Raw genomic sequence first — 56,546 nt, 5'->3', positions numbered from 1 at the left:
GCTTTATCAGCGTGCCCAAGACTGACGCGCAGTTGGCCCATGCCGAGCTGCACTTTCCTGAGCACCCGGTGGAAGCTGCCAAGGGCTGGGCCGAGATGGTCCACCGGTACTTTGCCGGTAGCCTGGCCGTGGTGATCGCCCTGCTTGCGTTCGAGGCAATGCGCCGGCATGCCCGCGATGGGCAGCCTTATCGCCTGCCGATGCTGCTACTGGGTGTGGTGCTGGCCCAGGCAGCCTTCGGTATGTGGACGGTCACCCTGAAGCTATGGCCGCAGGTGGTCACGGCGCACTTGCTGGGTGGCTTTACCACGTTGAGCTTGCTGTTCCTGTTGTCTCTGCGTCTGTCCCGGGCCTTTGCGCCCTTGCCGAAACTGCCGCTGAGCCTGCGCCGGATCGCTGCGCTGGCGCTGCTGGTGGTAATCGGCCAGATCGCCCTGGGCGGTTGGGTCAGCGCCAACTACGCAGCCGTGGCCTGCATCGACCTGCCGACCTGCCATGGCCAGTGGTGGCCAGCGGCGGACTTCAGCAACGGCTTCCACCTGACCCAGCACGTCGGCCCCAATTACCTTGGCGGGCAGTTGGACAGTGATGCGCGCACGGCCATCCACATCAGCCACAGGTTGGGCGCGCTACTGGTGACCTGTGTGCTGTTGATGCTCAGCTGGAAGCTGCACCGCTGTGGTCTCCCCGGCCTGGCGCGGCTGGTGCTGCTGGCGCTGGCCTTGCAAGTGGGCCTGGGCATCAGCAACGTGGTGTTCCACCTGCCGCTGGCGGTGGCTGTTGCGCACAATGCCGGCGGGGCGATGCTGCTGCTGAGCATGGTGCTGGTGAACTACCGCATTCGAGTGGTCGACAAGGTTCGTATGGGTGTCGGCCATGGTTGGCGTCTGCGGCCGGTGGTCGGGGTGGGCATTTCCCATCACATGAGGAACGACTCGTGGCGACGCTTCTAAGCGTACGACGGGCCCGCTGGCGCGATTACCTTGAGCTGACCAAGCCCAAGGTGGTGGTGCTGATGCTGATCACTTCGCTGGCGGGCATGTTCCTGGCCACCCGGGCGGGCGTCAGCTGGAGCGTGCTGTTGTTCGGCAACCTGGGCATCGGCCTGTGCGCGGGTGGTGCAGCGGTGGTCAATCATGTGGTGGATCGGCGCATCGATGCGCTGATGGCACGCACCCACAAACGGCCTTTGGCCCAAGGCCGAGTCGAGCCCCTGCCGGCGCTGTTGTTCGCTTTGGCCCTGGCGCTGCTGGGCATGGTCCTGCTGCTGGTGTTCACCAACGCCCTCACCGCCTGGCTGACCCTGGCCTCATTACTCGGTTATGCGGTGCTCTACACCGGCTTTCTCAAGCGCGCCACGCCACAGAACATCGTCATCGGTGGCCTGGCCGGTGCCGCTCCGCCGTTGCTCGGCTGGGTGGCGGTAAGCGGCCATGTCAGCGCCGAACCCTTGCTGCTTGTGCTGATTATTTTCGCCTGGACCCCGCCGCATTTCTGGGCGCTGGCCATCCACCGCAAGGAGGAATACGCCAAGGCCGATATCCCGATGTTGCCGGTGACCCACGGCGAGCGCTACACCAAACTGCATATCCTGCTGTACACCCTGATCCTGCTGGCGGTGAGCCTGCTCCCGTATGCCATCCACATGAGTGGCCCGCTGTACCTGGCCTGTGCCCTGGGCTTGGGCCTGCGCTTCCTGCATTGGGCCTGGGTGTTGAACCGTAGCAGCCGGCCGCACGCGGCGATCGGCACCTTCAAGTACTCTATCGGCTACCTGTTCGCGCTGTTCATCGCGTTGCTCCTTGACCACTACCTGTTGCTGAGCCTATGACCCGAACCCAGAAAACCGTCTTCATCCTCGTTGCCCTGGTCGCGTTGATCCTGGGCCTGACCGTCAACAAGGTGCTTAATGGTCGTGACCAGCCCAACCCTGCCGAGCTGATTGATGCGGGCATCATCCTGCTGCCGCAGAGCCGCGCCGTGGCTGATGTCACCATGACCAACCAGGACGGCCAGCCGGTGCAGATGGATGACCTCAAGGGCAAATGGTCGCTGCTGTTCTTTGGCTACACCTACTGCCCGGACATCTGCCCGACCACCCTGGCCCAGTTGCGCCAGGTGAAGAGCGAGCTGCCCAAGGATGCCGTCGACCGGCTGCAGGTGGTGTTGGTGAGCGTGGACCCTCACCGCGACACGCCGAACCAGCTGAAGCAGTATCTGGGCTATTTCGACAAGGACTTTGTCGGCGTGGCGGGGTCGATCGAGGATACCCAGAAGCTGGCCAATGCCTTGAGCATTCCGTTCATTCCGGCGGATACCAGCAAGCCGGGGTATACCGTGGATCACAGCGGTAACCTGGCGATTGTCGGGCCGGATGGGCGACAGCGTGGGTTCATTCGGGCGCCGTTCAACAACCAGAAGCTGGGGGCGCAGTTGCCGGGGCTGGTCAAGCGGGATTGAGAGTGCTGGGCCTGCTGCGCAGGCCTTTCGCGACACAAGGCCACGGATCGGCGTACGCCTTACTTTGTGGGAGCGGCCTTGCGTCGCGAAAGGGCCGCAAAGCGGCCCCGGGGATGTTGGCTCAGAACGCCGGAACCACAGCGCCTTTGTACTTCTCGATGATGAACTGCTTCACCTCAGGCGAGTGCAGTGCAGCCGCCAGTTTCTTCATGTCGTCCGAGTCCTTGTTGTCCGGGCGGGCAACCAGGATGTTCACGTAAGGCGAGTCGCTGCCCTCGATGGCCAGCGCGTCTTTTTCCGGGTTCAGCTTGGCTTCCAGCGCGTAGTTGGTGTTGATCAGGGCAGCATCTACCTGGGTCAGCACACGCGGGATGGTGGCGGCTTCCAGCTCACGGAACTTCACGTTTTTCGGGTTTTCGGCAACATCCTTCACGGTCGACAGGATGTTCTTGTTGTCCTTGAGCTTGATCACGCCAGCCTTGTCCAGCAGCAACAAGGCGCGGCCGCCGTTGGTGGCGTCGTTGGGGATGACCACGGTGGCGCCGGAGGACAGCTCGTCCAGCTTCTTGATCTTGGACGAATACACGCCCAGTGGCTCGATGTGCACGCCTGCCACGCTCACCAGCTGGGTACCCTTGGCCTTGTTGAACTCATCCAGGTAAGGCTGGTGCTGGAAGAAGTTGGCGTCCAGGCGCTTTTCGGCCACCTGCACGTTCGGCTGGATGTAGTCGGTGAATTCCTTGACCTTCAGCTCTACGCCTTCTTTCGCCAGTTGTGGTTTGACGAAGTTGAGGATCTCGGCGTGCGGCACCGGGGTGGCGGCGACGGTAAGGGTATCGGCCTGGGCCGAGAAGGCCGCGACAGCGGCAGCGACAGCAAGCAGCTTCTTCATTGATCACTCCTTGTGAGGGCCGCGACGGCCCCCGAACGGGTCGGCCTGGCCGACCCCATTGGGGTTATTTACGGGAAAAATGCACGACCAGTTTGTCGCCCACGCTCTGCAGTACTTGAACCAGTATCAGCAGCAGTACCACAGTCACTACCATCACATCGGTCTGGAAACGCTGGTAACCGAAGCGGATAGCCAGGTCACCAAGGCCACCGGCACCCACCACACCGGCCATGGCGGTGTAAGAAACCAGGGTGATGGCGGTTACGGTAATGGCCGCGAAGATGCCCGGACGGGCCTCCGGCAGCAGCGCACTGGTGATGATCTGGCGGGTGGTGGCGCCCATCGACTGGGTGGCTTCGATGATGCCGCGGTCCACTTCACGCAAGGCGGTTTCAACCAGGCGTGCAAAGAACGGCGTGGCACCCACTACCAGCGGCGGGATGGCGCCTGCAACGCCCAGCGAGGTACCGGTGATCAGCACGGTGAACGGGATCATCACGATCAGCAAAATGATGAATGGCAGCGAGCGCAGGATGTTGACCACCAGCGACAGCAGCGCATAGACGCCTTTCTGTTCGAACATCTGCTTTGGCCCGCAGAGGAACAGCAACACGCCCAGTGGCAGGCCCAGCAGCACGGTGAAGAACAGCGAGCCGAACAGCATGATCATGGTATCGACGGTGGCCAGCCAGATTTCGGCCCAGTCGACGTTGGCAAAGAAATTCAGGGCGTCCATCAACGCAGTACCTCCATATGTACGTCAGCTGCCTTGAAGCGGGCGAACGCCGCTTCCATGTCTCCGCCGATCAGGGCGAGAGTGAGCTGGCCATAGGGGACATCCTTGATGCGGTCGATACGCCCGGCGAGGATGCTGTAGTCGACACCGGTTTCGCGGGCCACGGTGCCCAGCAGCGGCGCGTAGGTGGCGTCGCCCTGGAAGGTCAGGCGTACGATGCGGCCTGGCACGTGGGCAAAGTCGTCGCGCTGCTCGCCTTCGTCGACCTGCTCGTCTTCCTGGACGAAGCGCTTGGTGGTGGGGTGCTGCGGGTGCAGAAACACCTCGGCCACCGAGCCTTGCTCGACGATCTGACCGGCGTCCATCACGGCCACGCGGTCGCAGACACGGCGGATCACGTCCATCTCGTGGGTAATCAGCACGATGGTCAGCTTCAGTTCACGGTTGATCTCGGCCAGCAGTTGCAGGACCGAGGCCGTGGTTTGCGGGTCGAGGGCACTGGTGGCCTCGTCGCATAGCAGAATCTTTGGGTTGGTGGACAGGGCGCGGGCGATGCCGACGCGCTGCTTCTGGCCGCCGGACAGCTGCGCCGGGTACTTCTTGGCGTGGTCCGACAGGCCAACGCGAGCCAGTAGCTCGGTGACACGCTTGTCGATTTCGCTGCGCGACAGCTCACCGGCCAGGGCCAGTGGCAGGGCGACGTTGTCGGCGACGGTCTTGGATGCCAGCAGGTTGAAGTGCTGGAAAATCATCCCGACTTGCTGGCGGAAGCCGCGCAACTGGCTGGCGTTGAACGCGGTGACATCTTCGCCGTCGACGATGATCGTGCCGCCGGAGGGCTCCTCCAGGCGGTTGATCAGGCGCAGCATGGTGCTTTTGCCAGCGCCGGAATGGCCGATCAGGCCGAACACCTGGCCATCTTCGATGGTCAGGCTGGTCGGATTCAGTGCGGGGATTTCCCTACCGGCAACGCGGTAGGTTTTATGTACCTGTTGGAACTCGATCACGTAGCGAACCTTGTGGGGCGCATTGAAATTTGGGTCAGCGGTTAGCTGGGGTCGCGCATTTTAGCCTTTTCCCATAGCTGTTCTTAGCATTTATTTCGTCATGCACCAATCCATCGGGCATATCGCGACAACCGGTAATCCTGATTGAACGCTCGGCAACGCCCTCCAGTCACTACTTGCACAAGCCCTGAACGGGCAAGCCTTAAGACTGATGAGGAGAGCCGATCATGCCCAGCAAGAAAACGGATGCGCCCAAGCACAGCGAGGCCGCCGGTACCCAGACCCCCGACAGGGCCAACACCAATGCCAAGCTGCAGAGCCTGGAGGCCGACCGTAGCGATGCGACCGGGCATGCGCTGCGAACCAACCAAGGCGTGCGCATTGCTGACAACCAGAACTCCCTCAAGGCGGGTGATCGCGGACCTTCGCTGCTTGAAGACTTCATCATGCGCGAGAAAATCACCCACTTCGACCATGAGCGTATCCCCGAGCGCATCGTGCACGCACGCGGTACCGGGGCACACGGGTTCTTCCAGAGCTACGGCAACCACGCTGAGCTGACCAAGGCCGGCTTCCTGCAAGATCCGGAAAAGATCACCCCGGTTTTTGTCCGCTTCTCGACGGTTCAGGGCCCACGCGGGTCTGGTGACACGGTGCGAGATGTACGGGGCTTTGCCGTCAAGTTCTATACAGATGAAGGCAATTTCGACTTGGTCGGCAACAACATGCCGGTGTTTTTCATCCAGGATGCCATCAAGTTCCCCGATTTTGTCCACGCGGTGAAGCCAGAGCCCCACAACGAGATACCGACCGGCGGTTCGGCTCACGACACCTTCTGGGATTTCGTCTCGCTGGTGCCGGAGTCGGCCCATATGGTCATGTGGGCCATGTCTGACCGCGCCATCCCGCGCAGCCTTCGAATGATGGAAGGCTTTGGCGTGCATACTTTCCGTCTGATCAATGCCAAGGGCGTGGCCAGCTTCGTCAAGTTTCATTGGAAACCACGCCAGGGCGTGCATTCCCTGCTGTGGGACGAAGCCCAGAAACTGGCGGGCAAGGACACCGACTTCCAGCGCCGTGACCTATGGGAAGCCATCGAAACCGGTGACTACCCCGAATGGGAACTGGGCGTGCAGATTGTGCCTGAGGCAGACGAACACAAATTCGACTTCGACCTGTTGGACCCGACCAAGATCATCCCGGAGGAACTGGTACCCGTCACGCCGCTGGGCAAGATGGTGCTCAACCGCAACCCGGACAATTTCTTTGCCGAGGTCGAACAGGTGGCGTTCTGCCCCGGCCATATCGTGCCAGGTATCGACTTTACCAACGACCCGCTGCTGCAGGGCCGGTTGTTCTCGTACACCGATACCCAGATCAGCCGACTGGGTGGGCCGAACTTCCACCAGATCCCGATCAACCGGCCGGTAGCGCCGAACCACAACAACCAGCGTGATGCCCTGCACCAGCACGTCGTGCACAAGGGCCGGGCTTCCTACGAGCCCAACTCGATTGACGGCGGCTGGCCGAAGGAAACCCCGCCTGCGGCGCAGGACGGCGGCTTCGAGAGCTATCAGGAGCGTATCGATGCGCACAAGATTCGCCAGCGCAGTGAGTCGTTCGGCGATCACTTCTCGCAGGCTCGGCTGTTCTTCCAGAGCATGAGCCCGACCGAGCAACAGCACATCATCAAGGCTTACAGCTTCGAGTTGGGCAAAGTGGAGCGTGAACATATCCGCGCCCGGGAAGTGAATGAAATTCTCGCCAACATCGACCTGAAGCTGGCGGCGGCGGTTGCGGCCAACCTGGGCCTTCCTGCGCCGAAAGCGGGTACGGTGAAGGTGAAGGGTAGCCAGCTGACGCAATCGCCTGCGTTGAGCCAGATGAACCACCCAGGTTCGGTGGGTATCAAGGGGCGCAAGATTGCTGTGCTGGTGGCAGATGGCGTGGACGCTGCCAGCGTGGACAAACTGGTCAAGGCCCTGGAAGCGCACAGTGCCCGGCCGATGCTGCTGGGGCCGACTTCGGCGCCGGTGAAGGCGGCGGATGGCAAACAACTGTCGGTAGCGGCGTCGATGGAGGGGATGCCTTCGATCATGTTCGATGGGATTGTCGTGCCTGCGGGCAAGGCCTCTACGGATGCGCTGGCGGCTAGCGGATTGGCCAAGCACTTCGTGCTGGAGGGCTACAAGCACCTGAAGGCGCTGGTGCTGACCAAGGAATTGGCGAAAGCGTTGGGGCTCAAGGAGGACAAGGGGCTGCTGCTCGGGGATGAGCAGAAGGCAGTGGATGCCTTTGTCAAAGCGGTTGAAAGCCACCGGGTGTGGGAGCGGGAGGCGGCAGCTGAAGCTGTTCCTGCCTGATAAGGCCTTGTCGCGGGTAAACCCGCTCCTGATAGAGGAGCGGGTTTACCCGCGAAGCGTTTACTGCTGATGCGGGACCAGCACCACCTGTGCCGGCAGCGAGCGCTGAATCTCATGCTTCTGCTTCAGCTCGAACCCACTGTCAATCTTGCGCACGCGCTTTTCCAGCAAGGTCTTCAGCCAAGGTGCATCCTCGGTGCGCGGTACCTGGAATACCACTTCGCACTGGTAACTCACCACATCGGCGGCAATGTCGTCCAGTTGGCGGCGCAGCGCGCGGCTGTCAGTGGTTTTCAAGGCCACCACAGTACTGGGCGCTGCCGGGTCGATGATGCGTGCCTTGGGCTTGGCTTCGGCGGCTTTCAGCGCAGCTTCAGCCTTTTCCAGTTCGGCCTTGCGGGCCTGGGTCACGGCATCCCCGCCGGTCACCGCTGGCGCCTGCGGCATCAGTGCCCGGGCACGAGCCAGCGCGGTAGCTGCCGCGTTTACATCGCCCTTCTGCAGAACGATCTGGCTACGTTGCAGGTAAGCTTCGGCCAGTTGGCGCTGGTATTGCTCCAGGCGTGCATCATCCGGCGACTGGGCCTGCAGTGCAGCAAGCTGGTCTTCGGCGGTAGCCAGCTCATTGCTGGCGATGTTCTGTTGCAACTGCTGCCAGGCATCTGCTTGAGCAGGTGCGGTGGCCTGTTCGACCGGCGCATTGGAACAGGCAGCCAGGATCAGGGAAAACGCGGCAACAAGCAGATAACGGGAGGCGAACGGCTTCATTCCTGCGACTCTCTATTTGCGCAAAAAGCGAGCAAGTCTACACCCAGGTGCGCACGCTCGAAAATAGGCCTTACAGACCCTTTACGGGCCGAAGGTTGCAAGGCGTGCCTGCACACGCCTTGCTTTTCAGCGTTTTGGCAGAGCCAGGCTCAGCAAGAATAGCACCGCGGCGCAGACCACGATCGAGGGCCCGGCGGGGGTGTCCTTGAACCAAGACATGGCCAGGCCGCCGCAGACTGCGGTGACACCCAGCAGGCTGGCACCCAGGGCCATCTGCTCTGGTGAGCGGGCGTGGCGCTGTGCCGCAGCGGCAGGAATGATCAGCAGTGAGGTAATCAGCAACACGCCAACGATTTTCATGGCAACCGCAATCACCACCGCGATCAGCAGCATCAGCGCCATGCGCAAGCCGGCCACGGGCAGGCCTTCTACCATGGCCAGTTCTTCGTGCACGGTAACCGCCAGCAGCGGCCGCCACAGCACAGCGAGCAGCAGCAGAACCAGTGCACTGCCGCCGAGGATCCAGGCCAGGTCGGTGGTGCTGATGGCCAGCAGATCGCCGAACAGGTAAGCCATCAGGTCAATGCGCACATCGTGCATGAAGCTCAGCACCACCAGGCCCAGCGACAAGGTGCTGGGGGCCAGGATACCCAGGAGGGTGTCGGAGGCCAGCGGCTGGCGTTGCTGCAATGTCACCAGCAGAATCGCCAGCAACAGGCAGCCCACGGTTACCGCCAGCGCCGGGCTGACATCCAGGGCAAAGCCCAGGGCCACACCGAGCAGCGCGGCGTGAGACAGGGTGTCGCCAAAATAGGCCATGCGCCGCCATACCACGAAGGAGCCCAGTGGGCCTGCAACCAGTGCCAGGGACAAGCCGGCAAGCAAGGCGTAGAGAAGAAAATCAGCCATGCTTGCAGTGCTCTCCGTGAACATGGGTGCCAGGGGCGACCACCGAGCCATGCAGGTCGTGGCTGTGGTCGTGATGGTGGTGGTAGATGGCCAGGCTCGGTGCGGTCTTGCCGAACAGCTCGACGAACGCCGGATCACCGCTGACTTGCTCAGGGTGACCCGAGCAGCACACGTGGCGGTTCAGGCACACCACCTGGTCGGTAGCGCTCATGACCAGGTGCAGGTCGTGGGACACCATCAGTACGCCGCAGCCGTGGCGGTCGCGCAGGCGGGTGATGAGGTTGTAAAGCTCGGTCTGGCCGACCACGTCCACACCTTGTACCGGTTCGTCGAGCACCAGCAACTGGGGTTCGCGCAGCAAGGCGCGGGCCAGCAGCACGCGTTGCATTTCGCCGCCGGAAATAGTCTGGATCGGGCTGTCGATGACGTGCTCGGCGCCCACTTCCTGCAGCGCCGACAAGGCTGCCGCGCGGTCTACGCCGGGCACCAGGCGCAAGAAGCGCAGCACCGACAGCGGCAGCGTGGCATCAACCTGAATTTTCTGCGGCATGTAGCCAATGCGCAGCTTGGGTTTGCGCCATACCTTGCCGCGATGTGGCTTGAGCAGGCCAAGTACGGCGCGCACCAGCGTCGTCTTGCCCGCCCCGTTAGGGCCAATCAGGGTGACGATCTGGCCTGGGGCGACCGACAGGTCGATGCTGTCGAGCACCGCCTCACCGCCAAAGGTGACGCCGACCTGCTCCAGGCGAATCAGGGCGTCGCTCATGCCGCGCTCCGGCAGTTACCGCACAGGCCGACCACTTCCACGGTCTGGGTCTCGACCGTGAAACTCACGCCTTTGGCGCTGTTGATGATGGCCTCGCTGATGCTGCTCTGCTCGAGCTCGATGGCCACATGGCAGGCCCGACAGATCAGGAACTGGCCTTGGTGCACGTGCTCGGGGTGGCTGCAGCCGATGAAGGCGTTGAGCGATGCGATGCGATGTACCAGGCCGTTTTCCAGCAGGAAGTCCAGCGCACGGTACACCGTGGGCGGCGCGGCGCGGCGGCCGTCCTGCTCACTGAGCACAGCGAGGATGTCGTAGGCGCCCAGTGGCTTGTGGCTCTGCCACACCAGCTCCAGCACACGGCGGCGCAGGGCTGTCAGGCGCAGGCCCTGGCGGGTGCACAAGGCGTCGGCTTCAGCCAGTGCGCTGTGTACGCAATGGGAGTGGTCGTGAGGACGGTTGGCCAGCGGTGTGATGGACATGGGCAGCGACGGTTCTGGACAGAGACGTTATTATGTTACCTGTTTCTGAAGATTCGAGTATCCACCGTGTCCCGATTCCTGGCTCTGTTTGTCGCTTTCATCGCACTATCCGCGCAGGCCGACGTGCGTGTGCTCACCAGTATCAAGCCCCTGCAGCAGATTGCCGCTGCCGTGCAGGAGGGTGTTGGCAGCCCTGACGTGCTGCTGCCGCCCGGCGCTTCACCCCACCACTATGCGCTGCGCCCCTCGGACGTGCGGCGGGTAGGCGATGCCGACCTGCTTTACTGGATCGGCCCTGACATGGAGAATTTCCTTCCGCGTGTGCTGGGAAGCCGCAGCAAGGCCACAGTGGCTGTGCAGTCGCTGCCGGGCATGAAGCTGCGCCACTTTGGCGAGGACAGCCATTCCCATGAGGAAGCAGACCATGACGATCATGACCACGATCACCGCCCAGGCAGCCTGGATGCGCATTTGTGGCTATCGTCGGTCAATGCGCGAGTAATCGCGGCAAAAATGGCAGCTGACCTGGCCCAGGTCGACCCGGCCAATGCGGCTCGCTATCAGAGCAACCTGAAGGCCTTCGATGAACGCCTGGATGCGTTGGATGGGCGTATCAAGGCGCGCGTGGCCGGTATTGCCGGCAAGCCGTACTTCGTCTTCCACGAAGCCTTCGACTATTTTGAAGCTGAATATGGCTTGAAGCACGCGGGCGTGTTCAGCGTGGCATCCGAGGTGCAGCCTGGGGCGCAACATGTGGCGGCCATGCGCAAGCGTCTTCAGGAAGTGGGCAAGACCTGCGTGTTCAGCGAGCCACCACTGCGGCCGCGATTGGCCGAGACCCTGACTGCCGGGTTGCCGGTACGCCTTGCCGAGCTGGATGCCTTGGGTGGCACCGATCCGGTGGATGGCAAAGGGTATGAGCGCTTGCTGGAGAAGCTGGGCGGTGACCTGGCAGGCTGCCTGGAACAGCTGTAAGCCTGTACCGGCCCCTTCGCGGGTGAATCCGTGCCCACAGGTACTGCGCAGGCCTCAAGGCCGTCGCTATCCCTGTGGGAGCGGGTTCACCCGCGAAGAAGCAGACGCGGTCTACAGCGCGAACGGCAGGTGCAAAGCCACCTGCTGGCGCTGCGCCAGACGTACTTCAAACTCGCTCGGATCGTGGATCATCACATCCATCCCGGCAAACGATTCGGCGGCAATCAGGCGCGACAGCCAGAAACGTACGCAGCCTACCCTCAACATTTCCGGCCACAGCTCGGCTTCGGCTGCAGTGAACGGCCGCAGCGCCGCATAGGCTGCCAGCAGTGCCTGGGCGCGTGGTACATCCACCGCTCCCTGCTCATCCAGGCACCAGTCGTTCACGGTGATGGCAATGTCATACAGCATCGGCCCGGAGCAGGCATTGTAGAAGTCGATCACACCGGTCAGGTGGGTGCCTTCGAACATCACGTTGTCGCGGAACAGGTCGGCATGCAGGTTGGCCCGCGGCAAGGCCAGGATCTGCGCCTTATGTGCGCTGATTTCGTCCAGCGCCGGCTGCAGCAATGCGGCTTGCTCCGCAGTCAGGCGTGGCAGTAGCTCGGCACCCGAGGCCAGCATCCAGTCCAGGCCGCGGTCGGTGCGGCGCTCGATGATGTGCTCTCGGGTGGCCAGGTGAATGTGTGCCAGTAGCTCGCCGACCTGGGCGCAGTGCTGGTTGTTGGGTGCCTTGATGTGTTTGCCCGACAGCCTGGGCTGCAGCAATGCCGGCTTGCCGCACAGCTCGCGCAGGCCGTTGCCGTCGCGATCACGAATGGCATAGGGCACCGGCATGTCGGCACCGTGCAGGGTATCGAGCAGCTCGATGAAGAACGGCATGTCCTCGCTGGGCCCACGCTCGATCAGCGTCAGGACGAACTCCCCCTGTTCGAGGCTGACGAAGAAATTGCTGTTCTCGGTACCGGCGGCAATGCCCTGGAAGTCGAGCAGACGGCCCAGCTCGTACGGCGCCAGAAAGGTTTCCAGCTCAGGCCGGGTCACGGGGGTGAAGACTGACATGATGAAAAAATGCCCATACGGGCACTTCCGCCGGGAAGTGCCGGGTTGATGTGAACGGTGCGCGTCAGCTTACCACTCGAAGATCTTCCAGGACGGAATCAGCATGTCCGGCTGGTCGGATCGAATGAAATTGGCATCAGTGCCATCAGCGCGTACCAGAAAGTAAGGCTTGCCGTTTTTCGGCGTGATCTTGATCGCATACAGGAAGCCGTTTTGCCGGTATTCCTGGATGGTTTTATCGCCTTCCGTGCGAATGGTCACCTCGGGATCGGCCGAGGGGGCGTCGTCCGCCGCCAGGGTGACGACAGGCGTGGTTGCCAACAGGCCGAGCAGTAACAGGCGATTGAGTGTGCGCATGATAACCTAGTCCCTTTGTCGTCAATGATTCTGGCTATTCTAGCGCCGGACCCGTCGAAAAGGTTGATTCTGCTCATGAGCCAAGCGCCCCTCGTCCTGGTGGACGGTTCCTCCTACCTTTATCGCGCCTTCCACGCGCTGCCACCGCTGACCACGTCCAAGGGCATGCCGACCGGTGCGGTGAAGGGTGTGCTGAACATGCTCAAGAGCCTGCGCAAGCAATATCCCGACAGCCTGTTCGCCGTGGTGTTCGACGCCAAGGGCGGCACTTTCCGCGATGCCATGTTCGCCGAGTACAAGGCCAACCGCCCCAGCATGCCGGATGACCTGCGGGTACAGATCGAACCGCTGCACGCCAGCGTCAAGGCGCTGGGCTACCCGCTGCTGTGCGTGGAGGGTGTCGAGGCTGACGACGTGATCGGCACCTTGGCGCGCAGCAGCGCCGCCCTGGGTCGCCCGGTGATCATCTCGACCGGTGACAAGGACATGGCGCAGCTGGTGGACGGGCACATTACCTTGGTCAACACCATGACCGGAAGCGTGCTGGACGTGGCTGGCGTGCACGAGAAGTTCGGCGTCGGCCCGGAACACATCATCGACTTCCTGGCCCTGATGGGTGACAAGGTCGACAACATCCCGGGCGTGCCGGGCGTGGGCGAAAAAACGGCGGTGGGGCTGCTGACCGGCATCGGCGGCGGTCTCAGCGACCTTTACGCCAACCTGGACAAGGTACCAACGCTGGCCATTCGCGGCGCCAAGACCTTGCCGGCCAAACTGGAGGAGCACCGCGACGCGGCATTCCTGTCCTACGAGCTGGCCACCATCAAGGTTGACGTGCCGCTGGATGTCGAGGTCGAGGCGCTGGTGTGCGGTGAACCTGACCGCGAGGCGTTGCTGGCGTTGTACACCGAGATGGAGTTCAAGAGCTGGGTCGCCGAAGTGCAGCGCGATGCCGCCAAGGCCGGTGATGATGTTGCCCCGGCCGTGGAGCCTGCGGCCAAGGTCGAGCCCAAATACGAAACCATCCTCGACCAGGCCCGTTTCGACGCCTGGCTGGAGAAGCTGCGCCAGGCACCGCTGTTCGCCTTCGACACCGAGACCACCGGCCTGGACGCCCAGCAGGCGCAGTTGGTCGGCCTGTCCTTCGCTGTCGAGCCGCACGAAGCGGCCTATGTGCCGCTGGCCCACGATTATGAAGGCGCGCCGGTCCAGCTGGATCGCGAGGCCGTGCTGTTGGCGCTGAAGCCCTTGCTGGAGGACCCGGCCAAGGCCAAGGTCGGGCAGAACGCCAAGTACGACATTAACATCCTCGCCAATGGCTCCCCCGCCATCGAGATGCGCGGCGTGGCCTATGACACCATGCTCGAGTCGTACGTGCTGAACTCCACGGCCACCCGTCATGACATGGACAGCCTGGCGCAGAAGTACCTCGACCACACCACGATCGCCTTCGAGGACATCGCCGGCAAGGGTGCCAAGCAGCTTACCTTCAACCAGATCACCCTGGACAAGGCCGGCCCTTACGCCGCCGAAGACGCCGACATCACGCTGCGCCTGCACCATGCATTGCAGGCCCGCCTGGCACAGACGCCGAGCGTGCAACCGGTGCTGACGGATATCGAGATGCCGCTGGTGCCGGTGCTGGCCAGGATCGAGCGCCAGGGTGCGCTGGTCGATGCCGAGCTGTTGAAGGTACAGAGCGGTGAGCTGGGCGTGAAGATGGCTGAGCTGGAGCTGCGTGCCTACGAGCTCGCCGGTGAGACGTTCAACCTCGGCTCGCCCAAGCAGCTGGGCACGATTCTTTACGACAAGCTGGGCATGCCGGTGCTGAGCAAGACCGCCAAGGGCCAGCCATCCACCGCCGAAGCAGTGCTCGACGAACTGGCCGAACAAGGCTACCCGCTGCCAGAGGTGCTGATGCAGTACCGCAGCCTGAGTAAGCTCAAGAGCACCTACACCGACAAGTTACCGGGGCAGATCAACCCGCGCACCGGGCGCATCCACACGTCCTACCAGCAGGCGGTGGCGGCCACCGGCCGGTTGTCGTCGAGCGACCCGAACCTGCAGAACATTCCGATCCGCACCGCTGAAGGGCGGCGTATTCGCCAGGCGTTCGTCGCCAGTCCGGGTTACAAGCTTCTGGCGGCGGACTATTCACAGATCGAGCTGCGCATCATGGCCCACCTGGCCAAGGACGAAGGCTTGCTGCATGCCTTCCGCAATGACCTGGACGTGCACCGCGCCACGGCAGCCGAAGTGTTCGGTGTGGCTCTGGAAGACGTGACCACCGACCAGCGCCGCAGCGCCAAGGCCATCAACTTCGGCCTGATTTACGGCATGAGCGCCTTTGGCCTGGCCAAGCAGATCGGCGTCGACCGCAAGCAGTCACAGGACTACATCGACCGTTATTTCGCCCGCTACCCGGGCGTGCTGGCCTATATGGAGCGCACCCGCGCCCAGGCGGCCGAGCAAGGCTTTGTCGAAACCCTGTTTGGCCGCCGGCTGTACTTGCCAGACATCAATGCCAAGAACCCTGCCCTGCGCAAGGGCGCCGAGCGCACGGCGATCAACGCCCCGATGCAGGGTACTGCTGCCGACATCATCAAGCGGGCCATGGTCAAAGTAGATAACTGGTTGAGCGAGAGCGGGCTGGATGCCCGGGTGATCCTTCAGGTGCACGACGAACTGGTGCTTGAGGTACGCGAGGACCTGGTGGAGCAGGTGAAAGATGAAATTCGCCAGCACATGAGCCAGGCCGCGCAGCTGGATGTGCCGCTGCTTGTCGAAGCAGGCGTTGGTGCGAATTGGGACGAAGCTCACTGATTGAGCAGGTAAAACTGTGTAGGATCTGCGGCGTAGTGACGCGGATCCGAGCACCGCTCAGTGCTGTGGGTGCTTAAGTTTCATGAAACTATCGCAAATAGTTTTGTGGGCTTCGGAACTAAACCGGTGAAGCGGAACTCAGAGTAACTGAATGGCTGGTGAAGCCCTTCGATGCTCCTATGTTGTGTTAAGTGTTGGCAGATATCTGGACCCCGCCCTAGCGGTCCGGACTTGGACCCCGAACTTCCCCCTCCCCATACGAAGTCCGGGGTTTTTTTTGCCCGGAATTTGCCGGATGGCTTGTACTGAGCCTCCGTAGGCGCGGGTTTACCCGCGAATGCGCTGTCGAATTCACCGCTGCATTCGCGGGTAAGCCCGCGCCTACAAGGGCCTGCGCCCAATCACCAAAGCGTGTCCAACCCCGATCAGGTGTAGGAGCGGGTTTACCCGCGAATACGGTAGTGGCGGCAACGGTGAACGGCGGGTGGAGAGCAGGCCCGGCCCTTTTGCGGGCAAACCCGCTCCTACGGGTCAGGCGCAAAGCATTAAATGACCGGCTTGTCTTCCAGTTCCATCCAGTCTGCCAGCACTCGGTAGGCGTCTTCCACGCCCAGGCGCTTGGGTGCCGAGAACAGCTGGATGGTCACGCCATCCCCCCAGCCCTTGCGGATTTCCGACTGTACTTTCAGCAGTGTGTTCTTGCCCGCGCCGTGGGTCAGCTTGTCGGCCTTGGTCAGCAGGATGTGCATCGGCATGCTGCTGGCCTTGGCCCAGTCGAGCATCATCTTGTCGAAGTCGGTCATCGGGTGACGCACGTCCATCATCAGGATCACGCCACGCAGGCACTCACGGCTGCCCAGGTAGGCTTCCAGGTGTTTCTGCCAGTGCTGCTTGAGCGGAATCGGGACTTTTGCATAACCATAGCCCGGCAGGTCGACCAAACGCCGTTCATCGTCCAGACTGAAGAAATTCAACAGCTGGGTGCGTCCGGGAGTTTTCGAGGTACGCGCCAGGCTGGCATGAGTCAGGGTATTGAGGGCGCTGGATTTGCCGGCGTTGGAACGGCCGGCAAAAGCCACCTCGTAGCCCTGGTCGTCCGGGCATTGTTCGACCTTGGCTGCGCTGAGGGCGAATTTGGCTTTCTGGCAGAGGCCGAGGATGGGGTTCTTGACTTGCATGGGATATCCGATGTGGGTGTTGCCTGACTTTGTAGAGCCAAGCCTGGCAAGCGGTGTCGTTTCCGTTTGGATGGCGGAAGTATATAATGCCCCAGTTTTTGTGTGCTCATTCTCCCAGCGAAGGAGAACGGGCATGGGGTGTCGAACAATAGCTCGCGCAACAGAACGCAGCGCGGCCCCCAACCCTGAAGGTCGTTCCGCATGGCGAAATGGCTGCTTGCTGTCGGTATGTTCCTGCCGTTTTTCAGCGCACAGGCTACACAGGATCCCGAGGTGTTGTACAACCGCACGTGTGCGGCCTGCCACACCGGGCAGTTGCCACAGGCACCCAGACGGGGTGACCGGGCAGCATGGGAGCCAAGGCTGGCGCAAGGCATGGATGTACTGGTGAAGCACGTGACCCAGGGTTTCAAGGCTATGCCGCCGCGTGGATTGTGCATGGACTGCAGTGCCGAGGACTACCGTTTGGTCATCCTTTGGATGAGCGGCAGTCCCGATACATAACATTTCACCCTTAGCCGTGTTGGATTAGCTGATGAACAAACTAGTCGTGAGTCTGCTGTTGACCCTGGGTGTCGCTGGTGCGGCCACTGCTGCGCAACCTATCAAAGGCGATGCCGCCGCTGGCCAGGCCAAGACCGCCGTCTGTGGCGCCTGCCACAATCCTGACGGCAACAGCCTGGCACCGAACTTCCCGAAACTGGCCGGCCAAGGCCAGCGCTATCTCGAAAAACAACTGCACGATATCAAGTCGGGCAAGCGTACCGTGCTGGAAATGACCGGCATGCTGGCCGCATTCAGCGACCAGGATCTGGCCGATATCGCCGCCTACTTCTCCAGCCAGAAAGGCAGCGTGGGTGCCGCCGATCCCAAACTGGTCGAGCGCGGCCGTGCGCTGTTCAATGGTGGCGACCTGGAAAAGGGCATGCCGGCCTGCACTGGCTGCCACTCGCCTAACGGCGCGGGCATCGCCCTGGCCGGCTTCCCGCACCTGGGCGGGCAGCACTCGCAGTACGTGGCCAAGCAGCTCACTGATTTCCGCGAAGGCAACCGCACCAACGATGGCGATGCCATGACCATGCGCACCATCGCTGGCAAGCTGAGCAACCATGACATCGAAGCGTTGGCCAGCTACATCCAGGGCCTGCATTAACTTTCGGTTAATGTTGTAGGTCAATGATGAAAGGGCGGCCGGGCTGCCCTTTTTTCAGTCCGCAGCCGTTACACTACAGAACTCGAGCCCTTCCCGGCCTGTCTCAGTGCAGGTCGCGTCGTGGCGACCCATGACTGCTCAGGAGTAAAGCATGCGTAAACTGATTCTCAGCGCTGCGCTGGTCGCCGCCAGCGTATTCGGTATGACTGCCGTTCAGGCCGCCGAGCCTGTCGCCGGCAAGGAATACATCGAGCTGAGCAACCCTGTTCCGGTTTCCGTGCCTGGCAAGATCGAAGTCGTCGAGCTGTTCTGGTACGGCTGCCCACATTGCTACCACTTCGAGCCGACCATCAACCCTTGGGCTGAGAAGCTGCCCAAGGACGTCAACTTCAAGCGCGTACCGGCCATGTTCGGTGGCCCGTGGGATGCACACGGCCAGATGTTCCTGACCCTCGAAGCCATGGGCGTCGAGCACAAGGTGCACGCGGCGGTGTTCGATGCCATTCAGAACCAGCACAAGCGCCTGACCGACAAGAACGACATGGCCGACTTCCTCGCCACTCAAGGTGTGGACAAGGACAAGTTCCTCGCCACCTTCGACTCGTTCGCCATCAAGGGCCAGGTCAAACAGGCCAAGGAATTGGCGAAGAAGTATGAAATCACCGGCGTACCGAGCATGGTCGTCAACGGCAAGTACCGCTTCGACCTGGGGACTGCCGGCGGACCGGAAGGCGTGCTGAATGTCGCCGACCAGCTGATCGACAAGGAGCGCGCTGCCAAGTAGGCGGCGTCACCCATGCCCCGCTTCAGAGCTACGCGTGGCATTGGCCTGCACGAGCCGCAGGTCAACGAGCATCACCTGCAGGCCCCGGGCCTGCCCGAGGATGGTCGTCTGCGGCTGCTCAGTTTCAACATCCAGGTGGGCATAAGCACCGAGCGCTACCGCCATTACCTGACGCGTAGCTGGCAGCACCTGCTGCCGCATAACGGCCGTGCCGGTAACCTGCAGAAGATCGGCAGGTTGCTGGGCGACTTCGACCTGGTGGCCCTGCAGGAAGCCGATGGTGGCAGCCTGCGCTCGGGCTACGTCAACCAGGTCGAACACCTGGCCCACTTGGGGGCCTTCCCCTATTGGTACCAGCAGCTCAACCGCAACCTTGGGCGTTTTGCCCAGCACAGCAACGGTGTGCTCAGCCGCCTGAAGCCGCAACTGCTCGAAGACCATCCGTTGCCTGGCCCGGCCGGGCGAGGTGCGATTCTGGTGCGGTTTGGCGAAGGCGAAGATGCGCTGATAGTGGTGATGATGCACCTGGCATTGGGGGCCAAGACCCGCGCCCTGCAGCTGGGTTATATCCGCGAGCTAATAGGCGGTTACCGTCACCAGGTGCTGATGGGTGACATGAACACCCATGCCACCGACCTGCTGGAGCATTCGCCACTGCGCGACCTGGGCCTGGTCGCCCCGCAAGTCGAGGCCACCTTCCCCAGTTGGCGACCGCAGCGTTGCCTTGATCATATTTTGCTCAGTTCAAGCCTCACGCTGGAGCGTGTCGAGGTGCTGGCGCAGCCAATTTCGGACCACCTTCCCGTTGCTGTCGAGATTCGATTGCCTGATGCATTGACTGTGGATACGCTGCCGGTTTTGAGCTAATTGCCATCACCGTTTGCGGACCCGGGCATGACTGAAGACGCTGAGCGCTGGAAAGAAAAATACCTTAAAAGCATCGAGCAGCAAGAAAAGCTCGAACGCCGTTGGGATGCCCGTCTTGACCTGCTGCGTCGAGGCCTGGTGCGCAGCACCCTGGCTGCTGAAGGCAGTGACAAGGTGGTAGACGAGTGCATGAAGGAAATGCGCGATGTCATTCGCAGCGACAACATGGACGCCGGCCTCGCCGGCTTGATTCCGCGCCTTGAGAAAGCGGTACTGGATTCCGAACAGCGTCGCGAAACCCGCATGAACCAAGTCAGCGATGCGCTGACCGCACTGGTTGGCCAACTGCAAGGCCTGCCCCTGCCCAGTGATATCTCGCGGCCATTGAAAAAACTGGCGAAGAAGCTCGACGGCGGGGTTGCCCAGTCACGCGAGCTGCCGCCGCTGTTGGGCGAGTTGAGCGGCTTGCAGGGGCGCGCGCTGTCGGCCCTTGGCAAGCCGGGTGAAGAAGCCCGACCCGGGTTTCTGCAGCGGTTGTTCGGAAGCCGCGAGGAAGATGCACAGGCAGGAGCAGAGCTTGCGCCGGTGGCGTTGCCTGCTGCCGAGGTTGTGCCCCAGGCAGCCGGCAGTGCCGAGCCCTCGCGGCCCGATGATGTCGATGCGCTACAACCGTTGCCGGCCCCTGCTGCTCCGACTGCCGAGGTGGCCGAAGCGCCCGAGCTTGAGCTGGAGGCATTTGGCCCGGCGCTGATCGAAACGGCCGAAATGGCGCCAGCCCCGTTGCCAAGGGACAAGGCGCTATTGCCGGAAGCTGCAGTTTCCGCCAGCGAGCCATTGGCTGAGGAAGAACCCTTACAAGCCCTTGAAGAAACCTTTGGTGAAGACGGCCCCTATGCCCTGCCCTACGCAGTGGAGCCGCCTTACAGCCAGGTTGCCGCGCACATCGAGCAGACCCTGATCGGTCTGCTCGATGACCTTAGCCTGCCCGAGCGCCACAAGGCTCAGGCGTTGGAAATGCGCGAGCGGGTTGCGCGCGGCTTGAACTGGTATGAGCTGATCCCAGTGCTGGATGACTTGGCAGTCCTCATGCTGGCGATCACCGACAGCGGCCAGCACGAATTCGAAACCTACCTGCAGCAGCTCAATGAACGCCTGGAAGGTTTCCAGAGCCACCTGCACGAGGCCAGTGCCGGTCACGCGGACAACAGCACCGCTGCCCGCGAGCTGGATAGCCAACTGCGTGAGCACGTCGACGGCCTGCAAAGCAGCGTGCAAGGTGCCGCCGATGTAGACAGCCTCAAGCACATTCTGGAAAACCGCCTGGAAGGCTTGCTGCTGACCATGGACGAGCACAAGCACGAGCGTGATCGCCGCGAGCAGGAACTGGCCGGTCGCCTGCAAGGCTTGTCGGAGCGGGTGGCGAGCATGGAGCATGAGGCGCTTGGCTATCGCGAGCACCTGGAAGAACAGCGCCAGAAAGCGCTGCTGGACCCGCTCACCGGCTTGCCCAACCGTGCGGCCTGGAGCGAGCAAGTCGAACGCGAAATGCTTGACTGGCAGGAAAACGGCGGTCATCTGGCGATGGCGATTCTTGACCTGGACCATTTCAAACGCATCAACGACAACTATGGTCATCTGGCTGGGGACAAGGTCCTCAAGATCGTGGCCGACCAGTTGCGCAAGCGTCTGCGGGGCCGGGATTTCATCGCCCGTTTTGGCGGCGAGGAATTCGTCTTGCTGCTGCCGCAGACTACGCCCGCAGCCGCTGCGCAGATGGCCGAGGTGTTGCGCGCCACAGTCGAAGCCTGCCCATTCCACTTCAAGGGTGAGCGGGTAGTGATCACCACCTCCATCGGCCTGGGTGCATTCCGTTCTGGCGAACGCAGCGACCAGGTGCTCAAACGAGCCGATGCAGCGCTGTACCGGGCAAAGGATCAGGGGCGTAATCGCGTCGAGCAAGGCTAGCCAGCCGCCGTTTCCTCGGCAGGCACAGCGCAGGTGAGCACGTTATACTGTAGCGCTCATACGCTGAGGCCACTGACGTGCTTTCCACGCTTAAAAAAACCCTGATTTCCTTTTTGCTGTTGTCTGTCGCCGGTTGCTCGACGGGCCTGCGCATCGACCGCAGTCACCCTTCGGTCAATCAGGACAACCGCATCCAGTTCGTTGTCCTGCATTACACCAATGCTTCGCTGGAGCGCTCCCTGGCGCTGCTTACCCAGGGTGAAGTCAGCAGCCATTACCTGATCGGCGATGGCCCGGCTACGGTGTATCAACTGGTGGATGAAAACCGTCGTGCCTGGCATGCCGGTGATAGCCAGTGGCAGGGGCGCACCTGGCTGAACTCCTCGTCCATTGGTATCGAGATCGTCAACCCGGGCTTTACCGACACCCCGAACGGCCGGGTCTGGCACCCTTACAGCGAGGCGCAGATCCAGTCGCTGATCGCGCTGCTCAAGGACATTGTCAAACGCAACAACATCGAACCACGCCATATCATCGGCCACAGTGACATCGCCCCGCTGCGCAAGCTGGACCCGGGGCCATTGTTCCCGTGGAAGCGTCTGGCCGATGCCGGGCTGGGTATCTGGCCGGATGCTAACGCCGTGGCACGGCAGCAAGCCTACTTCAGCGTCAACCCGCCAAGCGTTGGCTGGTACCAGCAGGAGCTGGCACGGTTTGGCTATCAGATCGAGCAGACCGGCGTGCTGGATGTCGCCACACGTCATGTGATTGCCGCCTTCCAGATGCGCTTCCGCCCGCAGCGCTTCGACGGCATGCCGGATGCACAGACAGCAGCGATGCTGCAGGTACTTAACCGCATGCGTTGAGTCGTGGCGGGCGAGGTACTTGTTGCAGCAGCCTTGCGCTACGAAGAGGCGGGTTTGGTCGACGCGGTTTATTAACGTTCTCATCGCAGCCACAAGGCTGCCTCTACAAAGAGCGTGGGTGGATTGCAGCGAAGCGCCAAACGGTGAGGGTGATTATTGATTCCGTTGCTATACCTTGGTTATCAACTGGATGCCTTCGATGTCAGCCTTCATTGCCTTGCTGCGCCAAATTTTTTACCGCCCCTGGATGCTGGCCACTTTGGCAGCGCTGGCCAGCGCCGCGGTGTTGCTCTCTGCCAGCATTGGCATTGCCCTGCAACAAATGAAGCAAAGCGAAAGCGAACAGATGAATGCCCAGGGCGAGCGTTTTCTGGACCGGCTCGAACAGGTGTTCGGCCAGTTGCGCGAGGGGGTAGACCTGCTGCAGGCCCAACCCTTGCGCGGCTGCAGCCCGGCGATGCTGGCAGCCCTGCAACAGGTTGGCCTGAGCTCGCGGTTCATCTATGAAGCGGCTTATGTAGATGACAATGTTGCCTGCTCCAACCGCGGTGATGAGCGAGCGTTCGTTCCCTTGCGGGCGCCAGATATCCAGGGGCCGACGTACAGCTACTGGCTTAACACAACCACCGAGCCGAACGAGAACCTGGCAGCACTGATGCTGGGCCGGGGCAAGTTTCTGGTGTCCACCTCCCGTGGGCATTTGACCGATGTGGTGGACCTGCCCCCGGGCGGCAGCCTGGTCGTGGTGCTGGATAACGGTGCCCGGGCCATTCCGGTGCTTGGCCCGCCACAGGTATGGCCTCCGCCCTCGGCCTGGTCGACCAGCCACAAGTCGCTGCTGGAACTCAGTGATCGGCTGATCTACCGAATGCCGACCAAGTCGCCGGATTACCAGTTGGTGCTGATTGCCCCGAGGGCCAGTCTGCCGCTGAGGATGAACGGCATGCTCTGGTTGCTGTTCCCCGGCAGCGTGCTGGCGGCCTGCTGCATCGGTTGGTTGGTACTGCAGTTGATTCTGCAACGGCGGTCGATGAGCTCAGAGTTGCAAAATGCCTTGCGTCGAGGAGAGCTGCAGGTGCTCTACCAACCCATCATCGAGCTCGACAGCCGGCGCTGTGTGGGCGCCGAGGCCTTGGTGCGCTGGCGCCGCCCGGACGGCACCCTGACCAGCCCGGACCTGTTCATTCCGCTGGCGGAGAATACCGGGCAGATTCGCCAGATCACCGACTTTGTCCTGCAGCGTGTGCTTGAACAGCTTGGCCAGCTATTGCGCTCGCACCCCAAGCTATACATATCGATAAACCTGGCGGCCTGCGATGTGATGGTGCCACGTATTGGCCGGGTGGCGGCGCGCTTGTTGGCTTTGCATCGAGTGGCGCCCAGCCAGATTGCCTTCGAGGTGACCGAGCGCGGCCTGATCGACGTGGTGGTCGCCCGTGACAATCTGCAGGCGCTACGCGCCGTGGGGCACCAGGTGCTGATCGACGACTTTGGTACCGGTTATTGCAGCCTGGCCTACCTGCAAACCCTGCCAGTGGACTGCCTGAAGATCGACAAGGCATTCATCGACGCTCTGGGCCACGATGCCGCCAGTAGCGGCGTGGCCCCGCATATCATCCGCATGGCCCATGACTTGCACTTGCGGGTAATTGCCGAAGGTATCGAGTTCGAGGACCAGGCAGTGCTGCTGAACAGCGAGGGGGTCAATTATGGCCAGGGCTGGTTGTTCGCCCGCCCGCTGAACGCCCGGCAGTTTGCCGAGTTGGTGACTCGCGGGCACCTGCCGCGGCGGGTGTAGGCGCGTTTAAGCAATCAGACCGGCAACGCCATGTAGAACTGTGTCCCCTGCCCCGGCCGGGAAAACACGCCCATACGCCCTCCGTGCAGCTGCACAATCTCCTTGCACAGCGCGAGCCCCAGCCCAGCACCGCCTTTCTTGCGACCTACCTGCACGAAAGGCTCGAAGATGCGCGCTTGCTGCCCATAGGAAATGCCCTCTCCATTGTCCTCGACGCTGATGATCACCCGTTCCGCATGCCGTCGGGCATGCAGGCGAATGCGCCCACCGTTGGCGGTATGGCGGATGGCGTTGTGCAGCAGGTTGTCCAGCACTCGATCCAACTGGGCGACGTCGGCCTGGATGCGCGGTAGCGGCGGGTCCAGTTCCTTGATCAACTCGATCTGCTTGTGCGCAGCGTGTTCGGCAAAGCGCAATTGCGCATGCTCCAGCAGGTCGTCGATGGCACAGGGGGCCAGCTCGAGCTTTTGCAAACCGCTCTGATAACGGGAGAAGTTGAGCAGGTCGTTGATCAGTTGGGTCAGACGCTGCATTTCTTCGCCGATGGTTTCCAGCAGGTCGTTCTCGCGGGCTTCGGGCGGGAACTTGACCCGCTCGCGCAGCAGGCCGAAGGCCATGTGCATGCCGGTCACCGGGGTGCGCAGTTCGTGGGAGGCGCGCAGCACGAATTCGCTGCGCACTCGCTCGAAGGCCCTTTGCTCGGTTACATCGTGCAGCACCATCACTGCGCCGAGAATTGGCCCCTGCGGGTGGCTGACCGGGGTCAGGCTGTAGGTGAGCAGACGTGATTCGTCATCGACCTCCATGTTCAGGTCGTCCGGTGGGCGGTCGAGGCTGCCCCCGCGCAGAACCTGGCGCAGTTGTTGCTCAAGCTCGGGTCGCTGCAGGGCTTCGACCAGGCTGCTGCCCACGCGGCTATCGTTCCAGCCCAGCTGGCGCTGCGCCACCGGGTTGAGGTGCTCGAGGCGGCCCTGGCGGTCGATGATCAGCAGGCCGTCGTCGATGCTGTCGAGTACGGCCTGTAAACGCTGCTGGCCGGCCAGCAGCTCGTCAACGTTGGTGGCCTGGTGCTTGCGCAAGGCATCGGCCATCAGACCAAAACGGCGGGTCAGCTGGTTAAGCTCGGCGGCCTGGGTAACCGGCAACGTAACGTCGAAATTGCCCTTGCCTAGCTGGTCGGCCGCCTTGGCCAAGGCTTCGATCGGCTGGCCGAAACGCCGGGCGATATTGTGAGCGGTGATAAACCCCAGTACCAACACCACCAACCCCATCAGGCCGAGTACACCACTGACCAGCAAGGCGCGGTCACGGGTGCGCTCCTCGCTATGGGTAATCAGGTCCAATGCCTGCTTGTGGGAATCGATCAGGTCGGTGCGCACCTGATTGAACGCGGCCCCAAGCGGCTGATCGGCACCCATGCTGCGAGCGGGTGTGGCGCTGTCGCGATAGGTTTGGAGGAAGGCCTGGTAGTTGCTGCTGGCCTTGCTGAAACCGGTGCGCTCACCCCCTTGCTCCAGCCCTTGGTTGAGCAGGTCCTGGAAGTTTTCCTGCAGCAGCCGCAGGCTTTCCGGGGCGGTGTCTTCATCGAGAATCAGCATCAGCTGTTCGCCCAGGTTCTGGCGCAACTTCAGCCCCACTTCCAGGACATGGGTGGTATCGCGCACCAGTTGCTGTTGCACTGTAGCCATCTGCAGCATGCTGACCAGACCCAGCAGCAGCCCCAGCAATGCCACCGTGACGAGCGTCGAGATGCTGAGGAAAAGCCGCGTCCGCAGCTTCATGGGCGGCCATTTCATAGGTTGTACTGCTTGCGCTTGCGGTACAGGGTAGAAGCATCGATGCCCAAGGTCTTGGCGGCTTGATCAAGGGTATCGCTGGCGGCCAGTACGGCACCGATATGGGCACGCTCCAGCTCATCCAGGCTAAGCGCGGCACCTACGCGCGGGGCATTGCCGGCGGGTTGTTCACCCATGCCCAGGTGGCTGATTTCCACTCTTTCCTGCGGGCAGATGATGCTGGCCCGTTCCACTACGTTGCGCAGTTCGCGAATGTTGCCAGGCCAGCGGTAGTTGAGCAGGGCGGTGCGCGCCTCGTCACTGAAACCGCGGGCGGGGCGGGAGTATTCCTTGACGAAGCGGGCAAGGAAGCGGTCGGCCAGGATGAGGATGTCTTCACTGCGCTCGCGCAGCGGGGGCAGGTGCAGGGTAATCACGTTCAAGCGATACAGCAGGTCTTCGCGAAAGCGGCTTTCGCGCACCATCTCTTCAAGGTTGAGGTTGGTGGCAGCCAGGATACGTACATCGGCACGTCGGGTAACCGGGTCGCCGACGCGTTCATATTCCTTGTCCTGGATGAAACGCAGCAGTTTGGGCTGCAAGGTCAGCGGGAAATCGCCGATCTCGTCGAGGAACAATGTGCCCCCGTCAGCCTGGCTGACCCGCCCCAGGGTGCTTTCGCTGGCGCCGGTGAAGGCGCCGCGGGTGTGGCCGAATAGCTCGCTTTCCATCAGCTCGGCGTTAAGCGACGGGCAGTTGATGGTCACGCAGGCTTTACGAGCACGCTTGCTCCAGCCATGGATGGCCCGTGCCAGTTCGCCCTTGCCGGTACCAGATTCGCCAAGGATGAGGATGTTGGCGTCCGTGATGGCGACTTGGCGGGCGGTTTCCAGCACCGCCATCATGGCCGGGCTATGGGAATCGAGGCCGTCCTTGGGTTTGCGTATTTCACCTTCCAGGGCTTCCAGGCGCGCAGAAAGCTGGCGCACCTCCAGTTGCTTGGCAGTGGCCAGGCGCAACTGGTCGGGGCTGCATGGCTTGACCAGGTAGTCGGCAGCGCCGGCCTGGATGGCATCCACTGCGGTGTCGATCGCTGAGTGCGCGGTGACGATCACCACCCGCATCCACGGGGCCTGGATACGCATCTGTGCCAGCACGTCGAGGCCGTTGTCTTCACCCAGGCGCAAATCGAGGAAGCATAGGTCGAACACCTGGCGCTGCAGTAGGGTTTCGGCCTGGGCGGCGCTGTTGGCCGTAGCCACGCTGTAGCCCTCGTCTTCCAGGCAGTAGCGGAACGTGCGCAGGATCGCGGACTCGTCATCCACCAGTAGAATGCGGCCTTGGTTGTCCTGGGCTGATTCCATTTCCTGTGCTCCTTAGGGAAAGATCTTTATTTAGTGTGGGAAAAATCGGGCAAGTTGCATGGTCAATTCTGAAGGATTCTGTCCTTTGCATGCTAGCCAGTGGCCAAACGATGTCTACAAGCCGTGATTCTTCAATGATTTGCTTAGAGGCACGCGCTGGCACATTGGTTGCGATGTTTTTCAGATTTTGCCCACGAAGGAGGCGCTGTCATGCCCTTTTCCCTGCGTACAGCCGTTTTGGCCGCCACCCTGCTGCCAATCTTTACCCCCGCATTCGCCGACCCTGTGCAGGACGCGCGCCTGGAAGGCGCCCTGCAAACCGCTTTGTCACTGAACCGCATGCTTGATTCATTTCGTATCAAGGTTGAAGTGGACGGCAAGCAGGCGCGGCTTTCCGGTGAGGTGGAGAACGAGGTCGAGCGGCAGCTGGCCGAGGACGTGGCCCGCGCTACCCGGGGCATCGAACAGGTGGAGAACCTGCTGCAGGTCAATACCCAACTGGTGGAGCGTCCACTGGAGTTGCGTGCCTACGCCCAGCGCCTGGAGGATGTGACCCTGGCGGCGGTGATCCGTGCTCGGCTGTTGTGGAGCCGTACCACCGAAAAGGCCCCTATAGAAGTACAAAGCAGTGAAGGTGTGGTGACGTTGCGTGGCAAGGTCGACAGTGCCGAAGCCAAGGAGTTGGCGGGCGTGGTAGCGCGTACTACCGACGGCGTGTACCTGGTCAACAACCTGGTCAGCCTCGATACCGCTGCCATGGCCAAAGCGCGGGAAACACCAGCGGGTGCGCCAACCGGGCCGCAGCCAAGCGACAGCTGGATCGTCGACAAGATCCAGAGCAGCTATCGCTTCAGTCGCAACCTCGATGGCCTGAACCTGAAGGTGGCCAGCGAAGCAGGCATGGTGCGGCTCTCGGGCGAAGTGGTTAGCGCGGAGCAGAAAACCATCGCCGTGGAGATCGCCCGGCAGATCATCGGCGTACGGGGCGTGGATGCTGACCTGCTGAAGGTGGCGACCAAGGTTGAAGGCTGATCGTGCAATTCGCACGACCGTACAGGCGCCATCGTGCAGGATACGTCCTCATGATGCATTCGTGTATTGGTTAACTCATTGATTTATAACGATTTTATTTAAATCAAAAGGCTGGCATGCAGGCTGCAATTACCTGTTCAGGTTGAACAAAAATTACAGCAGGAGAGCCAGCATGAACCGCCAATCCGTCAACCGCTCGCAGAGCGCCGCACTGCCTTTGCGCCAGATGCTGACACTCGGCATGGCGATGCTGCTGACCTTGGCCGCTGGCCTCTTCTATTACAGCTTGCAGACGGCGCGTCTGGCTGAGCAGGTGGCAGCTCAGACTGCCCTGTTGACGCAGATTCAGGCAACCCGTGCCAACACCTTGGTCAAGGCCGCTGACTGGCAGCCAGCTGGCCAGGCCATTGCCTCACCGGCCACTGTGGAAAAAGTTGTTCCCCAGGAACGCTGGGTTTTCTGACCAAGCGGCCGGATCGATTCCGCAAAAAGAAAGGAGAACTACCATGCTGAGTTGGGCTATCACTTTCCTCATCATCGCCATTGTCGCCGCCGTATTGGGCTTCGGTGGTATCGCGGGCGCTGCTACAGGTATCGCCAAGATCCTGTTCATTGTCTTCCTGGTGTTGTTTGTAGCCTCCTTCTTCTTTGGACGCGGACGAGGTTGAAGATGAGCAGGAAGCTTCGTTCAGCCGTGGTCGCCGCCCTGTTGCTGGGCGGCAGCGCGGCGGCCATGGCGGCCAATGACGGCCAAGTTCGGGTCGACCAGCTGCTCGGCTCGGACCCGGAGTACCGGGAAACCTGGCAGGACACCCTCGAAGGCGAGGAACGCCTGCCCGATTGGGTGGTCAATCTGACCGGCAGTGCCCAGGAGCAGATGTCTGCCGTTACGGAAGACGGCGACAAATACCTGGTCGGCCCGCTGTGCGAAAAACAGGACAACTGTACCTACAAGCGGCTGATCGTGGCGTTCAGTTGGGACAAGGATGATGCCTACGGAATGCTCGTGGAGGTACCCGAAGGTTTGCCGAGCGACAAGTCGCCCACCCGTCATGCGCAGTACCGCTGGCTGGGCAAACCTGACGACGGCATGAAGGCAATGCTGCAGGAGCAGCTCAAACGTGACCCGAACTGGTACTGAGCATTATTGCCGGCACGGATGAAAGGTCACTCACTGTCACGTAATAGAAGCTGAAGCTTTCTATAGTTCAGCCTTCTATGATGCGCCGCCCCGAGGAGGGGTAGCACATGACCAAGGGGTCGGGCTGCTCTGATTGTTTCAGGATCGGAGTGGCCTAGGGGTACAGGGAGTGCCTCCAGTAATGGGCCGGGTCAGGAAAGGCGGAATCGGAAGTCTCAGGTCGGCGGCGTCACAGGGATGCCTTGCCAGACCTGACTTCCGAGGAGCCATGTAGGAAACGTCGCTTCCCTTGCGCGTTTTTTCCCCTGGGACACATTTTGTCTCGACCGTACATCAAATTTTTTTCGACCTTCCTGGTGCTGCTACAAGTGGCATTTCCGCCATTCGGATTGTCGAACAGGCCATCTTTCGTGTCCTATCTGTCCCGCCAAATCTGCCGAAATATGGCGGTTTGGTCTTGTTCGGGATTCCGAATGTTATAAATCAAGCACTTGCGAAGCTGCCGGCTAGGTCGAAAACAGTATGCATAAACGGCATGGGCTATGCGTTTCAGGCATTAGCTTTCGCCCCTTGCCGTCGCAATAGTTGCCGCCTTTTTCGCTGGCCAGAGCGCCCGGTCGCTCGCCTGCGGTGTCCTTACATGACGTCGCCTGACGGAACCCTTACTGCCCGTGACCTTGCCTATGGCGCTGTTACGCGTGTTTCCGCCAGGTGCCATGACCACTAAAACAAAGGGTAAAGACATGAAGAAGGCAAAACTGAGCCTCGCCTGGCAGATCGTCATCGGTCTGGTCCTGGGTGTTGCAATCGGCGCGCTACTGAATCATTTCAGTGCAGAAAAGGCATGGTGGATCAGCAACGTCCTTCAGCCCGCTGGTGACATCTTCATCCGCCTGATCAAGATGATCGTCGTCCCGATCGTGATTTCGTCGCTGATCGTGGGTATCGCCGGTGTTGGCGACGCGAAGAAACTGGGCAGCATCGGCCTGAAGACCATCATCTACTTCGAAGTGGTGACCACGATCGCCATCGTCGTAGGCCTGGTGCTGGCCAACCTGTTCCATCCAGGTGCCGGCATCGACATGAGCACCCTGGGCACGGTGGACATCTCCAAGTACCAGGCGACAGCGGCCGAAGTGCAGCATGAGCACGCGTTCATCGAAACCCTGCTCAACCTGATTCCGTCGAACATCTTCGCAGCGCTGATGCGTGGCGAAATGCTGCCGATCATCTTCTTCTCGGTGATGTTCGGCCTGGGTCTGTCGAGCCTGCAGTCAGAGCTGCGTGACCCGTTGGTTCGTACCTTCCAGGCTGTTTCGGAAACCATGTTCAAGGTCACTCACATGATCATGAACTATGCCCCGATCGGCGTGTTCGCCCTGATTGCCGTGACCGTGGCCAACTTCGGTTTCAGCTCGCTGCTGCCGCTGGCCAAGCTGGTGCTGCTGGTGTACTTCGCCATCGCTTTCTTCGCCTTCATGGTGCTGGGCCTGGTTGCCCGCCTGTTCGGCTTCTCGGTGATCAAGATCATGCGCATCATGAAAGATGAGCTGATCCTGGCCTACTCCACCTCCAGCTCGGAAACCGTGCTGCCGCGGGTGATCGAGAAGATGGAGAAGTACGGTGCGCCAAAGTCGATCTGCTCGTTCGTGGTACCGACCGGCTACTCGTTCAACCTCGACGGTTCGACCCTGTACCAGAGCATCGCGGCGATCTTCATTGCCCAGTTGTACGGTATCGACCTGTCGTGGAGCCAGCAGCTGCTGCTGGTACTGACCCTAATGGTCACTTCCAAAGGTATCGCGGGTGTGCCGGGCGTATCGTTCGTGGTACTGCTGGCCACCTTGGGCAGCGTGGGCATTCCGCTGGAAGGCCTGGCCTTCATCGCTGGCGTGGACCGCATCATGGACATGGCCCGAACTGCGCTGAACGTTGTGGGCAACGCCTTGGCTGCATTGGTCATTGCTCGCTGGGAAGGCATGTACGACGCGGTCAAGGGCGAGCAGTACTACGCCTCGCTGCTGGCCGAGAAGCAGGAAGCTGCAGTGGTTGGAGAAACCGCCAAGCGCTGAGCCTGATGGCTGTTTGACCAAGAGCCCCGACTTGTCGGGGCTTTTTGTTATCTGCGAGATCTTGAGCCGCGCCTACAAAGGCTCGCGATCGCCAGTCACAGGCTGCGATACGCTATTATTCGGGCACTTTTCAGGGGGAACATACGGATGCTCAACGGCCTTTGGCTCGGCTTTTTCCTGGTGGCGGCGGTGTCCGCCATGGCCCAATGGCTGGTGGGTGGCAACGCAGGCATCTTCGCGGCAATGGTCGAAAGCATCTTCGCCATGGCCAAGCTGTCGGTCGAGGTGATGGTGCTGCTGTTCGGCACACTGACCCTGTGGCTGGGCTTTCTCAAGATCGCCGAAAAGGCCGGCATCGTCGAATGGTTGGCCAGGGTGCTGGGCCCGTTGTTCGCCCGCCTGATGCCGGAGGTGCCGCCCGGCCACCCGGCCCTGGGCCTGATTACCATGAACTTCGCCGCCAACGGCCTGGGACTCGACAACGCCGCTACGCCGATTGGCCTGAAGGCCATGCGCGCGCTGCAGGAGCTGAACCCTGGCAGCACCACCGCGAGCAACGCGCAGATCCTGTTCCTGGTGCTCAACGCCTCGTCGCTGACCCTGCTGCCGGTAACCGTCTTCATGTACCGGGCGCAGCAAGGCGCACCAGACCCGACCATGGTGTTTCTGCCAATCCTGCTAGCGACCAGCGTCTCGACCCTGGTAGGTCTGCTGTCGGTGGCAGTGATGCAGCGTTTGCGTCTGTGGGACCCGGTGGTGCTTGCCTACTTCATCCCCGGCGCTTTGCTGCTGGGAGGCTTCATGGCTTTTCTTGGCACCCTGTCGGCCGCCGCGCTGGCCAGCCTGTCGTCGCTCATGGGCAACCTCACGCTGTTTGGCGTGATCATGCTGTTCCTGGTGGTGGGCGCCCTGAAACGGGTGAAGGTGTATGAAGCCTTTGTCGAAGGCGCCACGGAAGGCTTCGATGTGGCCAAGAGCCTGCTGCCCTACCTGGTGGCGATGCTGGTGGCGGTGGGTGTGCTGCGCGCCTCTGGTGCCCTGGAGCTGGCCCTGGACGGTATCCGCCATGCGGTGAACTGGATGGGCCTGGATACGCGCTTCGTCGAGGGCTTGCCCACCGCGCTGGTCAAGCCGTTCTCTGGCAGCGCAGCGCGGGCAATGCTGATCGAGACCATGCAGACCCAAGGCGTGGACAGTTTCCCTGCCTTGGTGGCAGCGACGATTCAGGGCAGCACCGAAACCACCTTCTACGTACTGGCCGTGTACTTTGGTGCCGTGGGCATCCAGCGCGTGCGCCATGCGGTCGGTTGCGCACTGCTGGCCGAGTTTTCAGGGGTGGTCGCGGCGATCTTCGTCTGCTACTGGTTCTTCGCCTGAACCTTCAGCTGTGCCTGGTTGGCCTGGGCAATGGTCCAGCTCACCACCTGCCCCACCAGCTGGTCGCTGGCCAGACCAAAGCCGGCGACTACCGCTGACACTTGCTTGTCGGCAAGCGGCTGGCGAATCTCGAAGCGCTTGCTGGCCTGGATGCGCTGGTCGCGCCCCTTAACCAGACGCGCATCGTAGCGGATCACCACCTCCACCGCCCCGCCCGGGCGGTACTCACTCTGAAACGCCTGCAGCTCGCCAGCCAGCTCGTAGTCGGCTTGCAGGTTACTGTCGTCAGCGCTCAGGCGCTGCACCTGGCCGTCACGCTGGAATCCATCAAGCAGGCGGTTGCGCAGCAGCACCGGAGCCGCATCGCTCCAGCGTGCGCCCTTGTAACTGCTTATCACATCGCCTTGGGGAATGACGGCAATGCGCGGCCCGGCCAACACTTCACTGGCCAGCGGCTTGTTCAGGCGCAATGACCACTCCAGCGGCGGCGCTGTGCGGCTGGGCTGGTTTACTGGCAGGCGATAAAGGTCCACAGGTTCGCTCTTCGGCAGGATCGAGCAGGCACTGACCAGGCTCATCGAGGCCGTCAGGGTCAGCAGGCGCAGCGACAGATTCATGGCTGGAACTCCTTGTTGTTGTCGCGGCCAAGCAGGTAGCCGCTCGGGTCGGCCTCCAGTTGCCGGGAAATGCCTTTGAGCGCGTTAAGGGTTTCGCGCAGTTCACGAATGGCCGGGGCGAGCTGGTTCAGGCTCTGGGCGCCGTCACCGATAGCCTCGCTGTTGTTCTTGAGCAGGTTATTGATGGTTGCCGTGCTTTGGGCCAGTGACTGCATGGCCTGTTCGGCGCTACCGATCGCCTGTTTGCCTTCGCTACCCAGCAGGCCGTTGGCATTGCGCATCAGCGCCTGGGTTTCGGCCAGGGTGGCGCTGGCCTGATTACCCACCTTTACCAGCTGTTCGATGGCCTCGGCGATGCTGCCGTGCTGGCCGGCAAAGGCGCCGGTGGTCTTGTCGAGGTTGGCCAGCGTGTTGCTGAGGTGGCCTATGTTGTCCTCAGAGAACATCTGGTTGGCGTTATGGAGCAGCATGTTGATGTTGGTCACCAGGTCGCTGCTGTCGTTGAGCAGGCGCGAGATTGGCGATGGCGAAGCGATGATCACCGGCAGCTTGCCATCCTTGCCTTTAAGCTCGGGGCTTTGCGGCGTGCCGCCACTGAGCTGGATGAATGAGTTGCCGGTGACGCCGGCCAGGGTCAGCTTGGCCTGGGTGTCTTCCTTCACCGGGGTATCGGCGCTCAGGCGCACCCGTGCCAATACCCGGCGCGGGTCTTTCGGGTCCAGACGCAGGGTCGACACGTCGCCCACCTTGATGCCGTTGTACTGCACCGTGCTGCCTCGGGAAAGGCCAGACACGGCTTCGTTGAACACTACTTCGTAATCCTTGAAGGCGTCGTCGACACTGGACTTGGCCAGCCACAGGCCGAACAGCATGGCCCCGGCCACCACCAGAACGGTGACCAGGCCGATGAGGACGTGATGGGCTCGGGTTTCCATTGCTCAGCGCTCCTGCCCGGCACGGGTGGCAGCCTGTTCGGCGGCGCGCCCGCGAGGGCCGTGAAAGTATTCTTGGATCCAGGTGTCGTTGGTCTTCTCGACCTCGGCCAGCGGGCCGGCCACCAGGACTTTCTTTTGCGACAGCACCGCGATGCGGTCGGTGATGGTGTACAGGGTGTCGAGGTCGTGGGTGATCAGGAACACCGACAGCCCCAGAGCATCGCGCAGGGTAAGGATCAACTGGTCAAATGCCGCGGCACCGATCGGGTCCAGGCCAGCCGTGGGTTCGTCGAGGAACAGGATGTCCGGGTCCAGGGCCAGGGCGCGGGCCAGCGCTGCGCGCTTGATCATGCCCCCCGACAACGAGGCCGGGTACTTGTCGGCAGCCGAGATCGGCAACCCGGCAAGGGCCAATTTCACCCCGGCCAAGTGCTCGGCATCATTGCGCGACAGCCCGGCGTGCTCGATTAGCGGCAAGGCCACGTTTTCGGTCACCGTCAGCGAAGAGAACAGCGCCCCCTTCTGGAACAGCACGCCAAAGCGCCGCTCGACCAGTGAACGCTGTTCTTCGCGCAGGCCGGTCAGGTTCTGGCCGAACACCTTGATCTGCCCTTCATTGGGCCGGCGCAGGCCAATGATGCTGCGCAGAAGCACCGACTTGCCGCTGCCTGAGCCGCCTACCACGGCGAGGATTTCGCCGCGGTACAGGTCAAGGTCAAGGTTTTCATGTACCACCTGGCGGCCGAAGCGGTTGCAGATGCCGCGGGCTTCGATTACGCAATCCTGGCCACTCACCAGCCCATCTCCATGAAGAACAGCGCTGCCACCGCATCCAGCACGATGACCACAAAAATCGACTGCACCACTGCCGAGGTGGTGTGTGCCCCCACCGACTCGGCGCTGCCGCTGACCTTGAAGCCTTCCAGGCAGCCGATGGCGGCGATCAGGAAGGCGAAGAACGGTGCCTTGGCCAGGCCTACCAGGAAGTGCTGCACGCCAATGTCGCTTTGCAGCAGCGACAGGAACATGGCCGGCGAAATATCCAGCGTCAGGGCGCATACCACCGCACCGCCAACGATGCCGCAGATCATCGCGACAAAGGTGAGCAACGGCAGCGAAATCAGCAGGGCCAGTACCCGCGGCACCACCAGCAGTTCCATGGGGTTGAGGCCCAGCGTGCGGATGGCGTCAATTTCTTCGTTGGCCTTCATCGAGCCGATCTGCGCGGTGAACGCGCTGGCAGTGCGGCCGGCCATGAGAATGGCGGTCAGCAGCACGGCGAACTCGCGCAGGAACGAGAACGCAACCAGGTCGACGGTGAAAATGGTCGCGCCGAAGTCGGCCAGCACCGTGGCGCCGAGAAAAGCGACTACGGCGCCCACCAGAAAGGTCAGCAACGCAACGATGGGCGCGGCATCCAGGCCGGTCTGTTCAATGTGTGCCACCACAGGAGTGAAGCGCCAGCGATGTGGCTGGAAGGCGCGGCGCAGCAGGGTTTCTAGAATCACACCAACGAAACCAAGCAGTTGCATGCTGTCCTGCCACAGCGTGCCGACGGCGCAGCCGATGCGCTCCAGCAGCAACAACAGCACATTGCGCTCGGGCTCCTTGACCGGGATGCAGTAATCCTGGACCGAACAGTAGACATTCTTCAGCAGCGCCTGGCTGGCTTCAGGCAGCACGTGGGTGCAGCGCGACAGGCGCTCGGAGCCTAGCAGTTCGGCCAGCAGCGAAGCACCGGCGGTGTCCAGGCGGCCCAGCTGGCTGAGGTCGGCGATCGTGTTGGCAGCGCACTGCGTGCGCAGGCGCTCGCTCTCGCGCTTGAGGTTGGCGTAGTGTGCCAGGGTCCAGTCACCGGTAATACGCAGGCAGGCCGGTTGGCAGCTGGTGTCCAGGGTGGCGCTAGGGGTGGTCATAGGCTCCATGCAATTGACTCGGCGCTAAGGCTTAGGGGCTGATCATAGCGCAGGGGGCATGGGCTGTTTGGTGATTATGTGCTGTGTGTGCGCTTGGTAGCAGTGCCATGGCGCAGGCTTGTGCTGCGAAGAGCTCGTAAGCGCACACGGAAGTGGTGTGCTGTACCGGCCCTTTCGCAGCACAAGGCTGCTCATGCGCAAGGCAGGGGGTCAACTACCCGCGGGTGCATCATTGACCACCTTGAAGCGCAGCACGCCAATCACTTGCCCATCCTCGGTCAGCACCCTCACCTGCCACTTGCCTACCGGGTTGGGTGGGAAGTTCTGCTTGTGGGTCCAGGCCCGATAGCCTTCCTTGCGCCCGCCGTGGATGTCCAGGGCAATGCGGTCGACCTCTTGGCCGTCCTTCTGCCACACGTGGTAGATCCGCTCGTTCAGGCCGCGTGGCGCGTTGATGGCGGTGTAGGCATACAGGCCACTGCTGCGAATGCGGCTGGCGGCAATTTCGTCCAGCGAGTCGCCCGGTTGGCGGTTCATGACTTCGGTACTCACCGCCACCTCGGTCATCCACAGGGTTGCCGGCGGTACCCAGGAGCGCAGCAGCCAGCCACCGGCACCGACCGACAGGGTAACCAGCACCAGAGCCACGGCGCGGCGCCAGTTGTTGATCGGGAAGCTGCTGGCCAGGCTGGGGAATGACAGGGCCATGGCTGCGATCAGGGCCAGCTTGAAGCTTTGTGCGGTGGTCAGGTGCAGGATGATCGGTAGCGCGGTCAGCAGAGCGGCAAACAACGTCAAGGTATGCAGCGCCAGGAACAGCCAGCGCCGTGGTGCCAGCCACTTGTAGTACAGCGGGTCGGTGATCGAAACCAGGCCGGCGGCGCCGAGCAAGCCGGTGAAGACCAGCTGACCGCTGTTCCAGGTGGTGGTGATGAAAAAGAACGGCAGCACGAAGAACAGCGTTTCCTGGTGGATCATCTGCGTTGCATAGCGCAGCAGCGGCTGAGGGATCTCGCGGTTGAACGTGCGCGCGAACAGCCCGGTGAGGGTGTTCTCCAGCATCAGCCAGACCCAGCTGACCAGCATGAGCACGGCGACCCAGCTGGCCAGGCCAGCCTGGCGGTCGACCAGGATGAAGCTGCCGATACCGGAGAGGAAACCGCCGAGCGCAATGATGCCGGGGTAGCGCTTGAGGAGTTCGATGACGCGCTGGACGATATGGGGGATTTGGGGCATTGGGGGCTACAACAGAAAAGTGAGGTGGCTGTGCCAGCCTCTTCGCGGGCAAGCCTGCGAAAGGGTCGGTACTGGCAAAAGGATACCGCCGATTTACCGCTGCCGTGTAGCACCACTGGGCCGTTCAGGCCCATGCCGCCGCCAGCGCAACAGCCCCGCCGTCAGGCACAGCCCCGCAAGCAAGGCCATCAGCCCGTAAAGCTCGTCATAGCCTAGCAACGGCTTTTCGATGCGCACATAGCCATCTTCCTTGAGCAGATCCTTCAGTGCCTCGTTGGCCTGTTCCAGGCTGACTTGGCGCAGCTTGCGCACCGGGCTGGCAAAGCGCCCGTCGGTATAGTCGTTCAGCGCCCCCCAGTAGTAGTCGGCCAAGGCGCTGTTGCCTTGGGTGCTCCAGCTTTCCTTGGCGATGCTGGCTTCCTTGATGCGGGCGAAGGTGTCCGGGTCCAGGCCTTCCTTGCGCAGGTGGTCGAACAGGGCCTGCATCACCTTGACAGCCTTGTCGATGTCATCGCGCTCAAGGTCCGCATTGAGGCTGAGCAGGCCGGTGTCGCCAAAGCTTTCACGTTGCACGGAGGGGCCGTAGGACAGCCCGTTGCGCAGACGTAGCTGGTCGTACAGCGCCCAGTCCAGGTAGCGCGAAAGCAGGTCGAGGGTGGCTTGATGGTCGTTGTCCAGCACCGGCTCGATGAACAGCCAGTGCAATTTGACGCTATCACCCAGCCAGCCGCGGGTCAGGTTGCGACGCTGTTCGGCCTGTTGGCTGATGCTTTCAAGGTTGCGGCGCTCTTCGGGTTCAGTGGCGGGCAGTTCGCCGAAGGACCGCTCCAGATAAGCCGGAAGCAGGCGATCGAGGCCTCCGACCATGATCAGGGTCATGTTGTTGGCCGCGTACCAGCGGTCACGCAACGCCTGAACTTGCTCCAAGGTCATGTCGTCGAGGTTGGAGCGCTCCGGGCATTTCAGACCCAGCTCGGTGGCCAGCTGGTCGTTGGCGGGGTGGCCGATATCCTGGCGGTCGAGCCAGCGCTGCAGGTGGCCATAGTGGCCGCCATCCTCGCGCTCTATGATGCGCTTGGCGGTGGTCAAGGCCTTGGCGTCGATGGTGGTATCGCGGATGACTGCCAACAGCAGGTCGAGGACCTTGCGCTGGTTGCGCGCCGGGGCCTCGATGACAAAGGTGGTGTCGGCACTGCTGGTATAGGCGTTCCACTCGCCGCCGAGTGCTTGCAGGCGCTCTTCCAGCCCGCCTTCGCCTGTTTCGTCGATGCCACTGAACAACAGGTGCTCAAACAGGTGTGGCAGCTCTTTCTGCTCGCAGTCGAAATCATCCAGGCCCACGCCGACCACTAGACGAATCGCCACATGGTCCCGTTCGTAGCCGTTTTTCAGGATGACCTGCAGACCATTAGGCAACAGGTAGCCTTCAACCCGCGAGCGGTCGAGGGCAAACGAGGGCAGGCTGCAGATCAGCAGGCAAACGAACATCAGGCAACGCATGGGCGAGCGAGGGTCCTCAGCTAGGAGAAATCACGGCTGGCGGGCTTCATCGGGCACACTGTCGAGCATCAGCCCTCCGGTGTCCGAGCCGCCCAGTACCACATAGGCACTGCTACAGAACAAAGAGTTCAACCGCTTCATGTCGGCGATCAGTTCCAAGTGTAGCGAACTGGTCTCGATACTTTGCACGACCTTGCGCTGCAGGCGGCTGACATGGGCGTGTGCGAGGCGCCGCTCCTGGGCACGGAACCGGCGTTTTTCCCGCAGCAGCAAGCGGGCGCTTTCCGGGTCGGCACTGAGGAACACCGACAGGCCCAGGCGCAGATTGGCCAGCAATTGCTCCTCCAGGCCGGTCAGCTCTTCCAGGCCTACCTGGGAAAATTCCCGACGCTGGCTGGTTTTCTGCTGCTGGACCTTGCGCAGCATGCGTTCGATCAGGTCACAGGCGAGTTTGAGGTTAATTGCCAGCTCGATGATTTCGGCCCAGCGGCGGTTGTCCTGTTCGCTGAGGTCTTCCCGTGACATCTGCGCCAGGTACAGCTTGATTGCACTGTACAGGGCTTCGGCGTCTTCGCCCAAGGCGCGAACTTGCTGTGGCAAGGCGGTCTGGGTGCCACGCAGGGCTCCAAGCATGGCTTCGAGCAGGCTGTCGACGATATCCCCCAGGCGCAAAGTCTCGCGGGCGGCGTTGGCCAGGGCCAGGCTGGGCGTTTCCAGGGCCGAGGCGTCAAGGTGACGGGGGCGCACCTGACCATTGCCGATTTCCCGTTCAGGCAGCAGGGCGTTGCACAGTCGACCCATCGGTTTGACCGTGGGCAGCATGATCAGACAGCGCAGCGTGTTGTAGAGCAGGTGAAAGCCAATGACCAGCTCCTGAGGGCTGAAACTCAGCGAGTCCATCCATGCCACCAGCGGGTGCAGCACAGGGATGATCAGCACCAGGCCGATCAGCTTGTACAGCAGGCTGCCCAAGGCCACCCGACGCCCGGCGGCGTTCTGCATGCTGGTACTGATGAAGGCCAGCAGCCCGCTGCCGATGTTGGCGCCGACCACCAGCCCGATGGCTACCGGCAAGCTGATCAGTTCGGCGCCGGCCAGTGTCGCTGTGAGCAGAACGGCGGCCAGGCTGGAATAGGAAATCATGGCGAACATTGCCCCGACCAGAGCGTCGAGCATGATGTCGCCGGTCAGTGAGGCAAACAGCACTTTCACGCCCTGGGCATGGGTGATCGGCGCAGCTGCCTGCACGATAAGCTCAAGTGCCAGGATGATCAGGCCAAGCCCGATGCCTACTCGGCCCAGTTGGCCGGCCCGTGTCTGCTTGCGCGAAAGGAAGAAGATCACGCCAAGGAAGATCAGCAGCGGCGACAGCCAGGACAGGTCGAAGGTCAGTACCCGGGCCATCAGTGCGGTGCCCACGTCGGCACCCAGCATGATTGCCAAGGCCGGGGTCATGGCCATCAGGCCTTGGCCGACGAAAGAGGTGACCAGCATGGCCGTGGCGTTACTGCTTTGAACCATGGCCGTGACCAGAATACCGGCGATGAATGCCAGCGGGCGCTTGTCCATGTTCTGGCTGATGATGCGTCGCAGGTTCGAGCCGAATACCCGAAGGATGCCGGTACGCACAATGTGGGTACCCCAGACCAGAAGCGTCACGGCCGAGAGCAGGTTGAGCAGGGTCAGCATGGCGAAGGCCCCCTGTTGCATAGGCCCATCGGGCCAAGAAAAGAAACGTGAGCGTTTGAAGAATTTTCGGTGCTCACTCAAAGCTTTAGCTGTTTTGCCAAGCTGTCGCCAGCTTCGCATGGCAGTCATTTATTTGAAACAGATCTTGAAACGAATGACGGCCTGTCGGCGCTGCTTCGCGGGCAAGCCTCCACAGTGACAACGCGCAGGAAAAAACGCACAGAAAAAAGGCATGAAAAAGGGCCCTGCGAAGGGCCCTTGTTGTGCAGCACTTTCCTTGGCCTTATTGACCCGGAATGTCCTTGCGCAGTTTCACCGGTTCATGATCTTTGCCTTCCTTGCGGGCCATGGCGGTGCGCATGCGTATGTTGATGGCTTCCACCCCCAGCGAGAAGGCCATGGCGAAGTAGACATAGCCCTTCGGCACATGCACATCGAACGCTTCAGCGATCAGTACAGTACCGACCACGATCAGGAACGATAGCGCGAGCATCTTCAGCGACGGGTGTTTGTCGATGAAATTGCTGATGGCGCCGGCGCACAGCATCATCACCAGCACGGCCACGACGATGGCGGCGATCATCACCGGTACGTGGGAAACCATGCCCACAGCGGTGATCACCGAGTCCAGCGAGAACACGATGTCGATGATGGCGATCTGGATGATGGTGTAGAAGAACTTGCCACCTGCGCCTTTGGGCTCCTCTGCATTCTCGTCCTCGCCTTCCAGGCCGTGGTAGATCTCTTGCGAGCTCTTCCATAGCAGGAACAGGCCACCGAAGAACAGGATCAGGTCACGCCCGGAGATGCCTTGGCCAAATACCACGAACAGGTCGGCGGTAAGGCGCATCACCCAGGTAATCGACAGCAGCAGCATGATACGGGTGACCATGGCCAGGGCCAGGCCGAAGATCCGGGTGCGTGGCTGCATGTGCTTGGGCATGCGGCTGACCAGAATCGAGATCATGATGATGTTGTCGATACCGAGGACGATCTCAAGCGCGGTAAGGGTGAAAAAGGCAACCCAGATTTCCGGGCTGGTCAGCCATTCCATGTATTTTCCTTCGAGCGGTAATGGCAACGCGCCCCGGTCAGGGCGCGTCGCGTGCGTGATACGGATGTATTAAAGACTACTGAACAGCGGGAAAATCCCCATCAGCAGTGCGCCGAGCATTATGCACAGGCATACCAGCACTGCCCACTTGAGCGTGAAGCGCTGATGATCGCCGAACTCGATACCGGCCAGGGCCACCAGCAGGTAGGTGGAGGGTACCAGCGGGCTGAGCAGGTGTACCGGCTGCCCGACGATCGACGCACGGGCCATTTCCACCGGGGTGATGCCATAGTGGCTGGCGGCCTCGGCCAGCACCGGCAGCACGCCGTAGTAGAACGCGTCGTTGGACATGAAGAAGGTGAACGGCATGCTCACGATCGCGGTGATGACGGCCAGGTATGGGCCCAGTGCCTCGGGGATGACCGCCAGCAGGCTCTTGGACATGGCGTCGACCATGCCGGTGCCGGACAGGATGCCGGTGAAGATGCCGGCGGCGAAGATCAGCCCGGTCACGGCCAGTACACTGCCGGCGTGGGCGGCGATGCGGTCCTTCTGCTGTTGCAGGCACGGGTAGTTGACGATCATGGCGATACTGAAGGCAATCATGAACAGCACTGGCAGCGGCAGCACGCCGGCGATCAGCGCGACCATCAGGGTGGCGGTCAGGGCACCGTTGAAGTACAGCAGCTTGGGCCGGCGTGCGTCCGGGTACTGCGAGACGGTGATTTCGCTGTGGTCGATGTCGTCGGTAGGCAGATGCAGTTCGCCCAGGCGGGCGCGTTCACGCTTGCCATACATGTAGGCAATGGCCAGGATCGCCAACACACCGAACAGCATGGCCGGGATCATCGGCACGAAGATGTCTGACGGGTCTACGTGCAGGGCGCTGGCAGCACGCGCGGTCGGCCCACCCCAGGGGGTCATGTTCATCACGCCGCCGGCGAGGATGATCAGGCCGGCCATGATCCGCGGGCTCATGCCCAGGCGGCTGTACATCGGCAGCATGGCGGCGCAGCAGATCATGTAGGTGGTGGCTCCGTCACCGTCGAGCGAGACCACCAGGGCCAGTACAGCGGTACCGACCGAGACTTTCAGCGGATCGCCCTTGACCAGCTTGAGGATCTTGCGAACGGCCGGGTCGAACAGGCCGGAATCGATCATCAGGGCGAAATAGAGGATGGCGAACATCAGCATCACGCCGGTAGGTGCGAGCTTGCTGATGCCCTCTAGCATCATGGGGCCGATCTTGGCGGAAAAACCACCGAACAGGGCGAACAGGATCGGTACCAGAATCAGCGCGATCAAGGCCGAAAGGCGCTTGGTCATGATCAGGTACATGAACGTGATGACCATGGCAAAGCCGAGGAAGGTCAGCATGGCAATACTCCAGGCGGGGCGCGGCGAAAGGACAGTCGATTCGGGCGTATCAGCGCGTAGGGCGCTGTGCGGGGAGCATGCGGAGGGGGACTACGAAAAGGCGGGCACAGGAATACATCAGAATCACCATTGTTGTTGTTGATTGGGCCGGGCGCGGTATTGACCGGGTGCCCTGGCTGACCGGTCTTGTGCCGGTAGTGGGCGCTATCCTAAAAGGGCAAGCTTTCAGCCAGCTTTCGCTGAGGCAAAGGTGACGAGAGGTAGGTGATGCAGGATGTAACCGAAGGTGGCTGCCATTGTGGCGCCCTGCGTTATCGGCTGGAGGGCAACTTGACGGACATTGCCCACTGTCATTGTTCGATCTGCAGGCGGGTCAGCGGTGGACTGGTGGTCACCTGGCTTACCCTACCCCGTTCTGGGTTCCAGTGGTTAACGGGCGAGCCGAACTGCTATGTGGCGCCTGCCAGTTGCAGCCGCTACTTCTGTGGGCAGTGTGGGGCGCATGTGGCGCTGGTGACCACGCATAGCCCGCAGACGATCGATGTGACGGTGGCCACGCTGGATCACCCTGAGTGGGTGCGAGCCAACCGGCATATCTGGGTGGGCAGCCGGTTGCCCTGGTTGCATCTGGATGAGGATTTGCCCTCGGAAGATGAGGAGCGCCTGTAGGCGCGGCGCGGGCTTGCCCGCGAAAGGGCCAGCCCGTCATCCATCACAACTGCAGGCCACCAGCAGCCTTGTGCAACGCCCGCAAATGCTCACCGATTTGCTTCACGTTGGCCTCGATCGCTGCAATTTCCTTGGCTCGCGACGGCTCCAGCAGCGCCCTCACCTCTTTGTCCAGGCTGGTGCTCAAGCGCAACAGCTGTGCCTGCCGCTCGCTGCTCACCTGCTCCAGGTGCTTGCGCTCTTCTGGCTGCGGCAGCCCGTAGCCTTTGGAATCGAGCAACTCTGCCGGGCGGCTGAGAAAACCGCTGTTGGCAAGCATTTGCTTGAGCGTGGCATCGGCTTTGTTGATGCTGCCATCCTTCAAGGCTGCGGCATTCAGGTAACGCTGCTTGACCTCGTCCTGGGCCAGCAGAAGCTGCCGGCGCAGGCTGGCCTGCTCAAGCAGAAGCAGTGCCGCGCTGGTGCGCAGGTCAGCCTTGGCGAACCAGCTACGGCGCTGCTCGGCATTGAGGGCCAGCCAGTCTTCAACCAGAGCTTGCTTGATTGGCAACTGTTTTCTCAGCACCTCGAACATGGCCTGGTACCGGTCGCGGTAAGAATCGAAGCGGTAGCCCAGGCGTAACGCTTCGCGCGGGTTATCAAGCACGCTGGTATCAGCCAGCCCCCTGCCCTTGAGCACGGCCAGCAAACCGTTGGGCATGATGCTGTCCAGGTCGTTGAGGCGCGCATTGGCGGTGCCGCTGCGCAGCAGCTTCAATGACTCCACGGCACAGTTGTTGGACAGGAACCAGTAGTTGCCGTCATAGCTCCAGTGCATCTCGGCGGCCTGGCGCACCAGGCTCTCGATCTCGTCGCGGTTGAGTTTCAAGGGCACCGAGGCCAGGCTGCGCAGCTCGGTCTTGGTGTATTCGTCGATCACCTGGCCCAGCGGAAGCACGAATAGCCGCGACGGGTAGTTGCCGACCAGGCCGTCCCAGCTGGAGAGTTGCACGTCGTTGACGAAGGCGCGGTACGAAAGCACCAGGCTTTGATCAAGGTCCAGGCGGCAGTCTGGGCCGCGCGGTCGGCCCGGCTTGCAGATCACCAGGCGCAGCATGCTGTGCCCCCAGCGGCTGACCAGGTTCTGATTGGCTTCAGCCAGCAGATAGTCCACTTCGTAGACCCGCTCTGGGTCGATTTCACCTAGCGGTTGGCGGGCGAAGTCGCTGCCGGCATTGATGAATGGCAGGCCCTTGGCGCAGGCGTCCTGTTGGGGTGCCCAGCCGAAGTGTTCACGGAGGTACTGATACAGCGCCGGGCGACGGCAGCTGTAGCTCGGGTCGAGGAGGAAATACTCCATGTTGACCGCGATGTATTCCTTGGGGCTGCTCAACTCATAGCTGTCGGGGCTGCGCACGAATTGGCCATTGTGCTGTTCGCGCTCGCCGCGTCGGCCCACGTACTGCTGCCACCCGGCCAGGTCGAGCAGGCGTGGGTCGTCGCTCAGGGTGAAGCGGCGCTCGGCCTGCCCGCGGCATTCTTCCGGCAGGCCGACCTTGCCCAGCGTGCCTTGCTGGCGCTTGCAGCGTGCAATCAGCGAATTCTCGACGCTGGGCCACAAGCGGGCACGGTCGTAGAGATGGGTGAGCTCGTGCAGCACGGTGGCCAGCAGCTCTTCACGCACCGTGCCATGTGGGCGGTCGGTGCGCTCAGTGGCGGCGCTGCCATCGGTGAGGCTGGGCAGCAAGCTGCGGTTGAGCTCGAGGGTGGATATCAGTGAAGCCTGCCCATAGGCGTCGGCAGGCATGTTGTCGCTCCAGCTGACCCGCACGCGACGGTCCAGCTGTTGCTTGAAGCGCGGTGGCAGCTTACCCATGGCCTCGTTGAGCAGGGCTTGGGAAGCTTGTGCTTGTTGCGGGTCCAGGCCGGACGACTGCAGCTCAAGCTGCAGGTCGGCCAAGGCGGGCGTGCCGAGCAGCGTCAGGGCGCAGCCGAGCAGCCAGGCGCGCACGCGCGTCACAGTGCGAGTATGGCTTCAGCCAGCACCTGGTCGCTGGCGCCTCGCGCTTCCGGTACGCGCTCGCGCAGGGTATTGAAGGCTGCCTCGAGTTGGACGCCGCGGATGTCACCGTTGCTGGCGACAAAGCTTGCAGCGTCGTCGTGGGCTTCGCGCACCACTTTGGAGTCGCGGATCGATGTGGTGGTGTCTGAGGTGAAGTCGATCGAACGGCCAAAGGCACGCACGATGATGTTGCTGGTGGCCACCAGGGTCTGTGCCTGGGCCAGGTCGGCCAGCAGCAGCATGCCGAGGGAAGCGGCAATCAGCGGTTTACGCATGGAGCATCTCCGAAAAATACAGGGAGTCAAATGTAGTTATTGGACGAGAATTGCCTGCGCCAGTTCCAGATCGCCGACGGCGTGCCGTGCGCAATTGTGGCGTAATGATTCAAGGGCGGCTTCCAGGCGTGCACCACGGATCAGGCCGTCGCTGGCAACGAATGCGGCGGCATCGTCGCGGGCCTGTGTGACCAATTTGCGATCGAATGGTGCGGCTGTGACCTGGCTGGTGACATAGCCGGTGATGACCAGGCTTTGTGTGGTCGTATCCATGGCATGGGCGCTGGCCATGCCTGCGGCGGCGAACAGCAACGGCAACAGATAACGCATGAGCTTTCTTGAAGGCTGGAAAAGTGAACGGCGAAGCCTACCTCAGGTGCGAGGGCCGAAGCCAACGCACCTGTCTCGCATGGCGTGTATCAGAGTGCCAGGATGGCCTGGGCCAGTTGTGCATCGCTGGCTTGCAGGGTAGGCATGTTCGAACGGATGTGTACAAAGGCGCTTTCCAGTCGGGCGCCGCGGATAGCGCCCTGAGTGCCGACGAAAGTGGCTGCGTCATCGCGGGCTGCCTGGACGATCTTGTCGTCGCGGAACGAAGAGCTCAGATCGGAAGTGGCGTCGGTGGAGGCGGCAACGGCGCGTACTACCGTATCGGTGGTGACAACGAAGCTGGTGGCGTTGGCAGTGCCAGCCAGGCCAAGCAGCAGGGCGGCGCCAAGCAGGTGTTTACGGGACATGATCGTGGACTCCTGGGGTAGGGTCAGGTTGGTTCTGCTTTATCGGACGTTTGCAGGGATCGTCACGGTACGTTTCAACAACGGGGTTCTAGCAGACGGTTATGCCAAGCGTATCACGCAGTGCTACGTAGCGATGATAACGAGTGCTGCGCCAGGCAACTGTTAAGGTGTTTTTTTGTACCTATAAAACTGTACTGGTCGTGATCTCAAGTGCTCTACAGCGCGTCTCTCGGGCAATAAAAAACCCGCTGCAGTCACCTGCAACGGGTTTGGGGAATTCACGGTGCCGGTCAAAGCCGGCAAGCCGGGAGCTTAGCGCCAGAAAGGCTTGCTCAGCTCTTCGTAACGCTGCGACTCGCTGATACCGGCGTCTGCCAGCAGGCGGGAGTCCAGGCGAGCCAGTTGACGACGGCTGGTCATACGGCGCTGCCACAGCAGCAGGGTCGACAATGCGCGCAGCGGCAGCGAGGTGTTGGATTGCTGGGCGTTGCTTTCAAAAACCAGACCGGAACTGAGGGTACGTTCCATGATGCTTCATCCTTCCGCTTATGGCGGCATTAGGTAGTGATTTAACTGATGCCAATGATCCTCCTCTGTCGTCCATAACAGTAGATACAGTTCAGTTGAAAGACGATGGCTCAGTTAACTGTGTAACCCTACTGTTGCACTCGAAATAGGCGTAACTGTACTGGTCTGCACTTCTTTGGTGCGCTTTGATTCGAAGAAGGGGATTTGTCAGTCGGGAAGATCTGAAAACACCAGTACAGTAGAACAGATTATTCTGCTGATGGCGGAAAGGTGTATTGATAGAAGGGTTTGAGTGTTATGGGCTATTCGCGAGCTTGCCCGCTCCCATAGAGAAAGTGCTGCCCTTTAGGGTTGCACATCACCTGTGGGAGCGGGCAAGCCCGCGAAGAGGCCGGAACAGCAGAGGCAGGGCCGCCGTTCCGTACCACATCTGGATCAGCTAGCCAGCATGCGCCCGGTTTCTTCCAGGTTTTCGTGCCAGCTCAGGGCTTCACGCAGGATGTGCGGGGTATGACCGCCACGCTGGCAGGCACGGTCGAAGTAGTCGTTCAGCGCAGCGCGATAGTCTGGGTGCACGCAGTTGTCGATGATCGCTCGCGCCCGTTCGCGCGGCGCCAGGCCACGCAGGTCCGCCAGGCCCTGCTCGGTGACCAGGATGTCCACGTCGTGCTCGGTGTGGTCGACATGGCTGACCATTGGCACCACGCTGGAAATCGCCCCGCCTTTGGCAATCGACTTGGTGACGAACACGGCCAGGTGGGCGTTACGGGCGAAGTCGCCGGAGCCACCGATGCCGTTCATCATCCTGGTGCCACAGACGTGAGTGGAGTTGACGTTGCCGTAGATATCGAACTCCAGTGCGGTGTTGATACCGATGATGCCCAGGCGACGTACCACTTCCGGGTGGTTGGAGATTTCCTGCGGGCGTAGCACCAACTTGTCCTTGTAGCGCTCCAGGTTGCCGAACACATCGGCATTGCGGCGCGTTGACAGGGTGATCGAGCTGCCCGATGCGAAGCTAAGCTTGCCGGCGTCGATCAGGTCGAAGGTGGAGTCCTGCAGCACTTCGGAGTACATGGTCAGGTCTTCGAACGGCGACTCGATCAGGCCGCACATCACCGCATTGGCAATGCTGCCAATGCCGGCTTGCAGCGGGCCGAGCTTGTTGGTCATACGGCCTGCATCCACTTCCTTCTTGAGGAAGTTGATCAGGTGGTCGGCGATGCCCTGTGTTTCATCATCTGGCGGCAGCACAGTGGACGGCGAGTCTGGCTGGTCACTGATGACGATACCGACGATCTTGGCCGGGTCGATCGGGATCGCGGTGCTGCCGATACGGTCGTCTACCTTGACCAGCGGGATTGGCGTGCGAGTCGGACGGTAGGTTGGGATATAGATGTCGTGCAGGCCTTCGAGGTTGGTGTTGTGCGAGAGGTTGATCTCCACAATCACCTGCTTGGCGAAGATCGCGAAGCTGGCCGAGTTGCCCACCGACGTGGTTGGCACGATGTGGCCTTGCTCGGTGATGGCCACGGCTTCGATGACCGCGATGTCCGGCAGCTTCAGCTGCTGGTTGCGCAGTTGCTCGACGGTTTCCGACAGGTGCTGGTCAATGAACATCACCTGGCCGTCATTGATGGCTTTGCGCAGGGTGCTGTCGACCTGGAACGGCATGCGGCGGGCCAACACACCGGCCTCGGTCAGTTGTTTGTCCAGGTCATTGCCCAGGCTGGCGCCGGTCATCAGGCTGATTTTCAGTGGCGATTGCTTGGCACGTTCGGCCAGTGCATGCGGTACGGCCTTGGCTTCGCCGGCGCGGGTGAAGCCGCTCATGCCGACAGTCATGCCGTCCTCGATCAGACCAGCGGCATCAGCCGCACTCATTACCTTGCTGTGCAGGGAGGACAAGCGGATACGATCACGGTACATGGATTGTTATCTCGGGCTACTGAAACTACTGCAGCGCAGTCTAGAGATTTCGCCCATTGCCGTCCCACGACCATGGTCGTATGAGAAGCCTTGTATTTGAGCCGTTGATCCGGATCAATAAAAGAAAAGCCCCGGCAGATTCTGACCGGGGCTTCCTTTATATCAGCTGGTTTGCAGCGGCTGGTGTCACTCCACTGCCTTGACCATGTCCTCGATGACCTTCTTGGCGTCACCGAACACCATCATGGTCTTGTCCAGATAGAACAGTTCGTTGTCCAGGCCGGCATAGCCGCTGGCCATCGAGCGTTTGTTGACGATGATGGTCTTGGCTTTGAACGCCTCGAGGATCGGCATGCCGGCGATTGGCGACTTGGGATCGTTCTTCGCCGCCGGGTTGACCACGTCGTTGGCGCCCAGCACCAGCACCACGTCGGCCTGGCCGAACTCGGCGTTGATGTCTTCCATCTCGAATACCTGATCGTACGGCACTTCAGCCTCGGCCAGCAGTACGTTCATGTGCCCGGGCATGCGGCCCGCCACCGGGTGAATCGCATACTTCACGGTCACGCCATTGTGGGTCAGCTTCTCGGTCAGCTCTTTCAGTGCGTGTTGTGCGCGGGCCACCGCCAGGCCGTAGCCCGGAACGATGATCACGCTGTCGGCATTGCTGAGCAGGAAGGTGGCATCGTCAGCCGAACCGGACTTCACCGGCCGCTGTTCTTGCGAACCTTGCGCCGCGCCAGTGTCGGTATCGCCACCGAAGCCGCCAAGGATGACGTTGAAGAACGAGCGGTTCATCGCCTTGCACATGATGTACGAGAGGATGGCACCGGACGAACCTACCAGGGAACCGGCGATGATCAGCATCGAGTTGTTCAGCGAGAAGCCGATGCCGGCCGCTGCCCACCCCGAGTAGCTGTTGAGCATCGACACCACCACTGGCATGTCGGCGCCGCCGATCGGAATAATGATCAGCACACCCATGATGAAGGCCAGGACCAGCATCAGGGTGAAGGCACTGTAGTGGCCAGTGAAAGTGAACAGCAGGCCAAGGGCGATGGTGGTCAGGCCAAGGATCAGGTTCAGTTTGTGCTGGCCAGCGAACTGTACCGGTGCGCCTTGGAAGAGGCGGAACTTGTACTTGCCCGACAATTTGCCAAAGGCGATCACCGAACCGGAGAAGGTAATGGCACCGATGGCAGCACCGAGGAACAGCTCCAGGCGGTTGCCGGTGGGGATCGGATCGCTGATGGCAGCCACAATGCCCATCGACTGTGGCTCCAGCACGGCGGCGATGGCAATGAACACCGCGGCCAGGCCGATCATGCTGTGCATGAAAGCGACCAGTTCGGGCATTTTGGTCATTTCGACGCGCTTGGCCATGATGGAACCGGCGGTGCCGCCGACCAGCAGGCCGACGATGACATAGCCGATACCGGCAGTGGCAAGTTCAGCCCCAAGCTTATAAATGAGGCCGACCGTCGTGAGGATGGCGAGCCCCATGCCGATCATGCCGAACAGATTGCCGCGCCGCGAGGTAGTCGGGTGCGACAGGCCCTTGAGCGCCTGGATGAAGCACACCGAGGCGACGAGGTAGAGGAGCGTTACCAGATTCATGCTCATGCTTACTTCTTCGCCTCGTTCTTGGTTTTCTTCTTGAACATTTCAAGCATGCGGCGGGTGACCAGGAAGCCACCGAACACGTTGACTGCGGCAAGGGCCACGGCCAGGGTGCCCATCAGCTTGCCGGCCGGGGTCACGGTCAGGGCCGCGGCCAGCATGGCGCCGACGATGACGATTGCCGAGATGGCATTGGTGACCGCCATCAGTGGGGTGTGCAGCGCCGGGGTGACGTTCCACACCACGTGGTAGCCCACATAGATGGCCAGCACGAAAATGATCAGGTTGTAGATGCCGTGGGAAATCAGCATGTCTTCCATTGTCGTGCTCCTTAGCCGTTCTTGCGGACGATCTGACCATCACGGCACATCAGGCAGGCCGCGACGATGTCGTCTTCGAGGTTGATGATCAGCGCGCCATCCTTGTCGAACAGCAGCTTCATGAAGTCCAGCAGGTTGCGCGCATACAGTGCCGAGGCATCGGCACTCACCTGGGCTGGCAGGTTGGTCGGGCCGACGATGGTCACGCCGTTCTCCTGCACCACCTGGTCTGCGACGGTCAGCGGGCAGTTGCCGCCTTGGGCTGCAGCCAGGTCGATGACCACCGAGCCAGGCTTCATCTGCGCCACGGTTTCGGCGCTCAGCAGGGTTGGCGCCTTGCGCCCGGGGATCAGCGCGGTGGTGATGACGATATCGGCCTGCTTGGCACGCTCGTGCACCGCCTGGGCCTGGCGCTGCATCCAACTGGCCGGCATTGGTCGGGCATAGCCGCCAACGCCTTCGGCGCATTCTCGCTCCTCGTCGGTCTCGTAGGGTACGTCGATGAATTTTGCACCCAGTGATTCGATCTGCTCTTTCACCGCCGGGCGAACGTCGGATGCTTCGATCACCGCACCCAGGCGCTTGGCGGTGGCGATAGCCTGCAAGCCGGCAACGCCAGCGCCCAGTACCAGGACGCGTGCGGCCTTAACGGTACCGGCAGCGGTCATCAGCATTGGCATGAAGCGTGGGTAGTGATGGGCTGCCAGCAACACGGCCTTGTAGCCGGCGATGTTGGCCTGCGACGACAGCACGTCCAGGCTCTGCGCCCGCGAGGTTCGCGGCGCGGCTTCCAGGGCGAAGGCGGTAATACCGCGTTCGGCCATCTTGCCGATCAGTTCACCGTTGAAGGGGTTGAGCATGCCCACCAGAAGGCTGCCGCTGTTGATCAGGGCCAGTTCCTGGTCGTTGGGGGCGACCACTTTGAGTACCAATTGGGCGCCGTAGGCATCGGCGGCGCTTCCAAGGGAAGCACCCACGGCTTCATAGGCACTGTCCGGAATGGCGGCGTTGAGCCCTGCCCCCCGTTGAACGGTGACCTGATGGCCCTGGCCAATCAGTTTCTTGATGGTTTCGGGGGTCGCAGCGACCCTTGTCTCACCGGTCTGCGTCTCGAGAGGAACACCAATGTGCACGACTATTTCTCCTGCGGTGACCTTTTGTCTTTGTAGAAGCCAGCACACTTCGGATGGTGCGCTGGGGCGGCTGTGGAGCGCCAACCCGCCGGATCCCGGGCGGGGCGAAGCATTTTGCAGACGAACCCGAAGGCCTTCAACCGGTTCTGAAGCGAAACGAAGTCAAAACTACAAGTCACCCTGTGACCGCTTGTCGCAGCAATAGGGTTGCAGCCCGTCAAACATGCGCCATTGGCAGATTAGGAGAAAAAATCAAAAAAAAAGCGGCCAATTCGCTTACGACTAGTTGGATGTCGCAAAATAACCCGCAAAGCCGCGTACTGAGCACGGTTAAAGGGTGTTTTTATGCTTGCGTTACAGTTTGCGAATATGCGACATATACATATATCTGTAGGTGTTTAAAATAATTGACTACAGGGTCAATTTGTCGCGCTTGCCCCTGATCTATTCAGGTAGGCCTGAGCCTGGCTTACCAGCCAGTCGCGAAAGGCGCGTAGCGACGCCGACTCCACCTTGCGCTCTGGAATCATCAGATAGTAGGCCTTGTCGCTACTCAGGGCATGCCTGTTAGCGACCATCAGCCTTCCCTCCTCCAACTCCCGCTGGATCAGGAACGGTGGTATCAGGGCAATGCCCATGTCGTGCATGGCCGCCTGGGCGAGCATCGAGAATAGTTCATAGCGCGGGCCTGTCATGTCGCGCTCCACATTCATGCCCACACTGCCGAACCATTGCCGCCAGGCATACGGGCGCGTGCTCTGCTGCAGCAGTGGTAGCTGCGCGATGTGGCGTGCCTCGAGCATGCCCTGGCCGTTCAGCAGTGCCGGGCTGCACACGGGTACTGGGTTTTCACCCATCAGTTGGTGCGACTGGGTGCCTGACCAGTCCGCATCACCAAAATAGATGGCGGCATCGAAGGTAGTGTCGGCGAACAGGAATGGCCGGGTGCGGTTGGTGAGGTTGACTGTGACCTCCGGGTGGCGCTGCTGGAAGTCCTTGAGCCGTGGTAGCAGCCATTGAGTGCCAAACGTCGGCACTACCGCCAGCTCGATCACATTGGCGCCTTGCTGGCGCATGACCGACAAGGTATCGCGCTCCACGGCGTCCAGTTGGGCCGCCACCTGGCGACTGTAGGACAGGCCGGCTTCGGTCAGCCTTACGCCGCGGCGCGAGCGACGGAACAGTTCCACATTAAGGAAGGCTTCCAGGCCACCGATCTGCCGACAGACGGCACCCTGGGTCAGCGCGAGTTCCTGGGCAGCCTTGGTAAAGCTCTCGTTACGGGCTGCCGCCTCGAAGCAAATCAGGGCGGCGGTACTGGGGATCTTACGGCGCATGTACGTCAACCTCACTTGTAAGGCTGTCAATATGGCGTTTTGCCGATTTACGGAGTGACAAAATATCACTAATTGGTGCGCAATCCTCGTTTGTCCCGGCGGCCGATCAGGCCTAGGCTCAAAGGCACAAGAAACTGACCCCTATTTCGAGGATTCGCTCATGGCCGGTAAAGCAAGCTTCAACTGGATCGACCCGTTGCTGCTGGATCAGCAGCTCACTGAAGAAGAGCGCATGGTGCGTGACAGCGCTTATCAGTTCGCCCAGGACAAGCTGGCCCCGCGTGTGCTTGAGGCCTTCCGCCATGAGCAGACCGATCCGGCGATCTTCCGCGAGATGGGTGAAGTAGGCCTGTTGGGTGCAACCATTCCCGAGCAATACGGTGGCAGTGGCCTGAATTATGTGTGCTATGGCCTTATTGCTCGCGAAGTGGAACGTATCGACTCAGGTTACCGCTCGATGATGAGTGTGCAGTCGTCGCTGGTGATGGTGCCGATCAACGAATTTGGCACCGAAGCTCAAAAGCAGAAGTACCTCCCCAAGTTGGCCAGTGGCGAGTGGATCGGTTGCTTCGGTCTGACCGAGCCTAACCATGGCTCCGATCCTGGTTCGATGATTACGCGCGCGAGGAAGGTCGACGGTGGCTACCGGCTGACCGGCAGTAAAATGTGGATCACCAACAGTCCCATCGCCGATGTGTTCGTGGTGTGGGCCAAGGATGATGCGGGCGATATTCGTGGCTTCGTACTGGAAAAAGGCTGGCAAGGCCTCAGTGCCCCGGCAATCCATGGCAAGGTTGGCCTGCGCGCGTCGATCACTGGTGAAATCGTCATGGACAATGTGTTCGTGCCAGAAGAGAACATCTTCCCGGACGTGCGTGGCCTCAAGGGCCCGTTCACCTGCCTGAACTCGGCTCGCTATGGTATTTCGTGGGGTGCGCTGGGTGCCGCTGAAGCCTGCTGGCACACCGCTCGCCAGTACACCCTGGACCGTCAGCAGTTTGGTCGTCCACTGGCCGCCAACCAGTTGATTCAGAAGAAGCTTGCCGACATGCAGACAGAAATCACCCTGGCGCTGCAGGGTTGCCTGCGTCTGGGTCGCATGAAGGATGAAGGGACGGCTGCGGTGGAAATCACCTCCATCATGAAGCGCAATTCCTGCGGCAAGGCGCTGGATATCGCCCGTATGGCGCGTGACATGCTGGGCGGCAACGGCATCTCCGACGAGTTTGGTGTGGCCCGCCATCTGGTTAACCTGGAGGTGGTCAACACCTATGAAGGTACCCATGATGTGCATGCACTTATCCTGGGTCGTGCGCAGACCGGTATCCAGGCGTTCTATTGATAAGGAGCAAGCCATGGGCGCGCTATCACATCTGCGGGTGCTAGACCTTTCGCGCGTGTTGGCCGGCCCGTGGTCTGGTCAGATTTTGGCTGACCTTGGCGCCGACGTGATCAAGGTCGAGCGCCCTGGCAGTGGCGACGATACCCGCTCATGGGGGCCGCCTTTTCTCAAGGATGCCGAAGGTGAGGACACCAGTGAGGCGGCCTATTACCTGTCGGCCAACCGCAACAAGCGCTCAGTGACCATCGACTTTACCCAGCCGGAGGGACAGCGGCTGGTGCGTGAACTGGCGGCGAAGTGCGATATCGTCATAGAGAACTTCAAGGTAGGTGGGCTGGCAGCGTATGGCCTGGACTACCAGAGCCTGAAGGCGATAAACCCGCAGCTCATCTATTGCTCCATTACCGGCTTCGGTCAGACCGGGCCCTATGCCAAGCGCGCTGGCTATGACTTCATGATCCAGGGGTTGGGTGGGCTGATGAGCCTGACTGGTCGTCCGGAGGGTGAAGAGGGCGCCGGGCCGGTCAAGGTGGGGGTGGCGCTTACCGACATTCTGACCGGGTTGTATTCCACGGTCGCCATGCTGGCTGCTCTCGCCCACCGGGATCAGGCCGGGGTCGGTCAGCATGTCGACATGGCATTGCTCGATGTGCAGGTGGCCTGCCTGGCGAACCAGGCAATGAACTACCTGACCACGGGCACCCCTCCTCGTCGGCTGGGTAATGCGCATCCTAATATAGTCCCTTACCAGGACTTTCCGACGGCAGATGGCGATTTCATTCTTACCGTCGGTAATGACAGCCAGTTCCGTAAATTCGCTGAGGTGGCCGGGCACCCGCAATGGGCGGAGGACCCTCGGTTCGTTACCAATAAGCTGCGGGTGGCCAACCGGGCTGAGCTGATACCACTAATTCGCCAGGCTACGGTGTTCAAGACCACAGCTGAGTGGGTGGCCCAGTTGGAGGCTGCAGGAGTGCCGTGTGGGCCTATCAATAACCTGGCGCAGATGTTCCAGGATCCCCAGGTGCTGGCGCGCGGGTTGGCGTTGAGTATTCCGCATCCCTTGGCGGGTAGTGTGCCGCAAGTTGCGAGCCCGATACGGTTGTCGGAGACGCCAGTGGAGTATCGCCGGGCGCCACCCTTGTTAGGCGAGCATACCGAAGCGGTGCTGGGGGAGGTGTTGGGGCTGGATGTCGGCGAGGTGCAGCGCCTTCGTGGTGCTGGTGTGCTCTAGATGAATAGCGGGGAGGCCGTCAGGCCTCCCCGCTTTGTTTTTTCTGCGCTATCAACGGTTATTGAAATTAAAGGTTGACGCCCTC

53 protein-coding genes (1 of these 53 only partly in view) are annotated in these 56,546 nt (G+C 61.5%); 22 read left to right on the top strand and 31 right to left on the bottom strand.

The window, feature by feature from the left end; translation table 11 throughout:
- The 3 genes in view from AA098_RS27110 to AA098_RS27100 are tightly spaced (each overlapping or abutting the next) and all read left to right on the top strand, a layout consistent with a single transcriptional unit that may run on beyond the window.
- Positions 1-953: the 3' portion of a heme A synthase gene (locus AA098_RS27110; RefSeq protein WP_004575260.1), read on the top strand. The gene continues 127 nt to the left of window position 1, outside the view; only the last 953 of its 1,080 coding nucleotides appear in the window; its start codon lies beyond the left edge, outside the window; it ends in the stop codon at positions 951-953.
- Positions 938-1,831 carry a heme o synthase gene (cyoE, locus tag AA098_RS27105; protein ID WP_064615133.1) on the top strand — a complete coding sequence of 298 codons (894 nt, stop codon included), beginning with the start codon at positions 938-940 and terminating at the stop codon, positions 1,829-1,831. The genes AA098_RS27110 and cyoE overlap by 16 nt, the downstream gene beginning before the upstream one ends.
- Positions 1,828-2,460 carry an SCO family protein gene (locus AA098_RS27100; protein ID WP_004575258.1) on the top strand — a complete coding sequence of 211 codons (633 nt, stop codon included), beginning with the start codon at positions 1,828-1,830 and terminating at the stop codon, positions 2,458-2,460. The genes cyoE and AA098_RS27100 overlap by 4 nt, the downstream gene beginning before the upstream one ends.
- Before the next feature lie 121 nt (positions 2,461-2,581).
- Here the strand turns inward: AA098_RS27100 and AA098_RS27095 are convergent, their stop codons facing one another.
- The 3 genes from AA098_RS27095 to AA098_RS27085 all read right to left on the bottom strand — a co-directional run bounded on the left by AA098_RS27095 (position 2,582) and on the right by AA098_RS27085 (position 5,095).
- Complete coding sequence (locus tag AA098_RS27095; RefSeq protein WP_003253017.1) at positions 2,582-3,352, bottom strand: MetQ/NlpA family ABC transporter substrate-binding protein; 771 nt, start codon at positions 3,350-3,352, stop codon at positions 2,582-2,584.
- Positions 3,353-3,416: 64 nt separating this feature from the next.
- Positions 3,417-4,088, bottom strand: a complete 672-nt coding sequence (locus tag AA098_RS27090) for a methionine ABC transporter permease (protein ID WP_003253016.1) — start codon at positions 4,086-4,088, stop codon at positions 3,417-3,419.
- Entirely contained in the window at positions 4,088-5,095 is a 1,008-nt protein-coding gene (locus AA098_RS27085) for a methionine ABC transporter ATP-binding protein (protein ID WP_003253013.1), read from the bottom strand. The genes AA098_RS27090 and AA098_RS27085 overlap by 1 nt, the downstream gene beginning before the upstream one ends.
- A 227-nt stretch (positions 5,096-5,322) precedes the next feature.
- On the opposite strand from AA098_RS27085, the gene katE reads away from it, so the two are divergent.
- Positions 5,323-7,458 carry a catalase HPII gene (gene katE, locus AA098_RS27080; protein ID WP_064615132.1) on the top strand — a complete coding sequence of 712 codons (2,136 nt, stop codon included), beginning with the start codon at positions 5,323-5,325 and terminating at the stop codon, positions 7,456-7,458.
- Between the two features lie 60 nt (positions 7,459-7,518).
- Here katE and AA098_RS27075 read toward each other — a convergent pair whose 3' ends face one another.
- The 4 genes from AA098_RS27075 to zur form a co-directional block, all read right to left on the bottom strand.
- Positions 7,519-8,226, bottom strand: coding sequence for a PA5502 family lipoprotein (locus AA098_RS27075; protein WP_064615131.1), 708 nt, complete (start codon positions 8,224-8,226; stop codon positions 7,519-7,521).
- A 126-nt stretch (positions 8,227-8,352) separates the two neighbouring features.
- Positions 8,353-9,135 carry a zinc ABC transporter permease subunit ZnuB gene (gene znuB, locus AA098_RS27070; RefSeq protein ID WP_004575255.1) on the bottom strand — a complete coding sequence of 261 codons (783 nt, stop codon included), beginning with the start codon at positions 9,133-9,135 and terminating at the stop codon, positions 8,353-8,355.
- Entirely contained in the window at positions 9,128-9,901 is a 774-nt protein-coding gene (znuC, locus tag AA098_RS27065; protein WP_004575254.1) for a zinc ABC transporter ATP-binding protein ZnuC, read from the bottom strand. Before znuC ends, znuB begins: the two co-directional genes overlap by 8 nt.
- Complete coding sequence (zur, locus tag AA098_RS27060; RefSeq protein ID WP_004575253.1) at positions 9,898-10,383, bottom strand: zinc uptake transcriptional repressor Zur; 486 nt, start codon at positions 10,381-10,383, stop codon at positions 9,898-9,900. The genes znuC and zur overlap by 4 nt, the downstream gene beginning before the upstream one ends.
- A gap of 66 nt (positions 10,384-10,449) precedes the next feature.
- Here zur and AA098_RS27055 point away from each other — a divergent pair, with 66 nt between their 5' ends.
- Entirely contained in the window at positions 10,450-11,358 is a 909-nt protein-coding gene (locus AA098_RS27055; RefSeq protein ID WP_003253000.1) for a zinc ABC transporter substrate-binding protein, read from the top strand.
- Between the two features lie 111 nt (positions 11,359-11,469).
- Here the strand turns inward: AA098_RS27055 and AA098_RS27050 are convergent, their stop codons facing one another.
- Both AA098_RS27050 and AA098_RS27045 read right to left on the bottom strand, forming a co-directional pair.
- Positions 11,470-12,420, bottom strand: a complete 951-nt coding sequence (locus AA098_RS27050; RefSeq protein WP_003252998.1) for a homoserine kinase — start codon at positions 12,418-12,420, stop codon at positions 11,470-11,472.
- Between the two features lie 69 nt (positions 12,421-12,489).
- A complete protein-coding gene (locus AA098_RS27045; RefSeq protein ID WP_003252997.1) occupies positions 12,490-12,777 on the bottom strand; it encodes a DUF2782 domain-containing protein in 288 nt (95 codons plus the stop codon).
- Positions 12,778-12,852: 75 nt separating this feature from the next.
- Here AA098_RS27045 and polA point away from each other — a divergent pair, with 75 nt between their 5' ends.
- Entirely contained in the window at positions 12,853-15,600 is a 2,748-nt protein-coding gene (gene polA / locus AA098_RS27040) for a DNA polymerase I (RefSeq protein WP_064615130.1), read from the top strand.
- 545 nt (positions 15,601-16,145) lie between these two features.
- On the opposite strand, the gene yihA is transcribed toward polA, so the two are convergent.
- Positions 16,146-16,778 (bottom strand): ribosome biogenesis GTP-binding protein YihA/YsxC, encoded by a 633-nt coding sequence (gene yihA, locus AA098_RS27035; RefSeq protein ID WP_003252993.1) that lies wholly within the window; start codon positions 16,776-16,778, stop codon positions 16,146-16,148.
- 201 nt (positions 16,779-16,979) lie between these two features.
- Here yihA and AA098_RS27030 point away from each other — a divergent pair, with 201 nt between their 5' ends.
- The 7 genes from AA098_RS27030 (at position 16,980) to AA098_RS27000 (ending at position 24,211) form a co-directional block, all read left to right on the top strand.
- Positions 16,980-17,282, top strand: a complete 303-nt coding sequence (locus tag AA098_RS27030; protein ID WP_003252992.1) for a cytochrome c5 family protein — start codon at positions 16,980-16,982, stop codon at positions 17,280-17,282.
- A gap of 31 nt (positions 17,283-17,313) precedes the next feature.
- Entirely contained in the window at positions 17,314-17,931 is a 618-nt protein-coding gene (locus AA098_RS27025) for a cytochrome c (RefSeq protein ID WP_003252989.1), read from the top strand.
- A 151-nt stretch (positions 17,932-18,082) separates the two neighbouring features.
- Positions 18,083-18,715 carry a thiol:disulfide interchange protein DsbA gene (gene dsbA, locus AA098_RS27020; protein ID WP_003252987.1) on the top strand — a complete coding sequence of 211 codons (633 nt, stop codon included), beginning with the start codon at positions 18,083-18,085 and terminating at the stop codon, positions 18,713-18,715.
- A 12-nt stretch (positions 18,716-18,727) separates the two neighbouring features.
- Complete coding sequence (locus AA098_RS27015) at positions 18,728-19,582, top strand: endonuclease/exonuclease/phosphatase family protein (protein ID WP_003252985.1); 855 nt, start codon at positions 18,728-18,730, stop codon at positions 19,580-19,582.
- A gap of 27 nt (positions 19,583-19,609) precedes the next feature.
- On the top strand, positions 19,610-21,547 hold the full coding sequence (locus AA098_RS27010) for a GGDEF domain-containing protein (RefSeq protein ID WP_064615129.1): 1,938 nt from the start codon (positions 19,610-19,612) through the stop codon (positions 21,545-21,547).
- A 77-nt stretch (positions 21,548-21,624) separates the two neighbouring features.
- A complete protein-coding gene (locus tag AA098_RS27005; protein ID WP_014861523.1) occupies positions 21,625-22,413 on the top strand; it encodes an N-acetylmuramoyl-L-alanine amidase in 789 nt (262 codons plus the stop codon).
- A 199-nt stretch (positions 22,414-22,612) separates the two neighbouring features.
- The gene (locus AA098_RS27000; RefSeq protein ID WP_003252978.1) at positions 22,613-24,211 is read left to right on the top strand and encodes an EAL domain-containing protein; all 1,599 of its coding nucleotides are present in this window, start codon (positions 22,613-22,615) and stop codon (positions 24,209-24,211) included.
- Positions 24,212-24,225: 14 nt separating this feature from the next.
- On the opposite strand, the gene AA098_RS26995 is transcribed toward AA098_RS27000, so the two are convergent.
- Together AA098_RS26995 and algB are read right to left on the bottom strand one after the other, a co-directional pair.
- Positions 24,226-26,007, bottom strand: a complete 1,782-nt coding sequence (locus tag AA098_RS26995; protein ID WP_003252975.1) for a KinB sensor domain-containing domain — start codon at positions 26,005-26,007, stop codon at positions 24,226-24,228.
- Positions 26,004-27,350: a sigma-54-dependent response regulator transcription factor AlgB gene (gene algB, locus AA098_RS26990; protein WP_014589262.1), complete on the bottom strand. Its 1,347-nt coding sequence runs from the start codon at positions 27,348-27,350 to the stop codon at positions 26,004-26,006. The genes AA098_RS26995 and algB overlap by 4 nt, the downstream gene beginning before the upstream one ends.
- A 210-nt stretch (positions 27,351-27,560) precedes the next feature.
- On the opposite strand from algB, the gene AA098_RS26985 reads away from it, so the two are divergent.
- The 6 genes from AA098_RS26985 to AA098_RS26960 all read left to right on the top strand — a co-directional run bounded on the left by AA098_RS26985 (position 27,561) and on the right by AA098_RS26960 (position 32,972).
- Entirely contained in the window at positions 27,561-28,382 is an 822-nt protein-coding gene (locus AA098_RS26985) for a BON domain-containing protein (RefSeq protein WP_003252970.1), read from the top strand.
- A 172-nt stretch (positions 28,383-28,554) separates the two neighbouring features.
- A complete protein-coding gene (locus AA098_RS26980; protein ID WP_003252968.1) occupies positions 28,555-28,845 on the top strand; it encodes a hypothetical protein in 291 nt (96 codons plus the stop codon).
- Between the two features lie 43 nt (positions 28,846-28,888).
- Positions 28,889-29,050, top strand: a complete 162-nt coding sequence (locus AA098_RS26975) for a DUF1328 domain-containing protein (RefSeq protein ID WP_003252966.1) — start codon at positions 28,889-28,891, stop codon at positions 29,048-29,050.
- A 2-nt stretch (positions 29,051-29,052) separates the two neighbouring features.
- Complete coding sequence (locus AA098_RS26970; RefSeq protein ID WP_004575249.1) at positions 29,053-29,523, top strand: inhibitor of vertebrate lysozyme family protein; 471 nt, start codon at positions 29,053-29,055, stop codon at positions 29,521-29,523.
- Positions 29,524-30,266: 743 nt separating this feature from the next.
- A complete protein-coding gene (gltP, locus tag AA098_RS26965) occupies positions 30,267-31,595 on the top strand; it encodes a glutamate/aspartate:proton symporter GltP (RefSeq protein WP_003252957.1) in 1,329 nt (442 codons plus the stop codon).
- Between the two features lie 147 nt (positions 31,596-31,742).
- Positions 31,743-32,972, top strand: coding sequence for a nucleoside recognition domain-containing protein (locus tag AA098_RS26960; protein ID WP_003252955.1), 1,230 nt, complete (start codon positions 31,743-31,745; stop codon positions 32,970-32,972).
- Here AA098_RS26960 and AA098_RS26955 read toward each other — a convergent pair.
- The 9 genes from AA098_RS26955 to AA098_RS26915 form a co-directional block, all read right to left on the bottom strand.
- Positions 32,954-33,589, bottom strand: coding sequence for an ABC-type transport auxiliary lipoprotein family protein (locus AA098_RS26955; protein ID WP_003252953.1), 636 nt, complete (start codon positions 33,587-33,589; stop codon positions 32,954-32,956). The genes AA098_RS26960 and AA098_RS26955 overlap by 19 nt on opposite strands.
- The gene (locus AA098_RS26950) at positions 33,586-34,524 is read right to left on the bottom strand and encodes an MlaD family protein (protein WP_003252951.1); all 939 of its coding nucleotides are present in this window, start codon (positions 34,522-34,524) and stop codon (positions 33,586-33,588) included. Before AA098_RS26950 ends, AA098_RS26955 begins: the two co-directional genes overlap by 4 nt.
- Positions 34,525-34,527: 3 nt before the next feature.
- Complete coding sequence (locus AA098_RS26945; protein ID WP_064615128.1) at positions 34,528-35,319, bottom strand: ABC transporter ATP-binding protein; 792 nt, start codon at positions 35,317-35,319, stop codon at positions 34,528-34,530.
- Complete coding sequence (locus AA098_RS26940) at positions 35,316-36,449, bottom strand: ABC transporter permease (RefSeq protein ID WP_019750146.1); 1,134 nt, start codon at positions 36,447-36,449, stop codon at positions 35,316-35,318. The genes AA098_RS26945 and AA098_RS26940 overlap by 4 nt, the downstream gene beginning before the upstream one ends.
- A gap of 201 nt (positions 36,450-36,650) precedes the next feature.
- On the bottom strand, positions 36,651-37,676 hold the full coding sequence (locus tag AA098_RS26935; RefSeq protein WP_003252945.1) for a DUF5924 family protein: 1,026 nt from the start codon (positions 37,674-37,676) through the stop codon (positions 36,651-36,653).
- A 93-nt stretch (positions 37,677-37,769) separates the two neighbouring features.
- The gene (locus tag AA098_RS26930; RefSeq protein WP_064615127.1) at positions 37,770-39,176 is read right to left on the bottom strand and encodes a pitrilysin family protein; all 1,407 of its coding nucleotides are present in this window, start codon (positions 39,174-39,176) and stop codon (positions 37,770-37,772) included.
- 30 nt (positions 39,177-39,206) lie between these two features.
- The gene (locus AA098_RS26925; RefSeq protein ID WP_064615275.1) at positions 39,207-40,865 is read right to left on the bottom strand and encodes a Na/Pi cotransporter family protein; all 1,659 of its coding nucleotides are present in this window, start codon (positions 40,863-40,865) and stop codon (positions 39,207-39,209) included.
- 283 nt (positions 40,866-41,148) lie between these two features.
- Positions 41,149-41,919: a TerC family protein gene (locus AA098_RS26920; protein ID WP_003252940.1), complete on the bottom strand. Its 771-nt coding sequence runs from the start codon at positions 41,917-41,919 to the stop codon at positions 41,149-41,151.
- 69 nt (positions 41,920-41,988) lie between these two features.
- On the bottom strand, positions 41,989-43,296 hold the full coding sequence (locus AA098_RS26915) for a CitMHS family transporter (protein WP_003252938.1): 1,308 nt from the start codon (positions 43,294-43,296) through the stop codon (positions 41,989-41,991).
- Between the two features lie 267 nt (positions 43,297-43,563).
- Between AA098_RS26915 and AA098_RS26910 the strand changes: the two genes are divergently transcribed.
- A complete protein-coding gene (locus AA098_RS26910) occupies positions 43,564-43,965 on the top strand; it encodes a GFA family protein (protein WP_004575247.1) in 402 nt (133 codons plus the stop codon).
- A gap of 43 nt (positions 43,966-44,008) precedes the next feature.
- Here the strand turns inward: AA098_RS26910 and AA098_RS26905 are convergent, their stop codons facing one another.
- From AA098_RS26905 to AA098_RS26860, 10 genes are all read right to left on the bottom strand, one after another.
- Positions 44,009-45,964 carry a DUF4105 domain-containing protein gene (locus tag AA098_RS26905; RefSeq protein WP_064615126.1) on the bottom strand — a complete coding sequence of 652 codons (1,956 nt, stop codon included), beginning with the start codon at positions 45,962-45,964 and terminating at the stop codon, positions 44,009-44,011.
- Positions 45,961-46,281, bottom strand: a complete 321-nt coding sequence (locus AA098_RS26900) for a DUF2388 domain-containing protein (protein WP_003252932.1) — start codon at positions 46,279-46,281, stop codon at positions 45,961-45,963. Before AA098_RS26900 ends, AA098_RS26905 begins: the two co-directional genes overlap by 4 nt.
- Before the next feature lie 36 nt (positions 46,282-46,317).
- Positions 46,318-46,611 carry a DUF2388 domain-containing protein gene (locus tag AA098_RS26895; protein WP_003252930.1) on the bottom strand — a complete coding sequence of 98 codons (294 nt, stop codon included), beginning with the start codon at positions 46,609-46,611 and terminating at the stop codon, positions 46,318-46,320.
- A gap of 89 nt (positions 46,612-46,700) precedes the next feature.
- Positions 46,701-47,018, bottom strand: a complete 318-nt coding sequence (locus tag AA098_RS26890; RefSeq protein WP_003252928.1) for a DUF2388 domain-containing protein — start codon at positions 47,016-47,018, stop codon at positions 46,701-46,703.
- Positions 47,019-47,330: 312 nt separating this feature from the next.
- On the bottom strand, positions 47,331-47,546 hold the full coding sequence (locus tag AA098_RS26885) for a DUF1127 domain-containing protein (protein ID WP_003252924.1): 216 nt from the start codon (positions 47,544-47,546) through the stop codon (positions 47,331-47,333).
- A gap of 435 nt (positions 47,547-47,981) precedes the next feature.
- A complete protein-coding gene (locus tag AA098_RS26880) occupies positions 47,982-49,475 on the bottom strand; it encodes an acetyl-CoA hydrolase/transferase family protein (protein ID WP_003252922.1) in 1,494 nt (497 codons plus the stop codon).
- Positions 49,476-49,661: 186 nt separating this feature from the next.
- Positions 49,662-51,098, bottom strand: coding sequence for an NAD(P)(+) transhydrogenase (Re/Si-specific) subunit beta (locus AA098_RS26875; protein WP_003252919.1), 1,437 nt, complete (start codon positions 51,096-51,098; stop codon positions 49,662-49,664).
- A gap of 2 nt (positions 51,099-51,100) precedes the next feature.
- Entirely contained in the window at positions 51,101-51,415 is a 315-nt protein-coding gene (locus AA098_RS26870; RefSeq protein ID WP_003252914.1) for an NAD(P) transhydrogenase subunit alpha, read from the bottom strand.
- Between the two features lie 11 nt (positions 51,416-51,426).
- The gene (locus AA098_RS26865) at positions 51,427-52,548 is read right to left on the bottom strand and encodes a Re/Si-specific NAD(P)(+) transhydrogenase subunit alpha (protein WP_003252911.1); all 1,122 of its coding nucleotides are present in this window, start codon (positions 52,546-52,548) and stop codon (positions 51,427-51,429) included.
- 419 nt (positions 52,549-52,967) lie between these two features.
- Entirely contained in the window at positions 52,968-53,885 is a 918-nt protein-coding gene (locus tag AA098_RS26860; protein ID WP_064615125.1) for a LysR family transcriptional regulator, read from the bottom strand.
- A 160-nt stretch (positions 53,886-54,045) separates the two neighbouring features.
- Here AA098_RS26860 and AA098_RS26855 point away from each other — a divergent pair, with 160 nt between their 5' ends.
- Together AA098_RS26855 and AA098_RS26850 are read left to right on the top strand one after the other, a co-directional pair.
- Positions 54,046-55,227 (top strand): acyl-CoA dehydrogenase, encoded by a 1,182-nt coding sequence (locus AA098_RS26855; protein ID WP_003252907.1) that lies wholly within the window; start codon positions 54,046-54,048, stop codon positions 55,225-55,227.
- 13 nt (positions 55,228-55,240) lie between these two features.
- Positions 55,241-56,461 carry a CaiB/BaiF CoA-transferase family protein gene (locus AA098_RS26850; RefSeq protein ID WP_054889427.1) on the top strand — a complete coding sequence of 407 codons (1,221 nt, stop codon included), beginning with the start codon at positions 55,241-55,243 and terminating at the stop codon, positions 56,459-56,461.
- Positions 56,462-56,546 lie beyond the last annotated feature (85 nt).

Source organism: Pseudomonas sp. JY-Q (assembly GCF_001655295.1).
GTDB lineage: Bacteria > Pseudomonadota > Gammaproteobacteria > Pseudomonadales > Pseudomonadaceae > Aquipseudomonas > Aquipseudomonas alloputida.
The sequence above is the reverse complement of the archived record's forward strand: the minus strand, read 5'-3'. Positions and strand labels throughout refer to the sequence as shown.

Excerpts from the sequence above, each read along its gene's own strand:
- AA098_RS27100 (WP_004575258.1), top strand. The coding sequence starts at position 1,828 with ATGACCCGAACCCAGAAAACCGTCTTCATCCTCGTTGCCCTGGTCGCG.
- AA098_RS27095 (WP_003253017.1), bottom strand. The coding sequence starts at position 3,352 with ATGAAGAAGCTGCTTGCTGTCGCTGCCGCTGTCGCGGCCTTCTCGGCC.
- AA098_RS27090 (WP_003253016.1), bottom strand. The coding sequence starts at position 4,088 with ATGGACGCCCTGAATTTCTTTGCCAACGTCGACTGGGCCGAAATCTGG.
- katE (WP_064615132.1), top strand. The coding sequence starts at position 5,323 with ATGCCCAGCAAGAAAACGGATGCGCCCAAGCACAGCGAGGCCGCCGGT.
- AA098_RS27075 (WP_064615131.1), bottom strand. The coding sequence starts at position 8,226 with ATGAAGCCGTTCGCCTCCCGTTATCTGCTTGTTGCCGCGTTTTCCCTG.
- znuB (WP_004575255.1), bottom strand. The coding sequence starts at position 9,135 with ATGGCTGATTTTCTTCTCTACGCCTTGCTTGCCGGCTTGTCCCTGGCA.
- znuC (WP_004575254.1), bottom strand. The coding sequence starts at position 9,901 with ATGAGCGACGCCCTGATTCGCCTGGAGCAGGTCGGCGTCACCTTTGGC.
- zur (WP_004575253.1), bottom strand. The coding sequence starts at position 10,383 with ATGTCCATCACACCGCTGGCCAACCGTCCTCACGACCACTCCCATTGC.
- AA098_RS27050 (WP_003252998.1), bottom strand. The coding sequence starts at position 12,420 with ATGTCAGTCTTCACCCCCGTGACCCGGCCTGAGCTGGAAACCTTTCTG.
- AA098_RS27045 (WP_003252997.1), bottom strand. The coding sequence starts at position 12,777 with ATGCGCACACTCAATCGCCTGTTACTGCTCGGCCTGTTGGCAACCACG.
- polA (WP_064615130.1), top strand. The coding sequence starts at position 12,853 with ATGAGCCAAGCGCCCCTCGTCCTGGTGGACGGTTCCTCCTACCTTTAT.
- yihA (WP_003252993.1), bottom strand. The coding sequence starts at position 16,778 with ATGCAAGTCAAGAACCCCATCCTCGGCCTCTGCCAGAAAGCCAAATTC.
- AA098_RS27030 (WP_003252992.1), top strand. The coding sequence starts at position 16,980 with ATGGCGAAATGGCTGCTTGCTGTCGGTATGTTCCTGCCGTTTTTCAGC.
- AA098_RS27025 (WP_003252989.1), top strand. The coding sequence starts at position 17,314 with ATGAACAAACTAGTCGTGAGTCTGCTGTTGACCCTGGGTGTCGCTGGT.
- dsbA (WP_003252987.1), top strand. The coding sequence starts at position 18,083 with ATGCGTAAACTGATTCTCAGCGCTGCGCTGGTCGCCGCCAGCGTATTC.
- AA098_RS27015 (WP_003252985.1), top strand. The coding sequence starts at position 18,728 with ATGCCCCGCTTCAGAGCTACGCGTGGCATTGGCCTGCACGAGCCGCAG.
- AA098_RS27010 (WP_064615129.1), top strand. The coding sequence starts at position 19,610 with ATGACTGAAGACGCTGAGCGCTGGAAAGAAAAATACCTTAAAAGCATC.
- AA098_RS27000 (WP_003252978.1), top strand. The coding sequence starts at position 22,613 with ATGTCAGCCTTCATTGCCTTGCTGCGCCAAATTTTTTACCGCCCCTGG.
- AA098_RS26995 (WP_003252975.1), bottom strand. The coding sequence starts at position 26,007 with ATGAAATGGCCGCCCATGAAGCTGCGGACGCGGCTTTTCCTCAGCATC.
- algB (WP_014589262.1), bottom strand. The coding sequence starts at position 27,350 with ATGGAATCAGCCCAGGACAACCAAGGCCGCATTCTACTGGTGGATGAC.
- AA098_RS26985 (WP_003252970.1), top strand. The coding sequence starts at position 27,561 with ATGCCCTTTTCCCTGCGTACAGCCGTTTTGGCCGCCACCCTGCTGCCA.
- AA098_RS26980 (WP_003252968.1), top strand. The coding sequence starts at position 28,555 with ATGAACCGCCAATCCGTCAACCGCTCGCAGAGCGCCGCACTGCCTTTG.
- AA098_RS26975 (WP_003252966.1), top strand. The coding sequence starts at position 28,889 with ATGCTGAGTTGGGCTATCACTTTCCTCATCATCGCCATTGTCGCCGCC.
- AA098_RS26970 (WP_004575249.1), top strand. The coding sequence starts at position 29,053 with ATGAGCAGGAAGCTTCGTTCAGCCGTGGTCGCCGCCCTGTTGCTGGGC.
- gltP (WP_003252957.1), top strand. The coding sequence starts at position 30,267 with ATGAAGAAGGCAAAACTGAGCCTCGCCTGGCAGATCGTCATCGGTCTG.
- AA098_RS26960 (WP_003252955.1), top strand. The coding sequence starts at position 31,743 with ATGCTCAACGGCCTTTGGCTCGGCTTTTTCCTGGTGGCGGCGGTGTCC.
- AA098_RS26955 (WP_003252953.1), bottom strand. The coding sequence starts at position 33,589 with ATGAATCTGTCGCTGCGCCTGCTGACCCTGACGGCCTCGATGAGCCTG.
- AA098_RS26950 (WP_003252951.1), bottom strand. The coding sequence starts at position 34,524 with ATGGAAACCCGAGCCCATCACGTCCTCATCGGCCTGGTCACCGTTCTG.
- AA098_RS26940 (WP_019750146.1), bottom strand. The coding sequence starts at position 36,449 with ATGGAGCCTATGACCACCCCTAGCGCCACCCTGGACACCAGCTGCCAA.
- AA098_RS26935 (WP_003252945.1), bottom strand. The coding sequence starts at position 37,676 with ATGCCCCAAATCCCCCATATCGTCCAGCGCGTCATCGAACTCCTCAAG.
- AA098_RS26930 (WP_064615127.1), bottom strand. The coding sequence starts at position 39,176 with ATGCGTTGCCTGATGTTCGTTTGCCTGCTGATCTGCAGCCTGCCCTCG.
- AA098_RS26925 (WP_064615275.1), bottom strand. The coding sequence starts at position 40,865 with ATGCTGACCCTGCTCAACCTGCTCTCGGCCGTGACGCTTCTGGTCTGG.
- AA098_RS26920 (WP_003252940.1), bottom strand. The coding sequence starts at position 41,919 with ATGGAATGGCTGACCAGCCCGGAAATCTGGGTTGCCTTTTTCACCCTT.
- AA098_RS26915 (WP_003252938.1), bottom strand. The coding sequence starts at position 43,296 with ATGCTGACCTTCCTCGGCTTTGCCATGGTCATCACGTTCATGTACCTG.
- AA098_RS26910 (WP_004575247.1), top strand. The coding sequence starts at position 43,564 with ATGCAGGATGTAACCGAAGGTGGCTGCCATTGTGGCGCCCTGCGTTAT.
- AA098_RS26900 (WP_003252932.1), bottom strand. The coding sequence starts at position 46,281 with ATGCGTAAACCGCTGATTGCCGCTTCCCTCGGCATGCTGCTGCTGGCC.
- AA098_RS26895 (WP_003252930.1), bottom strand. The coding sequence starts at position 46,611 with ATGCGTTATCTGTTGCCGTTGCTGTTCGCCGCCGCAGGCATGGCCAGC.
- AA098_RS26890 (WP_003252928.1), bottom strand. The coding sequence starts at position 47,018 with ATGTCCCGTAAACACCTGCTTGGCGCCGCCCTGCTGCTTGGCCTGGCT.
- AA098_RS26885 (WP_003252924.1), bottom strand. The coding sequence starts at position 47,546 with ATGGAACGTACCCTCAGTTCCGGTCTGGTTTTTGAAAGCAACGCCCAG.
- AA098_RS26880 (WP_003252922.1), bottom strand. The coding sequence starts at position 49,475 with ATGTACCGTGATCGTATCCGCTTGTCCTCCCTGCACAGCAAGGTAATG.
- AA098_RS26875 (WP_003252919.1), bottom strand. The coding sequence starts at position 51,098 with ATGAGCATGAATCTGGTAACGCTCCTCTACCTCGTCGCCTCGGTGTGC.
- AA098_RS26870 (WP_003252914.1), bottom strand. The coding sequence starts at position 51,415 with ATGGAAGACATGCTGATTTCCCACGGCATCTACAACCTGATCATTTTC.
- AA098_RS26860 (WP_064615125.1), bottom strand. The coding sequence starts at position 53,885 with ATGCGCCGTAAGATCCCCAGTACCGCCGCCCTGATTTGCTTCGAGGCG.
- AA098_RS26855 (WP_003252907.1), top strand. The coding sequence starts at position 54,046 with ATGGCCGGTAAAGCAAGCTTCAACTGGATCGACCCGTTGCTGCTGGAT.
- AA098_RS26850 (WP_054889427.1), top strand. The coding sequence starts at position 55,241 with ATGGGCGCGCTATCACATCTGCGGGTGCTAGACCTTTCGCGCGTGTTG.